This window comes from Nocardia sp. NPDC004168, assembly GCF_040610355.1.
Classification (GTDB): domain Bacteria; phylum Actinomycetota; class Actinomycetes; order Mycobacteriales; family Mycobacteriaceae; genus Nocardia; species Nocardia sichangensis.
Map to the genome: position 1 here is coordinate 1 of NZ_JBEXME010000005.1, position 56,591 is coordinate 56,591.

57 protein-coding genes and 2 pseudogenes (1 of these 59 running past the window's edge) are annotated in these 56,591 nt (G+C 65.9%); 21 read left to right on the plus strand and 38 right to left on the minus strand.

Features of this window, described 5'->3' with window-relative positions:
* Positions 1–104: 104 nt before the first annotated feature.
* Genes ABZW96_RS11760 through ABZW96_RS11770 form a run of 3 tightly spaced genes read right to left on the minus strand, consistent with a single transcriptional unit; the run spans position 105 to position 2,549 of the window.
* Positions 105–959, minus strand: coding sequence for an alpha/beta hydrolase (locus ABZW96_RS11760; protein ID WP_355073779.1), 855 nt, complete (start codon positions 957–959; stop codon positions 105–107).
* Between the two features lie 3 nt (positions 960–962).
* Positions 963–1,871, minus strand: a complete 909-nt coding sequence (locus tag ABZW96_RS11765) for a VOC family protein (protein WP_355073781.1) — start codon at positions 1,869–1,871, stop codon at positions 963–965.
* Between the two features lie 39 nt (positions 1,872–1,910).
* On the minus strand, positions 1,911–2,549 hold the full coding sequence (locus ABZW96_RS11770; protein WP_355073783.1) for a VOC family protein: 639 nt from the start codon (positions 2,547–2,549) through the stop codon (positions 1,911–1,913).
* 98 nt (positions 2,550–2,647) lie between these two features.
* Between ABZW96_RS11770 and ABZW96_RS11775 the strand changes: the two genes are divergently transcribed.
* A complete protein-coding gene (locus ABZW96_RS11775; RefSeq protein WP_355073785.1) occupies positions 2,648–3,043 on the plus strand; it encodes a YciI family protein in 396 nt (131 codons plus the stop codon).
* A 340-nt stretch (positions 3,044–3,383) separates the two neighbouring features.
* Entirely contained in the window at positions 3,384–3,929 is a 546-nt protein-coding gene (locus tag ABZW96_RS11780) for a hypothetical protein (protein WP_355073787.1), read from the plus strand.
* A 31-nt stretch (positions 3,930–3,960) separates the two neighbouring features.
* Here the strand turns inward: ABZW96_RS11780 and ABZW96_RS11785 are convergent, their stop codons facing one another.
* Positions 3,961–4,722: a dienelactone hydrolase family protein gene (locus ABZW96_RS11785; RefSeq protein WP_355073789.1), complete on the minus strand. Its 762-nt coding sequence runs from the start codon at positions 4,720–4,722 to the stop codon at positions 3,961–3,963.
* A 17-nt stretch (positions 4,723–4,739) separates the two neighbouring features.
* Here ABZW96_RS11785 and ABZW96_RS11790 point away from each other — a divergent pair, with 17 nt between their 5' ends.
* Positions 4,740–5,120 (plus strand): hypothetical protein, encoded by a 381-nt coding sequence (locus tag ABZW96_RS11790; RefSeq protein ID WP_355073791.1) that lies wholly within the window; start codon positions 4,740–4,742, stop codon positions 5,118–5,120.
* Between the two features lie 516 nt (positions 5,121–5,636).
* Positions 5,637–5,930: a hypothetical protein gene (locus ABZW96_RS11795; protein WP_355073792.1), complete on the plus strand. Its 294-nt coding sequence runs from the start codon at positions 5,637–5,639 to the stop codon at positions 5,928–5,930.
* A 292-nt stretch (positions 5,931–6,222) separates the two neighbouring features.
* Here ABZW96_RS11795 and ABZW96_RS11800 read toward each other — a convergent pair whose 3' ends face one another.
* From ABZW96_RS11800 to ABZW96_RS11850, 11 genes are all read right to left on the minus strand, one after another.
* Positions 6,223–6,861 (minus strand): hypothetical protein, encoded by a 639-nt coding sequence (locus ABZW96_RS11800; protein WP_355073793.1) that lies wholly within the window; start codon positions 6,859–6,861, stop codon positions 6,223–6,225.
* Positions 6,862–7,059: 198 nt separating this feature from the next.
* Entirely contained in the window at positions 7,060–8,202 is a 1,143-nt protein-coding gene (locus ABZW96_RS11805) for an acyl-CoA desaturase (protein ID WP_355073795.1), read from the minus strand.
* 307 nt (positions 8,203–8,509) lie between these two features.
* Positions 8,510–10,000 carry a glyceraldehyde-3-phosphate dehydrogenase gene (locus tag ABZW96_RS11810; protein ID WP_355073797.1) on the minus strand — a complete coding sequence of 497 codons (1,491 nt, stop codon included), beginning with the start codon at positions 9,998–10,000 and terminating at the stop codon, positions 8,510–8,512.
* Between the two features lie 138 nt (positions 10,001–10,138).
* Complete coding sequence (locus ABZW96_RS11815; RefSeq protein WP_355073799.1) at positions 10,139–11,377, minus strand: VWA-like domain-containing protein; 1,239 nt, start codon at positions 11,375–11,377, stop codon at positions 10,139–10,141.
* On the minus strand, positions 11,374–12,615 hold the full coding sequence (locus ABZW96_RS11820; RefSeq protein ID WP_355073800.1) for a MoxR family ATPase: 1,242 nt from the start codon (positions 12,613–12,615) through the stop codon (positions 11,374–11,376). Before ABZW96_RS11820 ends, ABZW96_RS11815 begins: the two co-directional genes overlap by 4 nt.
* A gap of 56 nt (positions 12,616–12,671) precedes the next feature.
* On the minus strand, positions 12,672–14,072 hold the full coding sequence (locus ABZW96_RS11825; RefSeq protein ID WP_355073802.1) for a hypothetical protein: 1,401 nt from the start codon (positions 14,070–14,072) through the stop codon (positions 12,672–12,674).
* Positions 14,073–14,592: 520 nt separating this feature from the next.
* Entirely contained in the window at positions 14,593–14,757 is a 165-nt protein-coding gene (locus tag ABZW96_RS11830; RefSeq protein ID WP_355073804.1) for a hypothetical protein, read from the minus strand.
* A gap of 72 nt (positions 14,758–14,829) precedes the next feature.
* Entirely contained in the window at positions 14,830–15,312 is a 483-nt protein-coding gene (locus ABZW96_RS11835) for a nucleoside deaminase (RefSeq protein WP_355073805.1), read from the minus strand.
* A 76-nt stretch (positions 15,313–15,388) separates the two neighbouring features.
* Entirely contained in the window at positions 15,389–15,694 is a 306-nt protein-coding gene (locus tag ABZW96_RS11840; protein ID WP_355073807.1) for a hypothetical protein, read from the minus strand.
* A gap of 340 nt (positions 15,695–16,034) precedes the next feature.
* Positions 16,035–17,066, minus strand: a complete 1,032-nt coding sequence (locus ABZW96_RS11845) for a medium chain dehydrogenase/reductase family protein (protein WP_355073809.1) — start codon at positions 17,064–17,066, stop codon at positions 16,035–16,037.
* 73 nt (positions 17,067–17,139) lie between these two features.
* Entirely contained in the window at positions 17,140–17,706 is a 567-nt protein-coding gene (locus ABZW96_RS11850; RefSeq protein WP_355073810.1) for a TetR/AcrR family transcriptional regulator, read from the minus strand.
* A gap of 146 nt (positions 17,707–17,852) precedes the next feature.
* On the opposite strand from ABZW96_RS11850, the gene ABZW96_RS11855 reads away from it, so the two are divergent.
* The 5 genes from ABZW96_RS11855 to ABZW96_RS11875 all read left to right on the plus strand — a co-directional run bounded on the left by ABZW96_RS11855 (position 17,853) and on the right by ABZW96_RS11875 (position 23,660).
* On the plus strand, positions 17,853–18,299 hold the full coding sequence (locus tag ABZW96_RS11855) for a CBS domain-containing protein (RefSeq protein ID WP_355073812.1): 447 nt from the start codon (positions 17,853–17,855) through the stop codon (positions 18,297–18,299).
* 171 nt (positions 18,300–18,470) lie between these two features.
* A complete protein-coding gene (locus ABZW96_RS11860; protein ID WP_355073813.1) occupies positions 18,471–20,753 on the plus strand; it encodes a protein kinase in 2,283 nt (760 codons plus the stop codon).
* Entirely contained in the window at positions 20,734–21,294 is a 561-nt protein-coding gene (locus ABZW96_RS11865) for a hypothetical protein (protein ID WP_355073815.1), read from the plus strand. Before ABZW96_RS11860 ends, ABZW96_RS11865 begins: the two co-directional genes overlap by 20 nt.
* An 18-nt stretch (positions 21,295–21,312) precedes the next feature.
* Entirely contained in the window at positions 21,313–22,647 is a 1,335-nt protein-coding gene (locus tag ABZW96_RS11870) for a peroxidase (protein ID WP_355073817.1), read from the plus strand.
* On the plus strand, positions 22,644–23,660 hold the full coding sequence (locus ABZW96_RS11875; protein WP_355073819.1) for a hypothetical protein: 1,017 nt from the start codon (positions 22,644–22,646) through the stop codon (positions 23,658–23,660). Before ABZW96_RS11870 ends, ABZW96_RS11875 begins: the two co-directional genes overlap by 4 nt.
* Before the next feature lie 107 nt (positions 23,661–23,767).
* Here ABZW96_RS11875 and ABZW96_RS11880 read toward each other — a convergent pair whose 3' ends face one another.
* The gene (locus ABZW96_RS11880) at positions 23,768–25,000 is read right to left on the minus strand and encodes a lipase family protein (protein WP_355073821.1); all 1,233 of its coding nucleotides are present in this window, start codon (positions 24,998–25,000) and stop codon (positions 23,768–23,770) included.
* Positions 25,001–25,133: 133 nt separating this feature from the next.
* Positions 25,134–25,988, minus strand: coding sequence for an NAD(P)H-binding protein (locus tag ABZW96_RS11885; protein WP_355073823.1), 855 nt, complete (start codon positions 25,986–25,988; stop codon positions 25,134–25,136).
* Between the two features lie 136 nt (positions 25,989–26,124).
* On the opposite strand from ABZW96_RS11885, the gene ABZW96_RS11890 reads away from it, so the two are divergent.
* Positions 26,125–27,147 (plus strand): AsnC family transcriptional regulator, encoded by a 1,023-nt coding sequence (locus tag ABZW96_RS11890; protein WP_355073825.1) that lies wholly within the window; start codon positions 26,125–26,127, stop codon positions 27,145–27,147.
* A gap of 265 nt (positions 27,148–27,412) precedes the next feature.
* Here ABZW96_RS11890 and ABZW96_RS11895 read toward each other — a convergent pair whose 3' ends face one another.
* From ABZW96_RS11895 to ABZW96_RS11910, 4 genes are all read right to left on the minus strand, one after another.
* Positions 27,413–27,850, minus strand: coding sequence for a MerR family transcriptional regulator (locus tag ABZW96_RS11895; RefSeq protein WP_355073826.1), 438 nt, complete (start codon positions 27,848–27,850; stop codon positions 27,413–27,415).
* Positions 27,847–28,194: a hypothetical protein gene (locus tag ABZW96_RS11900; protein ID WP_355073828.1), complete on the minus strand. Its 348-nt coding sequence runs from the start codon at positions 28,192–28,194 to the stop codon at positions 27,847–27,849. Before ABZW96_RS11900 ends, ABZW96_RS11895 begins: the two co-directional genes overlap by 4 nt.
* A 133-nt stretch (positions 28,195–28,327) precedes the next feature.
* Positions 28,328–28,504, minus strand: a complete 177-nt coding sequence (locus ABZW96_RS11905) for a hypothetical protein (RefSeq protein WP_355073830.1) — start codon at positions 28,502–28,504, stop codon at positions 28,328–28,330.
* 38 nt (positions 28,505–28,542) lie between these two features.
* The gene (locus tag ABZW96_RS11910) at positions 28,543–29,637 is read right to left on the minus strand and encodes a Vms1/Ankzf1 family peptidyl-tRNA hydrolase (RefSeq protein WP_355073832.1); all 1,095 of its coding nucleotides are present in this window, start codon (positions 29,635–29,637) and stop codon (positions 28,543–28,545) included.
* Positions 29,638–29,776: 139 nt separating this feature from the next.
* Here ABZW96_RS11910 and ABZW96_RS11915 point away from each other — a divergent pair, with 139 nt between their 5' ends.
* The 3 genes from ABZW96_RS11915 (at position 29,777) to ABZW96_RS11925 (ending at position 31,908) form a co-directional block, all read left to right on the plus strand.
* Positions 29,777–30,118: a DUF3140 domain-containing protein gene (locus ABZW96_RS11915; protein WP_355073834.1), complete on the plus strand. Its 342-nt coding sequence runs from the start codon at positions 29,777–29,779 to the stop codon at positions 30,116–30,118.
* A gap of 66 nt (positions 30,119–30,184) precedes the next feature.
* Positions 30,185–31,393: an alcohol dehydrogenase catalytic domain-containing protein gene (locus ABZW96_RS11920; protein WP_355073835.1), complete on the plus strand. Its 1,209-nt coding sequence runs from the start codon at positions 30,185–30,187 to the stop codon at positions 31,391–31,393.
* 11 nt (positions 31,394–31,404) lie between these two features.
* Complete coding sequence (locus tag ABZW96_RS11925; protein ID WP_355073837.1) at positions 31,405–31,908, plus strand: hypothetical protein; 504 nt, start codon at positions 31,405–31,407, stop codon at positions 31,906–31,908.
* 72 nt (positions 31,909–31,980) lie between these two features.
* On the opposite strand, the gene ABZW96_RS11930 is transcribed toward ABZW96_RS11925, so the two are convergent.
* The 3 genes and pseudogenes from ABZW96_RS11930 to ABZW96_RS11940 all read right to left on the minus strand — a co-directional run bounded on the left by ABZW96_RS11930 (position 31,981) and on the right by ABZW96_RS11940 (position 37,042).
* Positions 31,981–33,657 carry a long-chain fatty acid--CoA ligase gene (locus tag ABZW96_RS11930; protein WP_355074421.1) on the minus strand — a complete coding sequence of 559 codons (1,677 nt, stop codon included), beginning with the start codon at positions 33,655–33,657 and terminating at the stop codon, positions 31,981–31,983.
* 120 nt (positions 33,658–33,777) lie between these two features.
* Positions 33,778–35,477, minus strand: a pseudogene (locus tag ABZW96_RS11935) (aldehyde dehydrogenase family protein).
* Positions 35,474–37,042, minus strand: coding sequence for a GMC family oxidoreductase N-terminal domain-containing protein (locus ABZW96_RS11940; RefSeq protein ID WP_355073838.1), 1,569 nt, complete (start codon positions 37,040–37,042; stop codon positions 35,474–35,476). Before ABZW96_RS11940 ends, ABZW96_RS11935 begins: the two are co-directional and overlap by 4 nt.
* Positions 37,043–37,217: 175 nt before the next feature.
* On the opposite strand from ABZW96_RS11940, the gene ABZW96_RS11945 reads away from it, so the two are divergent.
* The gene (locus ABZW96_RS11945) at positions 37,218–38,462 is read left to right on the plus strand and encodes a helix-turn-helix domain-containing protein (RefSeq protein ID WP_355073839.1); all 1,245 of its coding nucleotides are present in this window, start codon (positions 37,218–37,220) and stop codon (positions 38,460–38,462) included.
* Between the two features lie 56 nt (positions 38,463–38,518).
* On the opposite strand, the gene ABZW96_RS11950 is transcribed toward ABZW96_RS11945, so the two are convergent.
* The 8 genes and pseudogenes from ABZW96_RS11950 to ABZW96_RS11985 all read right to left on the minus strand — a co-directional run bounded on the left by ABZW96_RS11950 (position 38,519) and on the right by ABZW96_RS11985 (position 45,216).
* Positions 38,519–39,592 carry an LLM class flavin-dependent oxidoreductase gene (locus ABZW96_RS11950; protein WP_355073840.1) on the minus strand — a complete coding sequence of 358 codons (1,074 nt, stop codon included), beginning with the start codon at positions 39,590–39,592 and terminating at the stop codon, positions 38,519–38,521.
* Positions 39,592–40,104: an SRPBCC family protein gene (locus ABZW96_RS11955; protein ID WP_355073841.1), complete on the minus strand. Its 513-nt coding sequence runs from the start codon at positions 40,102–40,104 to the stop codon at positions 39,592–39,594. Before ABZW96_RS11955 ends, ABZW96_RS11950 begins: the two co-directional genes overlap by 1 nt.
* Positions 40,105–40,421: 317 nt before the next feature.
* Complete coding sequence (locus ABZW96_RS11960) at positions 40,422–41,009, minus strand: TetR/AcrR family transcriptional regulator (protein WP_355073842.1); 588 nt, start codon at positions 41,007–41,009, stop codon at positions 40,422–40,424.
* Positions 41,010–41,145: 136 nt separating this feature from the next.
* The gene (locus ABZW96_RS11965; protein WP_355073844.1) at positions 41,146–42,147 is read right to left on the minus strand and encodes an NADP-dependent oxidoreductase; all 1,002 of its coding nucleotides are present in this window, start codon (positions 42,145–42,147) and stop codon (positions 41,146–41,148) included.
* 127 nt (positions 42,148–42,274) lie between these two features.
* Positions 42,275–42,409: pseudogene (locus ABZW96_RS11970) on the minus strand (SDR family oxidoreductase); the annotation flags it as partial.
* A gap of 74 nt (positions 42,410–42,483) precedes the next feature.
* The gene (locus tag ABZW96_RS11975) at positions 42,484–43,701 is read right to left on the minus strand and encodes an acetyl-CoA C-acetyltransferase (protein ID WP_355073846.1); all 1,218 of its coding nucleotides are present in this window, start codon (positions 43,699–43,701) and stop codon (positions 42,484–42,486) included.
* 301 nt (positions 43,702–44,002) lie between these two features.
* A complete protein-coding gene (locus ABZW96_RS11980) occupies positions 44,003–44,512 on the minus strand; it encodes a helix-turn-helix domain-containing protein (protein WP_355073848.1) in 510 nt (169 codons plus the stop codon).
* 140 nt (positions 44,513–44,652) lie between these two features.
* Positions 44,653–45,216: a PadR family transcriptional regulator gene (locus tag ABZW96_RS11985; protein ID WP_355073850.1), complete on the minus strand. Its 564-nt coding sequence runs from the start codon at positions 45,214–45,216 to the stop codon at positions 44,653–44,655.
* A 262-nt stretch (positions 45,217–45,478) separates the two neighbouring features.
* On the opposite strand from ABZW96_RS11985, the gene ABZW96_RS11990 reads away from it, so the two are divergent.
* Positions 45,479–46,477: a nitronate monooxygenase family protein gene (locus ABZW96_RS11990; RefSeq protein WP_355073851.1), complete on the plus strand. Its 999-nt coding sequence runs from the start codon at positions 45,479–45,481 to the stop codon at positions 46,475–46,477.
* Between the two features lie 152 nt (positions 46,478–46,629).
* Here ABZW96_RS11990 and ABZW96_RS11995 read toward each other — a convergent pair whose 3' ends face one another.
* Positions 46,630–46,935: an antibiotic biosynthesis monooxygenase family protein gene (locus ABZW96_RS11995; RefSeq protein ID WP_355073852.1), complete on the minus strand. Its 306-nt coding sequence runs from the start codon at positions 46,933–46,935 to the stop codon at positions 46,630–46,632.
* Between the two features lie 474 nt (positions 46,936–47,409).
* On the opposite strand from ABZW96_RS11995, the gene ABZW96_RS12000 reads away from it, so the two are divergent.
* Genes ABZW96_RS12000 through ABZW96_RS12010 form a run of 3 tightly spaced genes read left to right on the plus strand, consistent with a single transcriptional unit; the run spans position 47,410 to position 49,628 of the window.
* A complete protein-coding gene (locus ABZW96_RS12000; RefSeq protein WP_355073853.1) occupies positions 47,410–48,501 on the plus strand; it encodes a hydroxyneurosporene dehydrogenase in 1,092 nt (363 codons plus the stop codon).
* Between the two features lie 4 nt (positions 48,502–48,505).
* Positions 48,506–49,141 carry an alcohol dehydrogenase catalytic domain-containing protein gene (locus tag ABZW96_RS12005; protein ID WP_355073854.1) on the plus strand — a complete coding sequence of 212 codons (636 nt, stop codon included), beginning with the start codon at positions 48,506–48,508 and terminating at the stop codon, positions 49,139–49,141.
* A gap of 34 nt (positions 49,142–49,175) precedes the next feature.
* Positions 49,176–49,628, plus strand: coding sequence for a PaaI family thioesterase (locus ABZW96_RS12010; RefSeq protein ID WP_355073856.1), 453 nt, complete (start codon positions 49,176–49,178; stop codon positions 49,626–49,628).
* Between the two features lie 196 nt (positions 49,629–49,824).
* On the opposite strand, the gene ABZW96_RS12015 is transcribed toward ABZW96_RS12010, so the two are convergent.
* Positions 49,825–50,622 carry a crotonase/enoyl-CoA hydratase family protein gene (locus ABZW96_RS12015; RefSeq protein ID WP_355073858.1) on the minus strand — a complete coding sequence of 266 codons (798 nt, stop codon included), beginning with the start codon at positions 50,620–50,622 and terminating at the stop codon, positions 49,825–49,827.
* 41 nt (positions 50,623–50,663) lie between these two features.
* Between ABZW96_RS12015 and ABZW96_RS12020 the strand changes: the two genes are divergently transcribed.
* Entirely contained in the window at positions 50,664–51,923 is a 1,260-nt protein-coding gene (locus ABZW96_RS12020) for a helix-turn-helix domain-containing protein (protein WP_355073859.1), read from the plus strand.
* Positions 51,924–51,951: 28 nt separating this feature from the next.
* Here the strand turns inward: ABZW96_RS12020 and ABZW96_RS12025 are convergent, their stop codons facing one another.
* On the minus strand, positions 51,952–52,410 hold the full coding sequence (locus tag ABZW96_RS12025; protein ID WP_355073861.1) for a MarR family transcriptional regulator: 459 nt from the start codon (positions 52,408–52,410) through the stop codon (positions 51,952–51,954).
* Positions 52,411–52,472: 62 nt separating this feature from the next.
* On the opposite strand from ABZW96_RS12025, the gene ABZW96_RS12030 reads away from it, so the two are divergent.
* Complete coding sequence (locus ABZW96_RS12030) at positions 52,473–52,841, plus strand: VOC family protein (protein ID WP_355073863.1); 369 nt, start codon at positions 52,473–52,475, stop codon at positions 52,839–52,841.
* A 170-nt stretch (positions 52,842–53,011) separates the two neighbouring features.
* Here the strand turns inward: ABZW96_RS12030 and ABZW96_RS12035 are convergent, their stop codons facing one another.
* From ABZW96_RS12035 to ABZW96_RS12045, 3 genes are all read right to left on the minus strand, one after another.
* The gene (locus tag ABZW96_RS12035; RefSeq protein WP_355073865.1) at positions 53,012–53,899 is read right to left on the minus strand and encodes a haloalkane dehalogenase; all 888 of its coding nucleotides are present in this window, start codon (positions 53,897–53,899) and stop codon (positions 53,012–53,014) included.
* A gap of 68 nt (positions 53,900–53,967) precedes the next feature.
* On the minus strand, positions 53,968–54,624 hold the full coding sequence (locus tag ABZW96_RS12040; RefSeq protein ID WP_355073867.1) for a TetR/AcrR family transcriptional regulator: 657 nt from the start codon (positions 54,622–54,624) through the stop codon (positions 53,968–53,970).
* Positions 54,625–54,708: 84 nt separating this feature from the next.
* Complete coding sequence (locus ABZW96_RS12045; protein WP_355073869.1) at positions 54,709–56,316, minus strand: amidohydrolase family protein; 1,608 nt, start codon at positions 56,314–56,316, stop codon at positions 54,709–54,711.
* 274 nt (positions 56,317–56,590) lie between these two features.
* On the opposite strand from ABZW96_RS12045, the gene ABZW96_RS12050 reads away from it, so the two are divergent.
* Position 56,591: a 1-nt sliver of a helix-turn-helix domain-containing protein gene (locus ABZW96_RS12050; protein ID WP_355073870.1), read on the plus strand. 953 nt of this gene lie beyond the right edge of the window; a 1-nt sliver of its 954-nt coding sequence is all that appears in the window; the start codon is cut by the window's right edge — 1 of its three bases falls inside, at position 56,591; its stop codon lies off the right edge, out of view.

A 56,591-nucleotide genomic window follows, 5' to 3' on the forward strand; every position in this document is an offset into this window, starting at 1 on the left:
CGCAGCAACGTCGCCAACGACAACGGCTCGTCCTGCATAGTGCTCAACATCGGAACTCCTTCTTCCATCGATGACTTCCCCACAGAAAGCCACATTGAGCGAGGTCAGGCATCGGACAGGAACGGTTCCACGACGCCGAGGAACTCGGCGGTCTTCTCGATCATGGTCCAGTGGCCGCAGTTGCCGAGCACGTGCAGCCGGACGTCAGGAAGAAGTTCCAGCAACGCCCCCGAGGATTCCTTCCACGGCACCACCCGGTCGTCTCGCCCGTGAATCATGAGGGTCGGCTGTGCCACCCGGGTCAACTCGGCACCGGACAGGGCCAGGTCGTCGACCCAGCGTTGGCGCGGTTCGGGAAACATCGCTTCCCACGATTTCGCGACGGCGGGCTCGACACTTGCCCCGTATCGCATCTCGACCAGCTGATCGGTGATCAGCCCCCGGTCGTAGGCGAACAGCCCGATGATCTCGCGCATGTTCTCGATTCCTGGCCGGTAGTTCCAGACGGTGTCGAGCCCTTGCGGTAGCGCCATCGCGACACCCATCGAGCCCATGAGGACGAGTCGACTAACGGCCTGCGGACGCTCAGCCGCGAGTGATAAGGCGATTGCCCCGCCCATCGAGTTGCCGATGATGTCGTAGGTCTCGATGCCGAGTTCGTCCATGAGCGCGAGTGCGTGCCGGGTCCACGCCTGTCGGCCCCACGTGCGCGCCGCACCGGTGGCTGTGCCACCGAAGCCCAACTGATCGGGGGCGATGACGCGCCGGCTCTGCGACAGGGACGGCAGCACGGGTCGCCAGTTGGCCGCGGCGCTCACACCGGGACCGGATCCGTGCAGGAGCAGCAGCGGCGGCTGCGCGCTCTCGCCTGCGGGCTCCCCGGTGTCGATGACAGCGGTGCGCACCCCATCGACTTCGCGTATCGATGCGGTCGGATGATCGCTGGTGATGACGGCCACTTGCTAACTCCTCGTCGGGGCGGGTCGGGTTCCGGCCATCGAGGCCGCGTGCTGCGTGGAGACCCGCTTGACCGGACCCAGCCACATGTCGATCGAGCCGGGTTCATCCGGATCGAACATGCGCGGTCGCCAAGCCGCGTCGTCCTCGATGCGACGCACCCCGAACGAGTATTCGTAGGTGAAGCCTTCGGGACCGAGAAAGTAGAGGAACACCGCTGTCGACTGCGGGTGGCGACCAGGGCCCATTTCGATCTGGACTTCGCGTTCCCGCAGGAAGTGCCAGGAACGGAAGACGTCGTCGATGGACTCCACCTGAAAGTTCATGTGGCACAGACCAGCGCTCTCGCCCTGGAATACGGCGAGCTTGTGGTGGACGGGATCGATCCGCATCAGGCACGCGGCGTCGCCGATCCAATCCGACACGCGGGCGTTGAAGTGCCCGTTCCAGAACCGGTAGGCCTCGTGCACATCCGGTGCGTCGAGGCAGAGGTGCCCGAACTCCGTGATGCCTGCCGGCCGAGCGAAAGCGACGGGGCGGGTGATCGTCTCCTGTTGGCTGACCAGCTCGATGCGATTGCCGAAGGGATCGTCGAAGCCGATGAACTCGGCCACGCGTCGCGAGCGAGCCTCTTGCCTCGACCCGCGCCGCACAGCGAAACCGGCGTGCTCGAGTTCGTTCTCGGCAGCCTCCAGCGCATCCATGTCGGCGACGGTGAACCCGGAGGCCAGAACCCCCGACACCCCCTCGACCAAAGCCAGACAGTGGTGGCGGGAGTCGGCGCGAAGGTGTGCGACCCCTGGTTCGGTCTCACCGGCGAGTTCGAGACCGACGATGCGGGTCGCGAAGTCGACGGCGGTCCTGAGATCGGCGACTCCTGACCGCACATAGGCGATGTCGGTCAGCGTGATCATGGGTGTTCTCTCCTGTGGAAACTTGCCGAACGCACGGTGTCAGGAGTCGATCGCGTCCGGGATGAGGTTCTTCACCAGCCCCGGCTGCAGATAGCCGGTCTCCCCGTACCGAGCTACCAGCGCCGCGTTGTCGGCCAGCAGTTTCTCGATCGGTTCGGTGAGGTCGATCGCTGCCAGGAATGGCTGGCGGGCGGGCAGTCCGGTCTGCCAGTACACCTCGCAACGGTTGCCCTCGGGATCGAAGAAATAGATGCCGAACGCGTTGCCGTGCGTCACGATCATGTCGAAGTCGACATCGTGCTCGATGAATCTGCGGTGGAACTCGATCAACTCGGTCAGATGATTGACCCGGAACGAGACCTGCTGAATCAGTTTGGTGTTCTCGTCGGCGCGCGCCACGGTCCGGCCTTCGACGAGCTGGAACTCGTGGTGTTCGAAGTTCGGCCGGGCACTGAAGAACCGCATGCCCAGATTCAGGTCCTCGTCGGTGACCGTCAGTCCGAGGACGTCGCGGTAGAACGCTGTACTGGCTTCCAGGTCATCGCAGAAAACTCCGAAATGACCGAGTTCAGCGATCGGCATGGTGAATCTTCCTTCCCGTGGTGGCGGCCGGGTCATGTGCTGGTCGATCGAGTGCTCCTGGAACGGCCCGGCCGAGGAGTCCGCAGGTGGCGTCACTCCTGTTCGCTACGCGTCCGACCGTAATGTGTATGCACTTTTACTGTCAAGGCTCTTCCGGATGTTGCTGTCGCGCGGAAATTGCATACAGTTATGCGATGAGTTTGTTGCCTCCCGCCACCGATCGCGACGCCCCCGACCCCTCACTGCTCCTGGGCCGGGACTACTGGATGGTGACCTCCACCCCTTCGGCCGGGACGACCTCCGAGGACATCGCCGCCCTCGCCCCCGCGCACATAGCCTGGCTGCTGGACCTCGAGGAACGCGGCGTCGTCTTCCTGTCGGGCCCCCTCGTCAGCGGCCCCGGCGCCGGTCCGGGATCGGGCGTCACGGTCTTGCGCGCCTCCGACGAAGCCGACGCAACCGCCATCGCGTCAGCGGATCCGTTCGTCACGGCGGGTCTGCGCAGCTTCGTCGTTCATCGGTGGCGCCTCAACGAGGGCAGCGTTTCGATGCGCCTGTCACTCGGCCGCGGCACCTACGAATGGCATTGAGCGGGGACCCCTTCGAGCTCGCATCTCGTCGCACTCCCACCGCCTTCAGGCATAGAACCGTTGACGAGCGCATTTCCTGATGTCATAGTGTATACACTCTGCGGACAATGGTCGATCAGGTATCAAGGTGTGGCAGATCTCCACCGTCCGCACTGGTCATCGGCGACGACCGCCATCGACAGCAACGGCAAAACCCGGTTGAAGGAACTCCAGTGGGACGCTTGGACGAACGCGTCGAATTCACCTCCGGCGCAGCTCATGGTCAGAGACTCCGCCACGCGGTTCACCTTGCCGAAGAAACCGCACCGACCTCCATCGCGCCTCGGTATGAGGTGCGACGATGACCGCCACGGTCTTCTGCTCCCGAGCCGAACCACTCCGGCCGCGCGACGACGGCGATCCGGAGGAAGAAAAAGCACCGTTGCTCGGGCCCGATCAGTTATTGGCGGCGATCGCTGGTCACCTTACGCAAGGATCATCGCTGATCGAGTGGGCTAGGGAGTTGGGCGATCTGCACGCGGCACTGATCCCAGTGCGCCTGAATCGAACGCGTCTTCCCGCCGAATTCGATGAAGCCCGCGTCCACATCGACATTGCCGAGATCGTCAGCGAGATCGATTCGTGGGCGTTCGTCCATGTTCCGAGAGCCCCCGGAGCGCGCAGGCACACCCATTCCCTGGGAGAGGTGATCAGCCATATCGCAAAGATCTATGCCAACGCGTGGTGGACGGTGCTACACGTCGATGACAACGACGTGCGGCACGAGGCATGGTTTCATCTCGGTGAAGTCTGCGAAGGCTACGCGCAGCTGATTCACGACGTCCAGGCCTCCGGGGTCCGATTCCCGCTAGGGTGGCGGGGCATCCGACACGCGCCGCCGACCTGACAGCTGCTTCCGCGAGGTCGGCCGAGCCCGGCTACTGGCGCAAATTGCGGTCGAACAGGGCCAGCAGTTCGCGGTAGTGCCGTTCATCGGCCTCGGGGTCGTGTGCGGAGGTATCGGCCTGGGTGTAGCCGTGGTGGGCACCCTCGTAGACCTCGGTGCGGTGGCGGACACCGGCGGCATCCAGCGCCTTGTCGAACAGGGCGATATGTTCCGGAGTCATGTGGTGATCCTCGCCCGCGTGGGCGAAATACAGTTCCGCCGTGACGTTTCCGAGGGTGAGATGCGGACTGTCCGGGGTGTCGGTCACCAGCGGTCCGCCGTGGAATCCTGCCACCGCCGCAACCCGATCGGGGAACATGGCGGCGGTCAGCACCGCCAGCCGCGCACCCATGCAGTAACCCGTGACGCCGACCTTTCCCGCTATGACCTGCGGCGACGCTGCCAGCCACTCGAGATATGCGCCGACATCCGAACGCAGGAGCTCCGGGGTCAGCTCGCGGATCATCGGGAAGACCTGTTGGAAGATCTCCGGCCGCTCCCCCGGGTCGATGAAGTCCGGCAGCTCGATCACAGGCGCACGCCCGTGCCGGTAATAGGCGTTCGGCAACAGAACGGTGTAGCCATGGGCGGCAATCCGATCGGCCAGTGATCGCAGGCTGGGCCGCAGTCCGAAACCGTCCTGAATCACGAGCACTCCCGGATGGGCGGCGCCATCGTCGGGGTAGGCGACATACGAGTCAGCGACACCGTCGGATGTCCGGACGTCGACCGACATACCGTTCACTGCGGTCACCCTCGAATCCTCCTGCCATGCCAGCCTTTCGAACATACCCCATTCAAGATCAGCCGATTCGACTCGACTACCGGTCGTCGGAGCATCGAGCCGAGACAGGGGCGGGAGCGGTCGAGCCCGACGCGAACCCGATCATCGACGACTGGGTCAACCTTCTCGTCGACCGCACCGCACACGACCGGGACAACCGGCCGATCATGCTGTGCGGCCTCAGCGCAGGCGGCATGCTCGTCTATCACGTCGACACCAAGCCCCAGGGCGGTCTCAGCGGCACCAGCCAGCACATCCGGCAGGTCCGTAACGGGATGCAGTCGCCGACTTCATCTTCAACAACAGTCCGTCCAGGCTCATGCATTGTCTGCATATTTGCAGAAGACGTGTTTATTTCTGCGCCATAAAGCGATCACGACGCCGAGGATCCGCAGATTTGCGCAATAGTCGACCGAAACCGGAGAGCATGCTTCCACTTGGATGGATCGACCTGAGGGGCGTTCGGTAGTCGAATGCATCGGTTGGGCCCGGGAGAGCCGCCGCAGGACGTGCATCGGATGCGAAATTGTACCGACATACCACAGTGCGACCCGTCCCCTAGCAGGTCAAACCGGACGACACAGGTGAGTGGCGCCGAGTGTGCCGTCGGCTCGACTCACGCCGAACAGAATGGAAGCGCACCGCGAGATCGACTCCGCCGCACGTTGATACGCGGGGTGTCGAGAAATCGATTCGATTTGATCATCGACTTCACCGGGGGATGAAGATCAATTTGTGTTACCTCGGCAAAATATTCAGTTAGCCAACTATTAACGGTGATGATTACCACAGCAATAGAAGTGGATTTGTAGATTTCTTTTTCTTAACGTTGCCGGTGCGCCCGTGATGGCGTCGTTATCCCACTGTGAAAGGAAGCTCCGTAGATGTTCTCTCGTAAGGCCCTTCTCGCCGCCAGCACCGTCTCCGCCGCTGCCCTGTTCTTCGGCCCGGTCGCGGTGGCCTCCGCCGCCCACTCCGCCGCCGGCACCGGTTCCGCGGGCCTGGCCTCGGGTTCGGCCGACGGTGGCTCGTCCACTGGTTCGGCCGGCTCGTCCTCCGGTTCCGCCATGCTGGACTCCGGCAGCTCGGCCCTCGACGGGGGCACCTCCGCCGTCGTCAACGTCATCGATGCGATCACCGGCATCCGGGACCTGACCCAGCCCAAGCCCGCCTCCTGATCCGGTCTCGGTAGATCACCGCATCGTCCGTCTGCCCCTTCGGGGCCGGACTTCCCTGCGCCGCTCCGCTCCACCCCGCGGCCCGCACTACAGCGGTGAATTCGCTACAGCTGAACTAGTCGATTCGCCGCATGGAAGCAGATGCGGCGGGTGGACCCCAAGATTCCGTTTGCCCGCTAGGGAGACAGCTCCCAGTGCTGCGAGCGCTGAGCTTCCTTGAACACAGGTTCGTGCCGTCCGGCGAAGTCGCCGGACGGCACGAACTTTTTTCGGGCCACCCACCGAATGAAGTTCAGCAGGCTACGTCTCCCTGGGCGGCCTTGTCGAACGACACATGCACATGGTCGTAGTGATTGGCGGTCGGGCTCCCGCGGTCTTCCAGATAGGACCAACCGCTGCCATCGTTGTACCGCTGCCGCCAGATCACGTAGGTCACACCGAAACGCTGCTGATTGGCCAGCACGTATTCGGCGATCGCGTCGCCCCGCGCGGAATCGGGTGTCATGAGATCGAGTGCCAAGCCTGCGCCGTGGTCGCCGTCGCTACGGCCGATGGCGCCGCCGATGTCGGCGACGGCGAACGTCTTCTTGAGTAGGTTGCCCACCTGCGCCACGTGCGGCCGCGTGCCTGCGAGTTCGGTCGAGCACGGTACAGGGGGAGGCGGTGGTGGCAGGTGCTGCACAGCCTCCCTGGCCGACGGTGGTGGTTGCTCGGCCGCGGACGCCGCCGCTGTCGGCCGAGTGATCGACGGCACGCTGGTCGGCGGCGCGACGGCGGCCGACGGCGGCGAATCGGCCGCTGCGGCATGCCGAGCCTCCAGGCCCGGTCGCGATACCGCCCACAACACGACGGCGAGGGCTGCGGCGATGCCGCATACGGCCAGGGCACTGAGCTTCCGGGCTGCGGTCCGTTTACGGTGTTGACCAGGCATGATGTCGGCTACCGATTACAGTCGAGAATAGGTCACCGATACATTACGAAATGGTCGCGGAAATGTCACGCCGAGCGGGCGAAAGGTGCTCGGGTCCGCTGACAGGATCGAGTCCGAGTGTCCTGCTGTGCAGCGGAACGAGCTGACCAGGCCAGAAGCCGGTAGATAGCGCTGTAATGGTTCAGCTGAGGTGAGAAGTCAGTCGGGTCGACTGTCGGCTACCGCAGAAGATTGCGGGCCGGCGAGTCGGCCGACGGCGTGGAGGTGGCTCAGCGCTTGGCGGTAGGAGTCCAGGACGCTGGTCTCGCAGTAGGGCACCTCGAGTTCGACGCAGAACTGTTCGACCATCGGCTTGGCCCGGCGCAGGTTGGGCCGCGGCATGGACGGGAACAGGTGGTGCTCGATCTGGTAATTCAGTCCGCCGAAGGCGGCGTCGACGACTCGGCCGCCGCGGACATTGCGGGACGTGAGCACCTGCCGACGCAGAAAGTCTGCCGACTCGCCTTCGGCCAGTACCTCCATCCCCTTGTGGTTGGGCGCGAAAGTGCAGCCCATATAGAACCCGAACAGGCCCTGGTGCACAGCGATGAAGACGACCGCTTTACCCGGCGACAAGACCAGGAAGACCGCGGCGAGATACCCGGCGGCATGCGCGGCCAGCAGCGCGGCCTCCCAGACGCGGTTGGGTATCGCCCAGCGCAGCACCGCCCGGACACTCGCATAGTGCAGACTGCCGGCCTCGAGCAACAACATCGGAAAGAACAGCCAGGCTTGATAGCGGAAAATCAACCGCCGGATGCCTTTGCCGGTCCGTGCTCGATCGCCGGAATGGGCCAGCACCCCCATCACGTCCGGATCCGAACCCTCGGTGTTGGGGTGAGCGTGGTGGCGGTTGTGATTACTGACCCACCAGCCGATGCTCACCCCGATGCCGAGATTGCCCGCGATCACACCGAACAAGTAGTTGGCCTGCCGACCGGCGAAGATCTGTCGGTGCCCGGCATCATGACCGAGGAACGCGAACTGCGCGAATACCACTGCCAAGAACGCGGCAACCACCAGCTGCCGCCACGAGTCGCCGACCATGACGAACGCCGCCCACCCGGCAGCGAACGCCACCGCGGTGACCGCACTCTTCCAGACGTAATACCGCAACCGCCGATCCAGTAGCCCGGCTTGGCGCACTCGACGCAGCAACACCGCATACTCGCTGCCACGCGCCGGTCGGTTTTCCTTGGTCTCGGCGGTCAGCGACGAAGCAACCGGCGCTGCTTGCTGTCCGTCCGGATCGATCGGGTCATAGTCCGCGAGCGCGGTTGTCGTGACGGAGGATGTCGGCATCGTCCGACCGGTAGAACCTTCGAGAACCACGGATTGCCTGCACATCCTGTTGTCACTGTTGGTTTCCGGGCTCGGACCGTTGTCCTTCCATACCCGGCGTCGACGACAGCAGGCTATCGGAAGTCAGCGCGGAAGACTCGCCTGGCTCGGGAACAGAGTCGCGCGAGGAGACCACCGCGAGGTGAACGGATGTGCCGATCGACGACACATCCGCGTGACGATCGGGTTGCACAGACATCGGCGAGCGCGAGACATATGTCCGTCGCGCTGCTCGGCCGGTTGCCGACCAATATCTCGGCTGTGCGAGTTACCGAGCGTCGGTCGCAGTCAGCACGCGGGCGTCGGCGGTGCCATCCAGCCGCGCGCCGGCCTGAGGATAGGTCGGGTACTCGATGCCCGAGATGTACTGCACCGTCCGCACCACCTGGCACGAGTAGCCGAATTCGTTGTCGTACCAGACATAGAGAATCGCGGTGTCACCCTCGACAATCGTGGCATTGGCATCGATGATCGACGCTGCGCGCGATCCGATGAAATCGCTGGAAACCACGTCCGTGGCGGCGGTGTAATCGAGGTTTCGGCTCAACGGCCCGGCGAGCGAAACCCCGCGCAAGTAAGCGAGCACATCGCTCTTCGTCGTCTCCCGCTGAAGCTGCAGGTTCAGAATCGCGACCGAAACGTCGGGGGTGGGAACACGAATCGAGTTGCCGGTGATCTTGGCCTTGAAATCCGGCATAGCCTTCGCGACCGCGGACGCGGCACCCGTTTCGGTGAGCACGAGATTGAACGGCGCGGAACGACCGCGCCGGTCCGCCTTGTGATAGTTGTCCAGCAAGTTCTGGTCGTTGGTGAACGAATGAACCGTCTCCACGTGCCCGCGGATGATGCCGTACTCGTCGTCCATGGCCTTGAGCGGCGGAACGATCGCGTTGGTCGTGCACGAGGCGCACGAGAAGATTTGCTGCGACAGGTCCAGGCCGCGATGGTTCACGCCGTGCACGATATTCGGGATATCGCCCTTACCGGGCGCGGTGAGAACGACTTTCGCGATGCCGGGGCGCAGATGCTGCGACAGCCCGTCCCGATCACGCCACCTGCCCGTGTTGTCGATCAGGATCGCGTTCGTTATCCTGTACTCGGTGTAGTCGATCGTCGTCGGATCATCGCTGTAGATGAACTTGATCGTGTTCCCGTTCGCGGTGATCGTGTCGTTGCCGGTATCGACCTTGATCGTGCCGTTGAATGCGCCGTGCACCGAATCCCTGCGAAGCAGCGACGCTCGCTTGCTCAGATCGTCGTCGCCTCCCTTGCGCACCACCACGGCACGCAGGTTCAGCCCGTTGCCGGATCCGGCCTTCTCGATGAGCAGGCGAGCGACCAGGCGACCGATGCGGCCGAAGCCATAGAGGACGACATCCCTCGGGCCCGGGGACAGAGCCTTGTTGCCGTTGGTCACCTCGGCCAGCACCGCCGCGGTGAACTCGCGGATCGACAGTCCGCGATCGTCGGCGCGATAGGTCATGACCAACTGACCGAGATCGATCTTGCAGGGCCCGAGATCCAGTTCACTGAGCACTCGCAGGAAGGGAAGAGTCTCGTCCACCGACAACTCCTCGCCTTCGATCTGCCGCGCAAAGCGGTGCGTCCGCAGGATGCTGATCACCGACTTGTTCACCAGCGACCGGCTGTGCAGCAGGATCGTCACGCCCTTGCCCCGATACAACGTGCCGATGATGGGAATCATTGCCTCGGCGGCGGCTTCCTGGGCGTTCCAGCGGTCGAGTTGTTCGGTAGTCAACGTAGGTCCTCGGATCTCCTCGATTTACACGCGTATCGATGCTAATCAGGGCCCCGATTTCACCGAGGCCGGATCCCCCCTCGTGAGATCGCCAGGTGGCGACCCCGAGCGAGCACCATCGTCCGAGCGGCGGGCGGCCTATCCGATATCGACTACTCGGGCCCATGCGGGAGGCGCGTCCGGAACGTAATCGGGGTCGTTTTCGCGCCACGAAGCGGCGTGCTGCCGACGGAACAGCCCTACCACCGTCCGGCACGGCGGCCGTGTGGTCGGCCAGGGTGTCTGGCCGTCGGTCAGCACCACGAGGACATCCGGGCGGGGGTGGGCTCGTATCGCCTTGGCGATGCCCGTGCGCAGGTCAGTGCCGCCGCCGCCCACCAGTGGTATCCGCTCGGCACGGCACAAGGGATGCACGATCCTCGCCGCCGCGTCGCACGGCAGCACGGTGACCAGGTCGCGGCGGCCGCCCACGGCACGGGCGATGGCGGCCACCTCGAGCAGCGCGCTGCCCAGTTCCGTATCACTGACCGACCCCGAGGTGTCGATGAGCACCGAGACCCGAGGCGGCGTTCGCCGCAGACTCGGCAGCACTACGCCGGGCACCCCCGCCGAGCGCCGTGCCGGCCGGCCATAGGTGTAGTCCGCACCCGCACCGGCGACGCAGACCGCGGAGCGGAGAGCCGCTCCCAGCAGATCCCGCCATGGTTGCGGCGGATGGAACGCCTCTTCCGCCCAGCGCCGCCACCCTTTCGAGGCGTTCCCCGGACGGCCGATGATGCCCTGCGCCACCCGGAATCGGACGGCGTCTCGTTCGTGTTCGCTGAGTCCGTCCGCACCGTCGGGCCCGAGTTCCCATTCGCGTTCCAATCCGTCTGCGCCGCTGCCGCAGTCGAGCCACGCTATGCCCTGCGTAGTGGGTCCGAGCCGGAACTTGCGCAGGTAGTCCTCCATGAGCTCCCCCTCGGGCAACCCCAACGACTCGGGCGTGACAGCGTCATCGGGGCGGGTCAGCCCGTCGCCGAATGCGTCGTCGTTGATTTCGCAGTCCGCGGCGATGTTCATCCGCAGTCGTTCCGCCGGGCCGGTCAAGTCGTGTTGCCGGGCGAAGCGGTCACTGCGACCGTGATGGTCGCGCAGCAGATGCGACACCTCGTGCACCCACACCCCGGCCAGATCCGCTACCGAAGTCCGGTCCACGAACGCAGGCGACACGTAGCAGCGCCAGTGCCGGTCGACACCCATCGTCGGTACTCGGCGCGATTCGACGACGCACAGCGCGAACAGAGCGGTCGCCAGGTAGGGCCGGACCCTGGCGGCGTGCAATCGGGCGGCGAAGAGTTTGTCGCGGTTCAGCGTCCGCAGCGCGGTCGCGGTCATCGGCCTGCCTTCGCCGCGCCACGGCCCGCTGCCCGATCCGCTTCCGTGGACACCGATACCACTCCGGCGAGTTCCTCGATGGCCGCGGGCACGTCCCAGTCGTCCTGGCGCAGCGTGGCGAGAGTGGTTGCGGGAACGACGATCAGATCCGGCGCCCCGGTTTCCGAAGCCTTGACCAGAAGCGCCCATGCCGCATCCCAGCGGGATTTCTCCGGCCGTTTGCGGACCGCAGCCACAACGCCGTCGAGCACAGCCTGCCGCAGATCCCCCCGCTCGGGCAGGACGGCTCCCGCCGGGTCGGCGAGCAGTACTTCCGGGTCCGGGAGGTCCATCCGGTCCAAGCTCGCCAGCAGCTCGAAGCCCGGCCCGTCGCCAACAGTGCCTCGGACCAGCTGGGAAAGCACATCCCGGGATGAACCGGCCGCGGTGGCGAAGGCGATCAGCCGCAATGTCATCTCCCAGCTTCGAGGCGACGGCCAGGGACCGCCTCGGCGGGTTTCGGTGCTGGGGAGTTGATGCACGAGAGCGGGACGAGCCGCCAGGAGCGCACACACCGCTCGGCGCGCGAAAGCCACAGCCTCGCCCAATTTTTCGGAGGCCAGCCGCGGTAGTGTCGCGTGGGGCCAGGTCCCGCCGAGGCCGCGAACGACCACATCGTTATCGTGGGTCCATTGCAGATGCACGAACCGGTTGGCCAGCGGCGGGCTGAGTTCCCAGCCATCGGCCGCCGAGGATCGCGGATTGGCCGCGGCGACGATCCGAACACCGGGCGGCAGTTGCACGGTGCCGATCCGCCGCTCCAGGACCAGACGGAGCAGGGCGGCTTGCACGGCAGGCGGGGCGGTGGACAGTTCGTCCAGAAACAGCAGTCCGCGCCCGGTCCGGACGAGCCGTACGGCCCAATCCGCCGGAGCCATCGGGACTCCGTGTTCCGCGGGATCGTCCCCGATGATGGGCAGGCCCGAAAAGTCCGACGGCTCATGGACACTCGCGATCACCGTGGTCAGCGGAAGGTCCAGGTCGGCGGCGAGCTGGGTCAGGGCCGCGGTCTTCCCGATCCCTGGTTCACCCCATAGGAGAACCGGCAGGTCGGCGGCCACGGCCAGCGCCAAGGCCTCCAGTTGGTTATCGGGGCGCGGTTCGGTGGTTACCTCGCGGAGCAGACTCAGCAACTCGTCGGCCACATCGAGTTGGGCGGGGCGGGCCGGATCGGCGGCCGTACGGACAGCAGTAAGCATGTGTGATCACCTGAAGGGGTTGCGTTGTCGAGTGGATGTGCGGCGAGGTCGCCGGGTCAGCGCGAGGTCGCGTTGCGGGGGTGCGCGCGGCGGTCGCGTGGACGGCGCATCGGAGGAACGCGCCCGATCCCTGGCTCGGACAGGCCCGCCTTGAACAGTCCATAGGTAATTCGTTGTCGCGCGAAGGTTTCCAGTTCGTCGCGCAGAGCACCGTCGCGCAGTACCGCGTCGGGACCGAGCAGTCCCGCTACGATGGCCAGCGCGCCGGCGGTGTCGCCATGGTCCAAACGCTCGCGGACGCCGACCAGACAGTCCGGATGGCGGTGCGTCTCATCGATGGCCTGCAGGCAAGGCAGCGGAGTGCCGTTCAGGGCGACCAGCAGTTCCTCCCGCCGGATCTCGACCTGGTCGTGGTCCAGCGCGGCCAGGACCCCGTCGACCAGCCCGATCCTGTGCTGTTCTCCCCTGCACTGCACCAGGCGCGGTTGACCTGCGCGGTCCGGGACGCGGGGCACATCGTTCGGTGAGTAGTCGGGTACCAGTGCCGATGCGACCAGCGGGTGCAGCCGATCGGCCGCTATCGCGCCGGCACGAAGCAGTTCCAGATCGGGCAGCACCCAGGTCGCCGCGTCGGGCAGGACGGGCAGCGCGGAGACGCCGCCAACCGGGTATCTCGACGCGATCCGCACCATGGGCGGCCCAGAACCGTTGCCGTCCAAGTCCAGAACCAACCGTTGCCTGGCCCCGAGCCGCACCACGAAAGTACCGCTACGCCGTCCCTCGGCGTGGCGCAGCATCTCCGCCTCGGCCGCCCAGCGGTCAACGGCGCAGCGGCGGACCTGCGGCACCGCGGCGAGCAGTTCGGCGGCCGGCATCGCGCAAGTATCCGCGTGCCGCTCGGCCCCGGACCGTGTGCGCAGCTCGCCCACTCTGCGCGCGTCCCACAAATGGCGATGGAGATCCAGGCGAAAACGCCGATGTGGGCGAGGAGGCGGATGGAGCCTGGCGCCGGTTCCGGCGGCGGATCCGTCCCACAGCGCGAGACTGATCCGCTGACCGGCGTCCGCCCAAGCCGGCGCGGTCCGAACGACAAGGTGCATGGGGCGTGCGCCGCCGCGCTGGTCCGGTGCCGTGTCGTACCGCGCCAAGGCGATGGTCAGACCCGGCCGCAACAACCCGTCCGGAGCGACTCTCGGCAGATGCCAGCGCAACAGGTCAGGAGCCAGATGGCGGAGATCGGCCCGGATTCGAGCCGCGAGTTCGTGCCCGTGGCTACGCGCCACCGACCGCACAGTGAAATCGACATCGAAGCCTGCCGCGGCACACGCGCCCGCCCAGTCCCCCACGCGACGGCGGGCGGTAGCAGTCTCGATCATGGAGGGCGGCACGGCGAATTCACGCACACGCAGCCAGAAGGAAAGGCGGGAGTCGTCCTCGTTCGCGATGTGAGTGAGCATCAGCACTCACCTTGTGCGAACGGAACCCCCAATCTTTGAACAGATGGAGTCATCATCGCGTTGATCATAACCTCCCGAACCGCCACCGGCCAGCCGAAGGGGCTCGGCGGCAGCTTCGCCGAACCGCTTCCACCCCCACAAGCACCCGCCAGACCGGTTGGTGCAGTTGATGATCAGCTATTTTCCGGTGATACATCGACGCCACATCCCCCTGCGGCATCGCCCGGGGACGACTGCACCAGCAGATCCAGTCGCCCCGGATGCGCCACTCGAGCCGTACGGCAACCGCCTACCGAATGAATCGGCGAATGTGATTCGGGAACGGGAGGTTTCGAGTGCGGCCACCACCTCATCGACGAGGAGCCGGCGAACCTCTCCTGAATCCGCGCGAGAGCTATGCCGCTCGGAACGACCGTCGCCTTCGTGCTCCGACAACTCAGCGACCGGGCACCGAGGTCACGTCCGGTCGTCGGCAACGACCGTGCCCGCCCGTCCGGTGTGATGGTGGGGAAGATCGGATTCACGCCGGTGCCGATATACGCTGTTCGACCACCGACAGGGGGCCGTCGGTGTGAATGCCGAAGCGCACCAACTGTCTAGGCAACAAGGTGGTCGCGTACAGACTGCGCTCGTCCGGGGAGACCTTGGCGGTGGACACGCCGTCGTCCGAACCGTCGAACGGCACAGCAGGACCATTCTGGACCGGAGTCCCGTCACCGCCGAGAACTGAACACCATTGCGGCTGAGTGGCGCCGCTTCAGCTGCGGAAAGCGTGCGCACGGTGGAGTGCCTCGATCGCGTCGGTGAGTTCGGCGACCGGTCCGTCGACCATGGCGTCCGGCACGACCTCGGTGATCGGCAGCGCCGCGACCGGGGCACGCGGGACACCCCATTCCGCCAGCCAGGACACCAATTGACCGGACGACACGGCGTACACGATCCGGCCGAGGCCGACCCATCCGTGGCTCGCCGCGCACATCGGGCAGTGCTCGCCGGAGGTATAGACGGTGGCCGCGGCGCGCTCGTCAGGCGACAGATGCGCCGCGGACCAGCGAGAGATCTCGAATTCGGGATGACGTGTCGCGTCACCCGCCTTGATCCGGTTCCGATCCTCGAAGAGCACTTCCCCGTCGGCCGAGACCAGGAGCGAGCCGAACGGCTCGTCCCCGTCGTCGAGCGCCTCCCGGGCGAGTTCGACGCAGCGGCGCAGGTGCGAAAGGTCCTCGGCAGTGATGGTCATCGCACCATCCTGGTAGCAGAAAGCGGGTGGGCCTTGCCGGAATCGACAAGGTCCACCCGCCGACGCGGTCGATCAGCTATCGCATCGGCGCCGGTCCGCATTCCTTGCCCATCAAGTCGGGGAGGTGCGCCCATCCGGACGAGCAGTTCATGACCTCGCCGCCGTTCACCTGGAACGGCTGCGTGATCTCTCCACTCGCGGGCGCACCGTTGGACGGCGTGCAGTCCATAGCGGTCACCCTGCCTTCCCACACCGGCGAATGGGACGAACAGGTGTAGTTCCACATCTCCTGCGCCGTGGCGGTCGGCGGACAATACAAAAGCGCCGCCGCGGCGGCGAAGAACGGGGGAAGACCCAAACGAACGAGGCGTGTGGCTTTCATGACGATCTCCTTGTCCTGGTTCCGTGCGGTCTGAATCGGTAACCGTCCCGGACGAACAGTCCGAGTGGTAGCGAGCAGAAACTGCTTGGTGCTCAGGAGAGAACGTGCACACTGCGACAAGGACGCTACCCCCGGGATATCCGGCCTGATGCGGAATGCCGATCGCTGTGACCATTCGGATATGGTGGCGACCATCTCGGCTGCCGAGCCAGGCGCAAGCCGAGCAGCTCAGTGGGCATGCTTGCCGGGCGCGGCGCTGCCGCGGTACTCCCCGAGATCGGAGACGAGCTCCATGATTTCGGGCATGCCGTGCGACCATCGAGAGTCCGGGAGCCGTGGTTCACGGTTCCAGCACAACCTTGCCGACCACCGTGCCCGACTCCGCGAGCCGCACCGCCTCGGCGACCTCGGTGAGCGGCAACCGTGCGGCGACCTGTCCCCGCAATGACCCGGCCACCGCAAGATCGAACACCTGCCCGAGGTCCTCGGCGATCCGGGCGCGGAAGGCCGCGGCGTCGCGCTTGCCCGCCCACAGATTGAAGAAGTGCGCTCTGCGCTTGTTCGGCACCGCGTTCCACAGTTGCAGCCGGGCGAGCAGTTTCAGCACGGGAAGCCGGGAATCGCCTTCGACGTCGCGGGTAGCCGCGGTGCCGTAGGACACCAGGGTGCCACCGGGCGCGAGCAGCCGGAAGGAGTCCACGATGCCGGGGCCGCCGACGTGGTCGAACACCGCGTCAACACCGTTCGGCGCCAGCGCCCGGACCTGGGCGGTCACGTCGCCGCGGTAGTCCACCCACTGCGCGCCGAGCGCCCGGACCGCGTCCGCGTTGCGGGCCGACGCGGTGCCGATCACCGCGATACCGGCCACGCGGGCCAGCTGCACCAGCGTGGAGCCGACGCCGCCGTTCGCGCCGTGCACCAGAATCGTCGCACCGCGCCGGGTTCCGGCGACCCGGTGCAGCATCTGCCACGCGGTGATCCCGTTGACGACCAGCGTCTCCGCTTCTGCCGGGTCGAGCCCGTCCGGCACCGGCACCAAGTCGGCGGCGTCCAGCAGCACGTGGCTGCGCCAGCCGCCGGTCTTGGTGAGCGCGGCGACCCTGCGGCCCCGCAGCGCCGCGTCCACTCCCGAACCCACGGCGACGACCTCGCCGACCAAGTCGTAGCCGGGCACAAACGGGAACGGCGGCTGGTCGTAGTACTTGCCACGCCGCATCTGCTGCTCGGCGAAGGAGACTCCAGTGGCCTCTACCCGCACCAGCGCCTGCCCCCGACCGGGTGGCGGCAGTTCGCGCTGCCGCACCCGCAGTCCGCTCGGTTCGACTCTGCCGGGCAACACGATCTCGGTAACTGTCACGTTCGGTGTGCTCATCTCGGAACCTCCTAGTGTGTGATTGATCAATCACTCTGTGGGTAAACGGCGATTTCGCCGCTCAGGACGTCGATTACATGCGGTTCGGGTGCCGGATCCCCTTGGTGAGCATTGCCGCCCACTCTCCTGCGCTCGCGTCGATGTCGAGCGTGGTGATCAGATGACAGAGCTGGCCGTAGGCGATGAAGCGCTGGACCTGCTCGGCGCTGCCGCCGGACCGCTCCGCGGCGAACGCGGTGACCCGTTCGAGCCCGTTGCGCATAGCGGCGGCGATTTCCGGGATGTCGGCCGCGGATTGGGCGTGCACCTGCACCATGAGCAGTCTGTTGTCCGCGATGAGTTCGGCGTAGGCGCCACCCATTCGATACAGGATCGCATCCGGGTCGGTCTCGCCCGGCCGGGACGCACCGGCCGACAGCGCTTCCTCGATCAGTTCGAAGGCGCGATCGAGCGCGGCGACGAACAGCGATACCTTGCCGGGGAACAACTTGAAGACGTACGCGGGCGAGATCGATGCGCGTGCCGCGACGCTCGTGATCGGCGTGCCGTGATAGCCGGTGCGGGCGAACTCGTCGATCGCGGCGTCGACGACGGCCTCGCGCCGGAGTTCCGCGGTGGAAAGAGTGGCACGTCTGCTCATGTGAGTGACTGTACACTCACTGCTCGAGTTCGCGCAACGGCGCCCGAGGCGGTCGCCAGATGACCTTCTGCCCTGTCGATACCTTCGCCGCCGTCGAATGATGATCGGAGTAGCGAACACGCCACCGCAATAGAAGGAGATGCATCATGACGACCGCGCGGACCATCATGCGGCCCGACGTACAGCACATCAGTGTTCGAGAAACCATGGAGGCAGCCGCCCAGCGGATGCGGCAGCTCGACATCGGCGCACTGCCCATCTGCGACGGCGAATGCCGTCCCGTCGGCATAATCACCGACCGGGATATCGTCGTGAAGGTGGTCGGTGTCGGCGCGAATCCGAAGACCACCACCGCCGGTGAATTGGCGCAGGGCGCCGACCGACTGCACACCGTCGATATCGACACCGACGTGCGCGAGGTGCTGGTCCTCATGGAGCAGCAGCGGATCCGTCGGCTCCCGGTCACCGACAACGGCATGCTGGTCGGCATCATCACCGAGGCCGATCTGGCCCGCAATCTGGCCGATAGCACCGTCGGCGAATTCGTCGAGGCGGTCTGCGCCGCCCACCTGCCCGCCACCGAGAAAGTGTGAGGATCCGACACGTCGGCCAGCCGGTCGAAGACTGTCTCGGATAGGTGCAACGCGGGCAGCAGCGCGAGAATGATGCAGTAGGAATGCCGAGGTCGATATCATGGATACGCGACCTTTTCACGATGCTGATCCTCCATAGCGAACGCGATTCATCCGTGCGGGAGGTGGTCGGTGAACGGCATAGCGTTCGGTCGCTACCGGTTGCACGAGTTGATCGGCGAAGGCGGCATGGGCCAGGTATGGCGGGCCTACGACACCGCTACCGACCGCATTGTGGCGATCAAATTGCTGCCCGAGCGCTGCGCGATTGATCCCAGCTTCCGGGAGCGGTTCCGACGCGAGGCCCACGACACCGCTCAACTGCGCGAACCACATGTGGTCCCGATCCACGGCTACGGCGAGATCGAAGGCCACCTCTATCTCGATATGCGCTTGATCGATGGCGACGACGCGAGAACCCTGCTCAACCGCGATGGTGCGATGGAGCCGGCGACAGCGGTTGGGGTGATCTCCCAAGTCGCGGCGGCACTGGATGCGGCGCACGCCCAAAGTTTGGTACACCGCGACGTCAAACCATCCAACCTGTTGGTCACCGATACCGGCTTCGTCTATCTGATCGACTTCGGTATCGCGCGCTCGGCCAGCAATACCCCGCTGACCAGCACCAGCACGATGATCGGAACCTTGGCCTACATGGCTCCGGAGCGATTCACCAGCGGGGTCGCCGACGCTCGGTCCGACGTATATGCCCTTACCTGTGTGTTGTGCGAATTCCTGACCGGAATACCGCCCTACCCGAGCACCAGCACGGAACAACAGGTCGCGGCGCACCTGACCGCAGCTCCCCCGGCGCCGAGCATGCGGCGGCTCGACCTACCGGTCGGGTTCGACGATGTCATCGCCCGGGGCATGGCGAAAGACCCGGACGACCGCTACCAGACCGCAGGAGAGCTGGCAGCCGCCGCCGAACACGCTCTCACCACTGCCCCTGCGGTTGCCGCCGGAAGCACCCCCCGAGCCGGCCCCACTTCGGTGCCCCCCGGCTTCGGAGGTCTCCGCGATCGGCCCGGGACGCCGCCGCCGGTACCCTCCACAGAGCCGTACGCGGAGCAAAAGTCCACGATCAACGCTGGACCTCCCGTAGATCTGCCCGGTCTTCAGCCCATCCGATCCGAATCGGGCGGGATCCCACGCGACGGCACCGCACCGCCTCGACGTAAACGGCCTGTCGTGGGGGTAGTGGTGACCGTGGTCGCCGCGTTCATCGCAGCGGCACTAGGGGCGGGTATTTGGTGGCTGACCCGGCCATCGAAGCCCGAAGTCGCTTTCGACGGCAAATACGAAGTCACCTACACGCCCAAAACTCTCAATGGGAAGCCGGACAACAGTCCCCCACAAGATAGGATATGGTCAGTCCGATCCGACTGCCCGTCGCACGGCGAACGCTGCGTGGCCTCGATAACCAGCCAGAGCACGTCCGAGCGGGAGACAGCCCCGGCCAAGTTCAGCGCGGACTATCGCGACGGCACGTGGACGATCACAAGAGACATACGGGCCCGCCCCGACCCCGATTGCGAAAGTCCGATCACCAAGGTGCCGCAGAACGTCCCGGCATGGCAGCGACTCGAATTCCGACCCGGCATCCCGGCGTGGACCGGAAACTCCCTCAGTTTCGTCGGCGGCCCTTGCGCATACACCCAACAACAAGAGATGAAGCTTTCCCGCGCCGGCGAGATCGATCCGAAGGTCGACGTCGTCCCTCCCGAAACCATCCCCGACCGCGGTCCCAGCCCGACCATCGCGCCGATCAGCGGCGCCTACGACGTAACCATCACATATACCGCGACACCAGGCGTTCCCAATCCCCCACCGCCGAACAAGTTCCGGCAGCAATACAACACCCTGTGCATGCGTGAGGGCGACCGCTGCGCCGCAACGACGGACACAAATTCCGGCACAGATCCGCGCAAAGATCCTCGCGCCGTCTTCGCTCCGATGTTGAGGCTCGAAGGCGGGGTCTGGCGGACCGATTACAGCATCCCCTTTCCCTGCTTCGCGGAATCGAACGAGCCGCACACCATCGCGACATTTCATTGGGAATTGTTCCCGTCCGACGTGGGTCCCGAACCCACCGCATTCTTGACCGGAACATGGACCCGCGAGAAATCGGATCCTTGTCCCGAGACCAGCCGTGCCACGGTCGAAATGCGGCGGGTCGGCTCGACCGGCGCGCGGCCCGCTGTCGCAGGCAGCAATGCGGACCAGCAGCAGCCCCACCCATCCCCGGCTCCAGCGATCGTCGCAATCCGCTTACCCAAGGGAAGCGATGAATTTCGAGACCCATCGGACAAACGATCAGATAACAACGACGAGAGCGGTTCGGCCAAGAAATTTCAGCTCGCTCCGCGCCGCACCGCTCGAGATGGAGGCGGACATGACCACAGGCGATGCTGATTGGTCCAGGCCGGCGGCGATGGCCCTGCCGAAGGAGGGGTTCTTCGAGCTCGAGCAAGGCCGGTACGGGCCGATCTTTCCCCGCACACCCGCCAATTACGGCTTCTCGATCATCGCGCGGGTCAAACCCGGCCGCGAGGAGGCGATCCGGGAGTACGGCAAGCAAATCGAGGCCGCGGTCGCCGAAGATCCCACTGTGCTGGCGCCGCTCCGGCTGCATTACTTGCGGTGGGTACTGTTCGACATCGGCGACGGGTTGTGTTTCCAATATCAGGGGATCTTCGATACCGACTTCGACAAGTACGTCGAGGATGCTATCGCCTTGTTCCTGTCGACCGGCATCACAACCGTATTCGTGAACCTCGAAGGGTTCCCCGAAGACTGGAAGACCAATACCGATGCGGTGGTCGAGTTCTTTCGTGAGCATCAATTCCCGAGCTTCCTGGAGTACGGTGAATACCCCTATGTGACCGCGGACGAGGTCAAGAAGGCGCTGCGCGTGAAGGCGGCATTTTCCGACATGCTCGACCAGATGCAGTAGCGACCGAGAGGTTTGCTGATGCTCGAACTCGACGACATCCAGCACATTCTGCTGACCCGCGTCCCCGCGCTGACCGGACGCTACGAGTTCCTGTCGTTCGCCGGTGCCGCCGGTGGGCGGGCGTGGCTGTCGGCCATGGTCGACCGCGTGGCCTCGGCTGCCGACGCACAACGCTCCGTGACCACCGACCGCCGATGGGTGACACTCGCGTTCACCTGGACCGGCCTACGCGCACTCGGCGTGCCCGAACAGTCACTGGCAACGTTCCCCGAGGAGTTCCGCCAGGGCATGGCAGCGCGGGCCGCCATCCTGGGCGACACCGGGACCGCTCACCCCGACCATTGGGTCGGTGGATTGGCGGGCGACGATCTACACGCGATCGCGATCCTGTTCGCCCACGACGACGCCGAACGCGCTCGCTGGGTGCACGAGCACCAGCAGCTGCTCGGCCGCTGCACCGGAGTGACGGTGCTGTCGTCGCTGGACCTCGCGGCCGTTCCGCCGTTGGAGTACCCGCACGACCATTTCGGCTACCGCGACCGGTTGTCGCAGCCGGTGATCGAAGGCTCCGGTGAGCAGCCCACACCGGGCACGGGTGCCCCGATCAAGGCCGGCGAGTTCATCCTGGGATATCCCGACGAGGACGGTCCTCCGGTGGGATTGCCGCAACCGGAGGTGTTGTCGCGCAACGGCAGCTACATGGCCTACCGGCGCTTACAAGAACACGTCGGGCGATTCCGCGAGTTCCTGGCCGAGCACACCGACACCCCGGAGGAACAGGAGTTGCTGGCCGCGAAACTCATGGGCCGCTGGCGCAGCGGCGCTCCTCTGGTGCTCGCCCCCGAGCGGGACGATCCCGAACTCGGCGCAGATATGCGGCGAAACAACGATTTCAACTACAAACAGATGGACCCCTACGGGTACGCCGTGCCTTTGGGCTCGCACATCCGCAGGCTGAATCCCCGCGACACCGCGGTGAACATGCAGCGGCGGCGCATGATCCGCCGCGGCGCCACCTACGGACCGCACCTCCCCGAAGGCGTTTCCGAGGACGGCGCCGAGCGCGGAATCGCGGCCTTCGTGCTGTGTGCCAGCCTGGTGCGTCAATTCGAATTCGCCCAGAACGTGTGGATCAACGACAAGACGTTCCACGAACTCGGCAACGAGCGGGATCCGATCATCGGCAACCAAGACGGCACCCTGGAATACAAGATCCCCAAACGTCCGATCCGCAAGACCATCAGAGGATTACCGGCGTTCACAACTCTCAGGGGTGGCGCGTACTTCTTCATGCCCGGTGTTCGCGCACTGCGCTACCTCTGCACCCCTACCGACAACGAGGTGGCACCATGAGCACCGTCACCCAGGCACGCACCTACAACCAATCTCAGCTGCCACGCACCTACACTCCCAGCAGACGCCGGTTGAGCATCTACTGGACTTGGAGTTATCCCTGGGAGGCACAGCGCGATCCCGCCGCGCTCGACAACCGCTTCTCCACCATGACCGAGGTGCGCCAAGCGGCTTGGCCTGCCTACGAGACGCCCGAGTACGACGCCGCGCACTTTCTGCAAGGGATCGCCGGAACGCTGGAATTGTTCCACCGCTCCACCCTTACCTTCCAGCAGATCGCCGGAGAGGCCACCGGTCACCCCGTCGCGGTCTTCCAGCGCATCGATCAAGCCGGGTTCGAACTGCCCCTCGACGAACGCATTCTGGCCGACACCGATACTCTCATGATCTTCGGCCTCGACCACGTTCTCGGTCAGGCAGAAGCCGCGCCCGACGAGATCGCGGCCCTCGACGAATGGCTGCGACGCGAAGGCACCTGTCTGCTTTTGGCGCCTCATCACGACGTGGGTTGCACCGATGACCTCCAGCAACGCCAAGTCGAATTTCAGCACCACGGCGACCCGCTGGTGCCGCGCCAACAACGCTTCAGCGCCTACACCCGCTCACTGATGAAAGCCCTCGACGTTCCGGTGCACAACATGTACGGACTCCGACCCGCCGTCGCCGAAGGCACGAAATCCATTGCGCCCCTGTCCACATTTCCTGACCTCGACGACTTGCACCTGCTCGACAACGTCACCACATTCAACTTCCACCCCCACCTCCCGCACTATCACCTCACCGCACCCGCAAGCGCATCCGTGCGCCTGCTCGCCCGGCAACCCATCGACCTCGACCGACCCCACCCCTTCACCGCCGAAGGCAACACCGAATTCAACACCCTGATCTGGCTGCCGCCCACCGACCGACGCGCAGGCGACATCGTCATGATCGACTCCACCAACTTCACCACCTTGTTCGGAGGAACCGAAAGCCTCATCAACCTCTGGCGCAATTTCGCCCTCATGAAGTGACCGCGCACCACACCGACGCGGTCTACCTCCTGCCGGCCAGGGGCCATCCGCCCACGGCGTTCGGCGGCCATCTGCCGCAGTTCCGCTTCGCTACGTGGGCGTCGATGTCAGCAATTGGTAGGGGCGAGCTCTCCGCGGGCCCGGCCTTCGAGCCACAGCAGCACCGCAGGCGCACCTAATACCGCAGGGGCCAAATGTTCCAGCGCGGAAGGCAGTTCAACCGACGGCACCAGCACCGTCTGCACTCGCACCCCGGCCGCGCACCAGCGGCGGACGGTATTCTCGATCGCACCGAGCGGAATTTGCTGGTCCTTCGGCGAATGCCATTCGAGGATCGGGTTTTCCGGCATACCGGGATAGAGTTCCAGGCTGTTCTCCTCCACCACCGAGCGGGCTTCGCGGCTGTCGACGATCGAGGTGTTGTCGAGGTACTCCCGAGCGCTGCCGTCGACGCCCGCGGTGAGGATGTCGTTGCTGCAACTGTTGGCCATGTCCTGAGCGACCGCGAGGCCGCGCGGGTTGAGATACGAGCTGGTCGGCAGTCGGTCCGGGTACTCCCGCTCCAGACCGATCGCCGCCGCCATGGCCAACCCGAACGAGGGGTGCCGGTCCAGGCCCAGTGTCTCGGCCATCGTCATCAGATTCATCGGGGCACCACCGATGGCCGCACCCGCGAGTTTCAGCTCCGGTGCGTATGCCGGCTGCAACGCGGCCGCCCATGCGGTGGCCAGGCCACCGCCGGAATAACCGGCCATGACCGCGGGGCTGTGCTCCACGGCGAGTGCGGGTAGCCGCTTCACCGCACGGATGCCGTCCAATACGACATGGCCACCCAAACGCGCCGCCCCGAGAGCGAACTGCGGTCCGAGGTGATCCGGCAGCGCCACAGTCCAGCCCTGGGCCAGCGCCACGTTCAAGATCGGCGTGGTCGCCACCAGGTTCAGATCGTCGCTGTACAGCTTGTGCGATATCGCGCAGCCGGTGCCGAGCGCGTTGATGAAGTGCTGATACGACAACAGCGGCCCGCCGGGCTGTCGGGCGAAGGGAGTCAGAACCGTCGTAGTCGCCGCGATCGGCGCTCCATGCGAGTCGGTGGACCGGAACTTGACCAGCGTGACAGTGGCTGCGGGGAAGATCGCCAGCGCGGGCAGCGCCCGCACACCCAGCACATCCCCTGCTTCGTGTGCCGCCAGATCCGCCGGGGCGGCATAGAACGGGTCCGGATCGGGCAGTGGATACAGCGGTTGCGCGGTTGCCGTCGTCGCCAAGAGCAGCCCGAGTGCCACACCGCCGATCGCACCGCTGCGCCTGCTGCCGGGCAAAAGAAACCGCCGGATCACGATCTTCTACCTCCAGTAGTTCGCGCATTTGTCGACCGGCCAGCCTGCATTCAAATCCGACGCTGCGGGCTGACCTTCAGCGACACGCCGCACGAAAATCTGAAACGGTAGGAATCGAGATGTGCACGCGCTGTCACACACGCGCGAAGTCGGCAAGGTGTCGGGTGGCCCATTCGCGGAACGAGGTCGGCCGCACGCCGGTGACTTCCTGCACCGTCGGATGCACGACGGAGGTGAACGACTCCAGTGCGGTGGCGCGCAGTGCCATGATGGCGTCGGCCATGATCTCGGAAAGTCCGTGGTCCAAGATCGCCTGACGGGCGGCGGCGGGCTCGACTTCCAGGAACCGTAGCGGCCTGCCCAGCACGTCGGCGAGTACGGCGGTCATCTCGGCGGGGGTCAAAGCCTCCGGTCCGCTGAGCCGGTAGGTTCGCCCGTCATGACCGTCGGTGGTGAGCACGGTGGCGGCGACGGAGGCGATGTCGTGTTCGTCGACGACCGCGATGCGGCCGTGACCATAGGCGGCGAACACGCTGTCGCGGTTCCGGATCGAGTCGGCCCAGTGCAATGCGTTGGCCATGAACCCGAGCGGGCCGAGGATCGTCCACGGAATGCCGCTGTCGCGCAGTGCCTGTTCACCGCGGCGATGCCAGCTCGGGATGGGGTCGGTCGCGGTGTCGTCGCCGGTACGCCCGGAGGACAGCTTGACGACGTGCGCGACATCGGCGCGTGTGGCTTCGCGAATCAGGTTCGCGTCGTGGGTTGGGATGTCGGGGCCGGTGGAAAGCAGGAACACGCGGTCCACCCCGCGCAGCGCCGCGGCGATGCTGCCGCGATCACCCAAGTCGCCCGCGACGACGTCGACGGCAGCGGGAAGACCGGCGGCGGCGGGCCGACGGGTCATCGCGCGCACGGGCACCTTCGCGGCGACGAGTCGGTCGACGAGCGAGCGGCCGACAGTGCCGGTGGCGCCGGTAACCAGAATCATGAGAGTCCCTTCCGTGGATCGTTGTCGTCGCGTCCTGTCCGACGACGGGACCCAGCATCGGCCCGGAGCCCCGCCAGCTCCATCCACAGGGAGATATCGGTGGAAATTTTCCATTGAAGACGGAATGCTGAAAGAAATGACCGTGATAGACGAGCTGGACCGGGGCATCGTCCATGCGCTGCACATCGATGGCCGCGCAACGTTCAGCCGTATCGGCACGGTGCTCGGTGTGTCGACGCAGACGGTGGCCCGGCGCTACCGGCGACTGCGCGCCGAGGCCGGGTTGCGGGTGGTCGGGCTGAGCCGTCTCGACCGCGACGACCACACCCGCTGGCTGGTCCGCCTCGGCGCCACCACGACGGCAGCCCGGACACTCGCTCATTCCCTCGCCCGACGACCCGACACCTCATGGATCAAACTCCTGTCGGGTGGCACGGAAATCCTTCTCATCCTTCGCATGCCGCACCAGGCGGACGCGGCACATCCGCTGCTGCTGCAGGAGATCCCCCGCACCGCCGGTATCACGACCGTGTCGGCTCACTATGTGCTCCACACCTATTTGGGCGGTCCGACGCCGTGGCACGGACAAGTCGCAACGCTCACCGAGCACCAGCAGCGACAACTCACACCACCCCATCACGACGCGCTGTCCGCACGCCGGCTCTCCAGCGCCGACGATGCCCTGTTGTCCGCGCTGCAAGCCGATGGACGGGCCGGGCTGGCCGAGCTGGCGGCAGCCACCGGATGGTCCCCGGCGACGGTCGCGCGCCGCCTGGCCGATCTACGGGCGCAGGGCGAGATCTTCTTCGATGTCCAGGCCGACGACACCCGGTTCGGCGCCACCACCCAGGCACTGCTGTGGATGTCGGTCGCTCCCGCGCGGCTCGACCAGGTCGGCCTCGAGTTGGCGCGGCATCCCGAACTCGCCTTCGTGCTCGCCACCACCGGTCCGAGTAACCTTGTGGCCCAAGCGATGTGCCCGAATCCCAGCGCCTTGCACCATTACCTGACCCGCCGCCTCGGCAGCGACGACGCCATTCGAACACTGGAAGTGACACCCGTACTCGCCACGGTCAAAGCCGCGGGTCACGTCATCACCGAAGGCACCAGGCACGGCACAGCCAGCCGTCGTTCGAAAAGCGCGGCGAATTCGAAGTGAGGCGCCCGTGCCGCAGCCGCATCCCGCATCCGCGCAATGCCCCGAGGTGGTCGTGCATCCGGCGCGCCGGGCGCGGGTCCACAACAGACCGATCGCACCGGCGACAATAAGGGCGATGCCCAGCGACTCCAGCCACGAAAGGCTCACCAACGCCACCCCGCCGCCGAAGATTCCGGCGGCGACCAGGACTGGAAGCGCGCAGCATCCGACACACAGAAGCGCGCCCAGCCCGATCGGTACCCACCAGCGTCGCGTCCGCGTGCGCTCAGCACCCACACTCGCCTCCTTCACCGGCGGAGTCGGTGGTGAACGGTACTGGGCAGCAAGGGCTTTCGCTGCAGGCGAGCAAGTCGTCACAACCTGCCTCCAATGCGGCATGCAGGGTGTCGCGCACCGCGGTCAGCTCGGTGAGTTTCGCGTCGATCTCGGCCAATTTGGCCGCCGCGCGCGCTTGTAGCCCGACAGCAGTACGGCGACCCGATGGGGTGGCGGACAAAAGCTCGGCGACCTCGTCGAGGGTGAACCCCAGCCGCTGGGCCGCCTTGATCACACGCAACACCGTGACGTACCGCTCCGGATACAGTCGATGCCCGCCGAGAGACCGCTGCGGTTCGGCGAGCAGACCACGCCGCTCGTAGTACCGCAACGTCTGCGTGTTCACCCCGGTGGCCGCGGCCAGCTCGCCGGTGCGCAACCCGGTCAACGCCGATCGCCGCCGATCCAGGCGTCCGCCCGCGCGGCCAGCGCGTCGAGTACCGCGGCCTGATTGTCGGGAACGGCGATACGCATCACCGGACCGTCCTCGGTGGCGTCGAAGCCGAAGGTGAAGAACGAGCAGCAACCGGACTCGCGCGCGGCGAGGTCACGGCCCTCCTCCTCCGCGCCGGCGGCCAGTAGGAGATCCAGTCGCGTGCGCGCGGGCCGATCCGTGCGCCGCACCGATTCGGCGAAGAACCGGTCGAACTCAGCGACTCGTACCGACTGTTCAACGGTGGGCAGCGTGCACGAGTCCGGTACCCAATCCCCGGCGGGAGGCGTGATCATCATGCCCTCACGGTAAGCCCGTACCCAGGTACAAGATGCAACCTCGAACCGCGGAAACATGCGTGCGGCCACCATTCCGCACTGCTGGATTCCAGCGTTCGCGGGTCCGACGAATTCGATGATTCAGTTCGAGGTGTTACGGATGTTCGGTCCGTTGCACCTGTTCGTTGATGAGGGTGTCGTCGTCGGCCGGCGGCTCGGGATCATGCCACTCTTCTGCTCGGCTGGAACGATTGCCTCGTATCGTGCCTTCCAACTCGTGGGCCAACTCGTCGTCGTGTACGGGACCGTGCTTGGTATTTCCTCGTTCCATGGGATCTTCTCCTGTTGCGGTTGCTGGACACCGGCGCGCTAGCGGTGGCGCAAAAGGGTGGCGACCCCTTCCCGGGGTACGACAGCACCTTCGACGGGCACGATCGAGCCACCCTGCAGCAATGTGACCACCGGCAACGCTTCGTCCGCGCGGTAGGCGCGAGACGATGTCGCATCATCGATCCACTGCGCCGCGGTGATGCCGCGAAGCAATTCCGGATCGAGTTCGACGGATCGGTCCCCCACGGTGTCCGGATCGATCAGCAAAGTATCGGCGTTCGCCGCCAGCAGCGCCGAGACCGTCTCGGGCAGCCCCTCGACGGCCAGGCCGTCGGCCCTGCCCCGCGCGGTATTCAGTTGCTCGACGACCTGTCCCTGGTGCTGCCGTGCCTGCGTCCGCACCGCTTGCGGCACCTGCGCTTCCAGCGCGGCGGAGTCAGCACCCGCGGCCCGGGCACCGGCCTCGACCTCGACGATCCGAGCGGTAGGCGAATCGAGTGCCTTTGCCAGCGCTGCGCGGGCGCCGACCTCACCGACCAGCACGATGACCTGCGCTCCGACGCGATCCGCGAGATCGCGGACCGCCGTGGCGGCCTCCCCGACGTTCCGGCGGACCACTTCCTCTACCCGGCGCTGCATCGAAAGGTGTGCCCACCCTCCGCCGTGATGGATCTTGTGCACCGGATGCGCGGTGCCTTCGGCGGTCATCTCGATCAGGTTCTCGTCCTCGTCGACGCCGTACAGATCGCAGCCGACACGGTCGACGACCGCGATCACATGCGGCACCTCACGGGACTGCTGCTCGATGAGAGGCAACAGATACGGAAGCGCCGACACCCGCACTGTCTCGCGTGCGGGCGGCTCGGCGAGCATGTGATCGACGAGGACGCTGTCCGAATCGGCGATCAGCAGGCGGCCTGCACGCCCTTTCTCCGCCTTGACTTTGCTGATCGCGTCGTCGAGTAGCGTCAGCGTCTTCTCGGGAACGTGCTGGGCGGCCAATCGCTCGCGGATCGAGCGCCACCGTAACGCTTTTTGCTGCTCGGCGTCTTCGGTGTTGTGCGAGGCGTCGACGCAGAGCGAGACGAACGGGCCCCGCCGTTGCGCTATTTCTCTGAGATTCGTGCCATACACATCCGGCGCGTACCCGGTTCGGCGTGCACGAATCCGAATCCGCGAGTGCGTTCGGAATACGCTCCGAACGGTGGTTTGGCCGACCCAGGCCCGGGTAGTCGCCACGCGTCCGCCGGGACAACCGACTGGAGGTGAAGCCATGGCCGAAACCGTCATCGACGACGAGCTGTGGGAGGAATTCCACCGCCTGGTCAATATGTCGTCCCGGCAGTTGCGCGACTGGCTGCGCACCGAAGGCGCCGGTACCGGCACCGAAACGGAACCCGATCGCGCGGGGCCGGAGATCGGCCGGCGCATCCTTGCGGTTCTCGGCAAACGTCGTACGGACCTCGATGCCGACGACATCGCGGTGATGCGCCGGGCCGTGGACGAAATCACCGCGGTGCGCGGTGCGGAAGCAGAGCGCGAGCCGCGCGCGGGCAGAGACGACTGGCGCAGGCATCTGATGTCACTCGGACACGATCCACTCCAGCCGTCGTGATCTCCGCATCGCGAGTCGAGCGGATGGGTGTGCGCTCTGCAAGTTGACGGCGAGGAGGGTGCTTCGATGAAGGCAGTGGTGTGGCACGACGTGGGAGATATCCGGCTCGACGAAGTCGATGATCCCAAAATAGTGGAACCGACCGATGCGCTTGTGCGGATCACGACCTCGGCTATCTGCGGTACCGATCTCCATCTCGTGCGCGGCACGATGCCGGGCATGCAGCCGGGAACAGTGCTCGGGCACGAGGCTGTCGGAGTGGTGGAGGAGACCGGGGCGGCGGTGCGCGGGTTCAGCCAGGGCGATCGGGTCGTAGTGTGCTCGACCATCGCATGCGGGACCTGCTCCTACTGTCGTGCGGGCTACTTCGCCCAGTGCGATACCGCGAACCCGAACGGACCGCAGGCGGGAACCAGCTTCTTCGGCGGACCGGAGAGCACAGGCCCCGTCGCGGGGCTGCAGGCCGCTTACGCGCGCATCCCCTTCGCCGCCGCGACGCTGGTGAAAGTCCCGGATTCGGTGTCCGACGAACAGGCGATCATGGTCTCCGATGTGCTGCCGACCGGCTGGTTCGGCGCCCGATTGGCGCAAGTCGGGCAGGGCGACACGGTACTGGTGCTCGGTGCTGGCGTGGTCGGGCAATGCGCGATCGCCGCAGCGAAGCGTCGAGGCGCGGCACGGGTGCTGGTCGTCGACGGTATCGCCGATCGTCTGGCGACCGCTCGCGCGCAGAACGCCGAGCCGATCGATTTCAATGCCGAGGATCCGGTGGCAACGGTGCGCGAGCTGACCGGCGGTATCGGAGTGGACAGGGTGATCGACGCGGTCGGTGTGGATGCCCAACGCCCGAAGTCCGGACCGGCCGCACAGAATCTTCCGGTTTCGGATTCGACGCTGGAAGCCGAGCGCGAGAAGGCGGCCCCGCAGGGCAGGACCGAGGGCGCGCAGTGGTTGGCTGGCGACGCGCCCAGCTTGGCGGCGCGGTGGGCACTCGAGGCAGTCGCCAAAGCCGGTAGCGTCGGCGTCATCGGAGTCTATCCGCCGAATTTCGACGCTTTCCCGATCGGCGCCGTGGTCAACCGCAATCTCACCGTTCAGGGCGGCAACTGCAACCACCGCCGCTACGTCCCCGGCCTGCTGGGCAGGGTGGCCCGGGGCGACATCGATCCGACCGCCTTCATCACCCAGCGCGCCGACCCGGTCTCGATCATCGAGGCCTACGAGACGTTCGACCGGCGCGAGGACGGCTGGCTGAAGACGATCGTGCCGATGTGAGGTGTGTAGCGATGCTGAAGTCGATCCTCCGCGGCGCCGCGGCGGGAGCCGCGGGCACGACCGCGTTGAACGCCGTCACCTTCCTCGACATGATCGCGCGCGGCCGACCACCGAGTCGCACGCCCGAACAGAGCGTCGAGCGCATGACCGACAGGTTGGGCGTGCAGGTGCCCGGTGACGAGGAACAACGGCGCAGCCGGATTTCCGGCGCGGGTGCGCTGCTGGGCACGGGGACCGGCGTTTCGGTCGGCTGTGCCTACGGTTTCGCCCGTTCCATGAAGTGGCAGCCGTCGATTCTCGCCGCCAGCACGGTCAATACCGCCACGGCCATGTCCGTCACGGCGCTGTCGCTTCTCAACTTGGGGGTTTCCGATCCGCGCCGATGGACACGTTCCGACTGGCTCGGTGATCTCGTGCCACATCTTGCGTACGGGCTGGTCACTTCCCTCACCTACGCCGCCATGGCCGACGGTCGTTCGACCCCGCGGCGGCGTCGGCAGTGGCCGTGGGCATGAGCCCAGCGGTACCGGCCATCTCGGTGATGGGTTCGCGACTGCGCGGAGCCGGGTCGGCGAGCCTGTGCCGAATCAACGTGCCCTGCTGTCCGAGTTCGTCTGCGCGCTGGTCGAATCGATGACGACGATATCCAGTTCGCCTGACGAGTACCGTGCGCGCAAGGCTTTCTTGTCGAATTTGCCGACACTGGTCTTGGGCACTTCGGGCATGAAGGTCCAGCGCTCGGGCAATTGCCATTTCGCTGTCTTACCGGCCAAGAACGCACGCAGCACGCCCGCGTCCGCCTCCGCTCCGGCCCGCAACGCGGCGGCGACGACCGGTCGCTCGTCCCATCTCTCGTCGGGTACGCCGAACACGGCGGCCTCGACGACGTCCGGGTGCGCCATGATCGCGTTCTCGAGCGTGACCGACGAGATCCATTCGCCGCCGGACTTGATGATGTCCTTGGCTCGATCGACCAGGGTGAGGTAGCCGTCTGCGGTGATGGTCCCGACGTCACCGGTGCGCAGCCAGCCGTCACGGAACGCGTCGGAGCCGACCGTGCCCGCATCCGGCGAGTAATAGGACGCGGTGATCCAGGGCCCCCGAACCTCCAGCTCCCCCACGGCTTTTCCGTCGCGGGGCAGCTCCGCGCCGTCATCGCCGACGAGGCGCGCTTGCACCGGAGCGGGGAAGCGTCCCTGGGTGACCCGGTAGGCGTAGGCGTCTTCGCCCTCGGTTCCGGGTGGCGGCCACGCGACGCAGCCCAGCGGCGAGGTCTCGGTCATCCCCCATGCCTGGATGATGCGCACTCCGTGGCGGTCCTCGAAAGCGCGCATCAGTTGCGGCGGCACGGCCGAGCCTCCGACCACGACCGCTCGCAGATGGCCGAGGTCCTGCGGTTCGGCGTCGGCCGCGGCGAGCACACCGTTCCACACCGTCGGTACGGCGGCGGCGAAACTCGGGCGTTCGGCTGCCATGAGTTCCAGCAGCGGCAACGGCTGCAGGAAGCGGTCCGGCATCATCAGCGAGGCGCCCACCATGAGCGCGGCGTAGGGCAGGCCCCACGCGTTGGCGTGGAACAAGGGGACGATGGCCAGCACCCGATCCCCCGTCCTGATGCCCATGCCGTCGGTGGTACAGGCGTGCATGGAGTGCAGCCAGTTCGAACGGTGCGAATAGACAACGCCTTTCGGGTCACCGGTGGTGCCGGAGGTGTAGCACATCGCGGCGGCGGATCGTTCGTCGAGCACGGGGAAGTCGAACCTGGACGATTGCCTGGCCAGCAGCGTGTCGAGTTCGTGTACCGCCACCCCCTCGGGTGCGCGCAGCGCCGCCGCGTCACCGTTGGCGACGATGACGTGGCGGACCGTACGCAGCTGCGGCAGCACCTGCGCGAAGGCGGGCACCAGCGAACCGTCGACGATCACCGCCTTGTCCCCCGCGTGATTCGCGACGAAGGCGATCTGTTCCGGGAAGAGACGGATATTCAGAGTGTGCAGCACCGCGCCCATGGCGGGTACGGCACAGTAGGCGAGGAGGTGTTCGTTGTTGTTCCACATGAAAGTGCCCACTCGGTCGCCGCGGCCGATTCCCAGCGCGGTGAGGGCGTGCGCGAGTTGGGCGGCCCGATCACCGAGTTCGCGGTAGGTCAGTACCCGCGACCCGCTGCCCGTCCAGGTACCGACCGTGGCATCGGCGTGCACGGTGGTGGCGTAGCGCAGCAGCGTCGCCAAGGAAAGGGGTTCATCCTGCATGGTGCTCGGCATCGGCAGGTCGTGCTCATGGTAAGTCATTTCGTGCTCGTCTTTCTCGAAGAATGCCCGGCCGACGGGAACGTGGTGAGCCCGGGCCGACGTTGCCGCCGGCCCGGGCTGGTCTCATGGGTTTCAGCCGCGCAGCGCGGAGGCGAAAATCGGCGCGAGCGGGGCGACGCCGGGCTTCTTCGCGAAGTTGGTCAAACGCCGCAAGGTGGTGGCGCCCGTGCGGTTGGTCACGAACCACGGCGGCTTCGGCGACAGGCTGAATTCGCCGTGCAGCAGCGACCGAGGCGAGGGGCGGAACGGCCCGCGCAGGACGGTTCGTTCCGGTTCGGCGATCAGCAAGGCGTTGTGCACCACACCGATGCCGCTCTGGATATCGGTCAGAGAGTGCCCAGGGAAGGCGCCCCATGACGCGCGGGCGGTGAGGTAGCCCAGGCCGGTCCAGGCGTTGACAGCGATCGTGCCGTAGCGCAGTTCCGTGACGGCCGTGTCGAATCGGTCGCCCAACTGTTTGATGGTGGCCGGGTGGGCGATGATGTTGACGCCGAGCGTGCCCTCGAACTCGTCGTTGCATACCTGTACCGCCCGCGCCAGGAACTCGGCCGGGTCAATGCCGGGCAATTCGATCACGCCGAGCACCGGGGCGAAGTATTCGGTGTGCAGAGCGGGTTCGCGCCGATTCGGTGTCAGGCCCTCGATGAGGGTGCGTGCGCCGATCACTTGCGCCTGCGGGTAGCTCTGTCGGGCGGCCTCGACACGGTCCGAGGATCCGGGATAGTAGTCCGGCCGCTGCGGCGCGCGGCCGATAGCCGCACGGAGTTCGGCGAGGAACCGCTCCTTTTGCGGCCAATCCGCGGAGATCACCGCCACCTGTGCGGCGATGCAGTTGTACCCGTTGTTGTGCAGGCGCTGCGTCGCCAGGTGCTCGGCTTGGAAGCGCAGGTCCGCGTTGGACCATCGGCCCGGCACCACGATGGTGGGCGAAACACCGCCGAGTTCGCTGGTGATCGGCTTCATAGCCTGGGCGTGCCTGCCGCCTTGTTTCGTTCGGCCTCCGCTCCGGTGCCGAACACGATGGCGTCGTGGGTCGCCGCGCTGCCGGTCATGTGGACGGCGTCCACATCCGGGTGGTGCACCAAGGCCGCGCCGACTTCAGGGCCGCCGGTGATCAGGCGCACGAATCCGCGCTCTATCGCCGGAGCGAAGATCTTCTCCAGCACCGGCAGCAGCGGATCGGTGATCGGGTTGAGCTTCAGCGCCACCACCCTGTTGTCCGCGTAGAGCTGGTACAACACGTCCAGAGGGGCGATCGAGAAGATGTTGCCCGCCCCCAGGACGACGCCGATGCCGCCGGTGCTGGTCGGCGTGCGCTGCCCCAAGCCCGCACGGGCGCGAACGGTTTCGGCGTCGACGCCGGGCCGCGACCAGACTTCGGCGCGGAATCCGTTGAGCAGCAGGGCGTCGAACACTCCGTGCGGAAACACTTCGACGGCCGTCCGGCCACCGGGGGCCGGACGCATCGGGTATCCGTCGACCGGGCTGCGCCCCTCCTCCAATGCCAGCAGGGATTCCGCGAGCGCGGCAGCCCCGGTCAGCAGGGAATACGGTCCGCTCACCCACTCCTCACCGAGCAAGGGCGAATCCGAGGTCAGTTTCTTGATCCGGGCCGCGGTCTCGACCCACTCCTGCGCATGCCGCGCCGTGTTGACATGAATCTGATCCAGCAGTCGGCGTCGTGCGGGCAGCGCGGTGCGCGCCCATTCGACTTCACCACGCCTTAGTGCGGAGACCGCGGCGCCGACGGTTGCCGTCACGGTCGAGGTCATGCTTCGGTTCCTTCCGATTCGGCGTCCTCGAGGACCATGTCGGAAGCCTTCTCGCCGATCATGATCGTGGGAGCGTTGGTGTTTCCGCGCACTACCGACGGCATGACCGACGCGTCGGCCACGCGCAGACCGCGCAATCCCAGCACGCGCAATCGCGGGTCCACGACGGCGCCGAGCGCGCAGGTCGACGTCGGGTGGTACAGGGTCTGTGCCGTCCGAGCCGCGAAATCGAGCAGCTCGGCATCGGAATCGCCAGTGGGGGTCGAGAATTCACCGGTGGTGAGCTCCCGCAGCGCGGGTTGATCGGCGATCCCGAGGGCGCTGCGCAGCCCGGCGATCACGCTCTGGCGGTCCTCTTCGGTCTGGAGATAGTTGTGGTGGATACGTGGCGCCGTGCCGGGGGACGCGGAACGCAAGGTGACTTCGCCGCGGCTCGTCGGGTTGATCAGGCACGGGCCGAAGGCGTATCCGTGCTCCGTCGCGGCCCCCATGCCTTCACCGTGGAAGAGCACCGGCGCCATGTGGAACTGGATGTCGGGCCCGGCGAGACCGCCGCGGGTCTCGATGAAGCCCCCTGCCTCGCCGATATTGGAGGTCAGCGGGCCGCGCCCTTGTTCCTGCAGCAGAGCGAGGTTTTCCGGGGTGAGTGCGGTCATCAGCGACTCGCGATCGGTGCGGTAGTTGAGGAACACCGACAGATGGTCTTGCAGATTCCGCCCGACCGGCAGGTCACGGACCACCTCGATCCCGAACGCCGACAGCTGTTCGGCCGGGCCGACACCCGACAACAGCAGCAGATGCGCCGATCCGTATGCGCCCGCGGCGAGCACAACCTCGCGCCGGGCCTGGATCACTTCCGTGCTCCCGTCCCGGCCGATGACCACACCGGTCGCGCGGCCGTTCTCGATGACGACTCGATGGGCGAGCGCGCCGGTGATCACCGTCAGATTCGGGCGCGACGCGGCCGGGTGCAGATAACCGACGGCGGCGCTGCACCGCATGCCATTGCGCTGTGTCACCTGATAGCGACCGACGCCCAGCTGCGTGGACCCGTTGAAGTCCTCGTTGCGGAGGTGGCCCGCTTGCTCGGCGGCGCGCAGGAACGCGTCGCCCAGCGGATGCCGCGATCGGCTTTCGCTCACCGCCAGCGGCCCGCCGACGCCGTGGTAGGCGTCCTTTCCGCGTTCGTTGTCCTCGGCCTTCATGAAATAGGGAAGGACCTCGTCGTAGCTCCATCCGTCGGCGCCGCCCGCGGCCCACCCGTCGTAGTCGGCACGTGCTCCGCGAATGTAGATCATCGCGTTCATGGAGCTGCTTCCGCCGACCACACGCCCACGCGGCAGATAGGCGCGGCGGAATTGCAGCCCGGCTTCGGGCTCGGTGTCGTAATCCCAATCGAGCGGACTTTTGAACAGAGAGGGAAATGCGACCGGCAGATGGATTTCGTCCGCCGTATCCTGCGGCCCCGCCTCGATCACGGCCACCTGGACCCGCTGGTCCTCGGACAATCGACTCGCCAGCACGGATCCGGCGGATCCGGCGCCTACGACGACATAGTCGTACACGGTCGGCACCTCTCTCGAAACAATTCCCGAAACGGGGCGCTATGACCCCGGTCACTGTCGCAGTCGATACTGCTGGCGGGATGCTCGAGCCACCATGTGCACGGGCCTACCGATCCACGGCGGATATGTGTGCCAGAGCACAATCGCATTCCCGGCGAATGCCTACCATCTATCCATGACCACGCTGACGGAGCCGCCCGTGAATGATTCCGCCGCGGTGGCGCGCACGCTGCTCGCGGAGGTCGACGACCTCACCGCCGAACTCGTCGGCCGGATCCGGACCGGGGACCACGCCTACGCGGAATCGACCGCGCTCACCGACGCTGAGCTGGGCTTCGTCGTCCGCGACAACCTCGTCTCGCTGCTGGGCCAGCTCTCCGGCGGTGTCGGGCGTCGGCTGCAGCCCGCTACCGTGGTGGGCCGGGTCAAAGCCGAGCTCGGCGTGCCCCTCCCCGCGGTGCTGCACGCGTACCGGCTGGCCGGACGACTGCTGTGGGAACGCGCGCTCGCAGTGGCCACCGGCACGAGACTCGACGTGTTGCCGCAGCTCGGGTCGGAGATGTGGCGGATCATCGACGATTATTCGGGAGCAGCGGCCGAGGCGTACGGCGACTATCTGACCGAACGAGTCCGCTACGACGATTCCGAACGCCGCGCTCTGTTGCGCCGTCTACTGAACGGCGATTCCCACGATCCGACACAACGCGACATCGCCCGCGCCCTCCACCTGCCCCCGCTGGGCAGCTTCGTCGTCGTGCATGCCGAAGCCGATCCCGAAGCACTGGCGCCACTGATGGGCATCGAGTCCCGGCTCCGCGCCGAATACGTCGAATCGATCTGGATCACCGAAGCCGGCGCTCGCATCGGGCTGCTCAGCCCGGCCACCGAACGCGCGCACCAGCAGGTACTGACCCAACTGCGGCAACACGCCACAGGCCGGATCGGCGTGAGCCGCTCGTTCTCGACCGCGGGGGATGCAGGCGCCGCACTGCGGGAGGCCGAACTAGCCGGGCGTTGCGCACCGGCAGGCACCGCCACGGTCACCGTCTACGGCGACACACCCATCCCGCTCGTCCTCGCGCATGCTCCGTCCGCTGCGCACGAAATGGCGCACGAAATCCTCGGACCCGTACTCGACCTGCCACCAGAGGAGTGCGATCCCCTTCTCGACACGCTCGCCATGTGGTTCGAATGCGGAGGCTCCAATACCGAAGTCGCGCAACGTCTGCACTACCACCGCAACACCATCCACTACCGGCTGCGCCGCATCGAAACCCTGACCGACCGCCGCTGCTCCGATCCCAAAGCGGCCGCCGAACTCTACGTCGCCCTGACCGCCGTGCGGCTCATCGGACTGGACCGGTCCGGGATTCCCGCCGATCCCCCGTCGCGTGGCCAGGCACAACGCCTCGGCTTCTGATCACAACAGTCTTTCACCGGCTGGTCAGAGCACGCCACTCGCGCCGGAGCATGCGTCTAACCACCCTGGGAGTGACAGATCGTCGAACGACCATCCAGCCCGTGCACAAGATCGATGCCGCGGCCGAGATTGTCCAGTCGCGCGTGCAGGGTGTCGCCCGCGGGATAGAGACGTACCGTGTCCACGCCGGTGTCGCGCCAGGTTCGCAACCGCTCGCGGACCATGTCCTCGGTGCCGATCAGCGTGGTGGCCAGCACCATTTCGTCGGTGACCAGCGCGGCGGCGCCATCGCGATCACCGCTCTGCCACCGTTCACGCACTCGAGCGGCGACATCGGCCCAGCCTTGGCGGCTGTAGGCGTTGTTGTAGAAGTTGGTCGAGCCCGATCCCATTCCGCCCAGCGAGAAGGCGAGTTCCTTCTTGCGGCTGCCGAGGACCTCGTCGAGTTGGGCCTCGTCGGCGACGATATTGATCTCGGCGCCCTGGCAGATGTCCAGATCCGTGCGGTCCCGGCCGGCACGGGCCAGCCCGGCGTCGAGATGCTCGAAATAGGCGTCCGCTCCCTCGGGGACGAAGCTGGTGCCCAGCCAGCCGTCGGCGATCTCGCCGGTCAACTCCAGCATCTTCGGTGACAGGGTGGCCAGGTAGATGGGAACCGTGACCGTGGGCACGCTCAGCCGCATCGGTTTGCCCTCGCCACCGGGCAGCGGGATTGTGAAGTGCCGGCCCTCGAAGACGACCTTCTCACCGGTGCAGGCCGCCCGGATTATCTGCACGGTCTCGCGCATGCGGGCCAGTGGACGGGCGAACGGCACGCCGTGCAGACCCTCGATGACCTGCGGGCCGGAAGCGCCGAGACCGAGCAGGAATCGGCCTTCGGACAGTCGTGCCAGGGTCATGGCAGTCTGGGCGATCAGGACCGGCGACCGGGTGCCGAGTTGAATGATGCCGGTACCCAACCGCATTCGCTCGGTGCGCGCGGCGAGGAAACCCAAAGGTGTCACCGCATCACTCCCCCACGCCTCCGCCATCCAGCAGATGTCCAGGCCGAGTTTCTCGGCTTCGACTACGAATTCGACGAGGTCGGGCCAGTTCGCCCCCGAGGCCTCGATGGTGGTGGCCGTGCGCATCACGCGTCCTTCTCCACTAGGTCCTTGATGGCGGACAGATTGGCGGCCATGCCGAACTCGAACTCGCGCAGGCGCACGAAAACGATTTTCTGCTCCTTCTCGGGCATGGCATCGATCGCGAAGTTGAGTCCCGAACGCGCGGGACCCATCTGGGTCCACTGCTCCAGGACGGTGCCCGCGCCCTCGGGTTGGAGGGTGAAACGCCATATGCTGGATGGGTATCCGGGATCGCCGACAGCCCAGGCGAAGCGCCGCTCCGGCTCGAATTCCACGACCGTGCTGGTCGTTTCCCAGTTCCCCAAGGCCTCGTGGGCGTTGCGGCCGATGAACCGCGCGCCGACCGCGGGTCCGGTGGCGCCGTCGAGCCATTCCACGCTCTGTAGTTCTTCACTCAACCGCGGCATGAGGTGGATATCGCTGACGAATGCCCACACCCGTCGCGGTGGCGCGTCGATGAAGGTCTGAACTGCCACGGTCGGGGTGTCGGCATACACCTGCCCGGTCCACTCCACGATCAGCTCCTTCCGGCTGTTTCGCCCATAGTTGCATAGATAGACTAAGCACTACAACGGTCTCTTCAGACCACTCAACAGCTGAGCTTCACATTTGGACTCACGGGGATGGGGCTATGCCGCGCACATCGTCGGCGAACTGTGATCGTCCCGGCACCCCGCACGATTGATCCACTGGGGACGACTCTCGGACGCCCCTAGATGGGGCGTCGCTTCATCAATCGCCGACATGACGGGCTGGAGTAATCCATGGCTCTCCGACGAGGGAATCGGCAAAATCCGGCGATCCGTAGCCGGTCATTCACCGGGAGACCGGTCTACTTGGACGCACCCACGATGCGCAGCGCGAGGTCCACGTAATAGTCGCCGATCTCCTCCGGCGAGAGTGAGCCGTCCTCCCGGTACCAGCGAGCGAGGTCGATGCCGAGCGACAGCAGAGCGACCGCCGCCATATGCGGATTCGGGTTGTCGAACACACCCGCCGCCACACCTCGCTCGATCAGCTGCCGTATCTCCGCGTCGATGAGGTGACGGATCGCCTTGATCTCGTCTTGATGCTCCGGACTGAGTGCGGCGAGTTCGTAGTTGATGACCCGGGCCACGGTGTGCGCCCGAGCATGGAAAACAGTGAAGGCCCTGACCGCCGCGATCAACTGATCGACCGGATCGTCAGCGGAAGCGACAGCGCTCTTTAAGCGCTCCAGGGTGTTGTGGTGACCGGTCCGGGAGACCTCGTAGAGAAGTTCCTCTTTCGAGCGGTGATGCACATAGATGGCTGCCGTGCTCAGCCCCGCGATCGAGGTGATGTCGCGAGTGGTCGAGCCGTGGAAGCCCCGCTCGGCGAAGGCGACGACCGCGGCATCCAGCAGCCGAGCTCGTGTGTCGTCCGCACGTGATTCGGTCACTTGAACAGTCTCGCATCCTGCCATCGAACACTTCCGGACGGTATCGGTCCGGCCCTCGCGCGACCGGCGTCGATGCTGTCGTGACCTTCGGCGCGTCGCACGGCTGTGATCCCGGATACGCTGCGGTGGTCGCCGCTCAGAGCGCGAGCACGAGTTTTCCGTTGTTGGCACCGCTGAACAGCATGTTCAGCGTCTCGCCGAAACGCGCGACGCCTCCCTCGACGACGTGCTCGCGGCTCTCGAGCTTGCCCTCGGCCAGCCATTGCGCGATCTGCGCGACGGCTTCGCCGTAGCGATCGGCGTAGTCGAAGACTACGAATCCCGTCATCGAGGCGCGGAAGACCAGCAGTGACATGTAGCGCGACGGGCCGGGAGGCAGCTGCTCGGCGTTGTAGGCCGAGATCGCGCCGCACAGCACCACGCGGGCCCCACGGCGCAAGTTCATCAGCGCGGCATCGAGGATGTCACCGCCCACGTTGTCGAAGAAGACGTCGATGCCCTGCGGGGCGAGCTCGCGCAACCGCTTCGCGACGTTGTCGTTGCGGTAGTCGACAGCCGCGTCGAAGCCGAGTTCCTCGGTGAGCAACCGGGTCTTCTCCGGGCCACCCGCGATCCCGATGACCTCCGCGCCCTTGGCTTTGGCGATCTGACCGACCACGCTTCCGACGGCGCCTGCCGCCGCCGAGACCACCACGGTGTCGCCTGCCTGCAGCTTCCCGACCTCGAGCAGGCCGAAATACGCTGTCATGCCGGGCATTCCGAGGGTGCCGAGCCAGGTGGGGCCGGGGGCGATGGTCAGATCGACCTTCGAGACGTCACTGCCGTCACTGATCGCGTATTCGGTCACCCCGAAAGTGCCGCTGACCGTGTCACCGACGGCGAAGTCGGGGTGCGCCGATTCCACGACCGTGCCGATATCCAACGACCGCATCACCTCGCCGATCCCGACCGGCGGCACATAGGAACGCTGATCTCTCAGCCATCCACGCATGGCGGGATCGATGGAGATGAAGTCGATCTTCACCAGCAGCTGGCCTTCGGCGGGTCCGGGCAGTTCCTCGGTCGTCAGGCTCCAGGTGTCGTCGCCGGGCAGCCCCGACGGACGCCGCGCGAGACGGATCTGCTGAGTCTTCGTCATGACATTTCTCTTCTCATCGATTCGGCCATATGTCCGGGATGGCGTCCGTTGCCGTCGGGAAACTCTGCCCCACAGCGAATCTGGTCAGCTGCAGGTCCCGCTCGCAGACGGTCGCGAACCGTGTCGGTCAGTTCTTCGGTCCTCCGGCGACGTGCACGACCTGCCCCGACACAAATCCCGCACCCTCGCTCGCCAGGAATGAGGCGGTGTGTGCGACATCCTCGGGCGACCCCGCTCGCGCGACGGGAATCTGCGCGATCGCTCATGGTGCTCTCCTCCGGGATGGACAGATGCTCGACGGTCCACGCGCAAGCGGTGGACGACAGCGGTGCGCGCTCAGGACAGCCGCTCGAGCACCATGGCCATGCCCTGGCCCCCGCCGACGCACATGGTCTCCAGGCCGAACTGTTTGTCATGGAACTGCAGCGAATTGACGAGGGTGCTGGTGATCCGCGCACCGGTCATCCCGAAGGGATGGCCGACGGCGATCGCGCCGCCGTTGACGTTGAGCTTGTCGAGGTCGATGTCCAGTTCGCGCATGGACGCGATGACCTGCGCCGCGAAGGCTTCGTTGATCTCGACCAGGTCGATGTCGCCGATCGTCATGCCCGCGTTGGCCAGCGCCCGCCGCGACGCCTCGACCGGGCCCAAGCCCATGATCTCCGGCGACAGGCCGCTGACCCCGGTGGAGACGATGCGCGCGAGTGGCGTCAATCCGAGTTCCGCCGCCTTGGTATCCGACATTACGACCACCGCGGCGGCACCGTCGTTGAGCGGGCAGCAATTGCCCGCGGTGACCGTGCCGTCCGGCCGGAACACCGGCTTCAACGCCGCGACCGCGTCCAGCGTCACACCCGCGCGCGGACCGTCATCGCCCGACACCACCGTGCCGTCGGGCAGAGTCACCGGGGTGATGTCGCGTTGCCAGAATCCATTCGACAGTGCGATTTCGGCGAGGTTCTGGCTACGCACGCCGAAGGCGTCCTGCTCCGCGCGGCTGACACCCGCGAACTGCGCGACGTTTTCGGCGGTCTGCCCCATCGCGATATAGATGTCGGGCAGTGCTCCGTCTTCACGGGGGTCCGACCAAACCTGCCCTCCCGCAGCGAATTTCGACGTCCGCGCGACCGCGTCCTCGAACAGGGGGTTCTGGGTGCCCGGCAGGCCATCGGCATTGCCGCTGTTGTAGCGGCTGACGGTCTCGACGCCCGCCGAGACGAACACATCACCTTCACCGGCTCGAATCGCGTGCAGCGCCATCCGGGTCGTCTGCAGGCTCGACGAACAATAGCGATTGACCGTGACGCCGGGCACCCGATCGAGCCCGGCCAGTACCGCCACCACCCGTCCGAGGTTGAAACCCGATTCGCCCGCGGGCTGGCCGCAGCCGAGCATCAGGTCGTCGATCGTGGCCGGATCGAGCGAGGGCACCCTTTGCAGCGCGGCCTTGACGACCTGCGCCGCCAAGTCGTCGGGGCGCATGTCCTTCAGCGAGCCCTTGACGGCGCGTCCGATCGGCGACCGGGCGACGGAGACGATGACGGCTTCGGGCATGTGCCCACCTCCCAGCTACTTACTAAGCGCTTATTCAGCGCATACGATGCTGGATCGGACAGGCCGCGGTCAATACCGACGGCCCGCATTTATCGATGTGATCTACCACACAACATGTACATAAGTGCAGGTGAGGCAGGTGAATTCGGCTCGCGAAGAACGCGGCCACTGTGCGCGTACCGCCTCGTTCGGAGTGTCCTTCGGCAGAGCAGAGCACCGAAGCGACGATGGCGGTGGACTAGCAACTCGGTGTGCCGCTACACCTCGGGACCTGAAACCGGCCCCGGTGAACTTTCGTCAGTTACTTCGACTCTTGCCGCGCGAAGCGCTCCACGACGTCGGGACGTTCGCGCAGATGTTCGGGGTAGCCCGGACCCATGCGCAGGCGGGATTCCTCGATCGGGACAGGCTGTTCACAGTGCTCGCAGACCACCTTGACCTGCGTGTCATGACCGCACGCGGTGTGCCGCACGAGCACCGGCGGACCCGATTCGTCGGCGAGCCAGCGATCACCCCAGCTCGAAATCGCCAGCAACACGCTCCAGAAGTCGGCGCCCTTCTCGGTCAGCACATACTCGTACCAGGTCGGCTCGACCTGATACGGCCGTTTCTCGAGCAAGCCTTCGTCCACCAGACGACGCAATCGGTTGCTGAGGGTATTGCGCGCGATGCCCAACTGCTGCTGGAAGTCCTCGAAACGGCGTACTCCATAGAAGGCCTCACGCATCACCAGCGGGGTCCACCAATCACCGAGCAGATCCATCGTGCGCGCGACGGAGCATGGCCACCGTGCGAAGGATGTACGCCTCATTCAGCGAGGATATCGGTTTCATAGATAGACCATGCACTTGATGACGCCACGCGGCCGCCCGCGCTCTGTGCAGGCCATCCATCGGACCCCGCCTCGACCCCGAACTTCGCCGACAGGCTGCGGCCGCGACGAGCCTAGGCTCAGGTCGAGCGCGATTCGCTCGGCGTCTGCATGGCATCGAGGGCTTCGATGACTTCCCGACACCAGTCGATCCAGGCACGTTCGGTCCCGAGACCGGCCTTCAGGATCAGATGCCTCATCGCGCCCGCATCGTCGCCGACAGCCGGAAAATCACGTGCCTCGATCTCCCGATAGGTCGCGAACGTCTTCTCGTGCACCGCGAGATGGTGTGCGACGACCTCGCGGACACCTTCGAAGTCCCCGGTGGCGGCCGCTGCCCGCAACCTGATCAGCAGCGTTTCTCGCTGCTGCGGCGGCTCGTCGACCTCGCACACCCAACGGCGAAGCGCAGCCGTGCCCGCCGGTGTGATGGAGAAACGCTTCGGCTGACCACGCCCCGGGGCCTGTGGCTGCGAAACCTCGGCGACCAAACCGCCACCGCTGAGCCGATCCAATTCGCGATAGATCTGCTGATGGGTGGCCGACCAGAAGTATCCGAACGCGCGGTCGAAGCGCCGAGCGAGTTCGATGCCGGTCGAGGCCCGTTCGGTCAACGCGGTGAGGATCGCGAACTGCAGTGCCACGGCCCCATGTTAGAGAGCGTCGAGCGCGTTGGTCCCGCGACCTGAATCCGGAGTATCCGCGGCGAAGGCTGTGCGCGGGACCTTGCGCGGCCCGGGATCCGGCAACTTATGAAGCCGTGACCACCGGGCGTGTGATCGGCCACACATGTTTTTGCAACTTATTGCATGAATGCGGGGTCGTAGATAACTTCGTCGTAACGCAGCGCTGTGCGGCCGGAATCGCCGCGAGTCAACGCTTCAGAACTCCTCGAAGGACGTCATCATGGCCTTACCCGCCGCTCTGTCCGGTCGCCTCACCCTGCCCATCGTGGGCTCGCCGATGTTCATCTCCTCCGGACCCGAACTCGTGATCGCGCAGTGCCAGGCCGGGGTGATCGGATCCTTTCCCGCGCTGAACGCACGTCCGGCGTCACTGCTGGCGGACTGGCTGGACCGCATCACCGAGGAAAACGCGTCGTTCGCGGCGGCGAACCCGGACGCCACCGTCGCGCCGTTCGCCGTCAATCAGATCGTCCACCGGACCAACGACCGCCTCGAACACGACATGGACGTGATCGTGCGGCACCGCGTGCCTATCGTGATCACCTCTCTGGGCGCACGCCCGGAGATCAACGACGCCGTGCACTCCTACGGCGGAATCGTCCTGCACGACGTGATCAGCGACGAGTTCGCTCGGAAGGCAATCGAAAAGGGCGCGGACGGCATCATCGCCGTCGCTGCAGGTGCAGGCGGCCACGCCGGAACGCAGTCGCCGTTCGCGCTTGTCCAGGAGATCCGGGAGTGGTTCGACGGGCCGGTGCTGTTGTCCGGCGCGATCGCCCACGGCCGTTCCATCCTCGCCGCGCAGGCCGCGGGCGCTGATCTCGCCTATATCGGTTCGGCATTCCTTTCGACCGTCGAGGCGATAGCGGCTGCGGAATACAAGCAGATGATCGTCGACTCCCGAGCCAAGGACATCGTGTACAGCAACTTGTTCACCGGTGTCCATGGCAACTATCTGCGCGGCAGCATCGTCGCCGCAGGCCTGGACCCGGACAACCTCCCCCATTCCGACCCTTCCATCATGAATTTCGGCTCCGGCGGCAATGCGAGCGCCAAGGTATGGCGGGACATCTGGGGCGCCGGGCAAGGCATCGGCGCGATCAAGGAAAACCTCACTGTCGGGGACTTGGTGGCTCGCTTCAAGGCCCAGTACGACGAGGCGCTCCAGGCTCTCGCCCGCAAGACACCGAGGCCCGACACCGTCGAGCAGCCGGCCTGACCCACACATGGCCGTCGAGGCCTTCCTCGCCAAAGACGAGGAGTTCATCGGCCGCTGACGCGGAATACCCGCCTACCCGGTAACGCGATCATTGCCAGGTAGGCGGGTATTTCGCGTTTCGGCGCGCCGATGACCGGCCCGCGGCAGCAGTCTCAGCCGGCCGCGACGACCGGGTAGGTGTCGACCTGCCTGCGATCCAGTCGCGGAATGATTCCGTCGATTCCCAAAGTCCGGAAGTGCTCGTATTCGCGGTGGGCGGCGAAGCCCTCGGCATCGGTGTAACGCTCGAGGATCACCAGGTGCGTTGGGTCGTCGGTATTTTGGAAATAGTCGTAAGACAGGTTGGCCGGTTCTTCACGGCTGGCGGCGCGCAACCGGGCGAGCAGTTCGAGGACGGCCGTCAGCTGCTCCGGCTGCACGTGGTAGTGGGCGATCACCTGAAAGTAAGTCTGACTCATCTGGTTGCTTCTCCATATCGCGGCCGATGCTCTCGGGCGCGGCGAATTCAGCGGCGTAGCGTGCCGCACTGCCATGGCGGCCTGTTCCAGGCGTCTACGCGACGCGCGCCATAGTCAACATTCTTACTACATGCTTCCCTGGCCATGGCGTCGAGGCCAACGTTTCGCGCGCTGGCGCAAATCGGGCCAAGGCAGGCTCAGCAGTCGTGCAGCGGCACTGATTCCACAGCGCAAAGGCGCATGATGTCGCAAAGGTTAGTTCTATTGTCGCAATCTTGACCAGGTCGAGGGCTAGCGTCGCGAACGTGGCAACGGGAACACAAATACTCAACTCCTTAACCATCGGTCGTGGTGTGCGCTCAAGGGCTCGCACGGTCCCATGCCGCTGGTCGAGTCCGAAGCGAGAACTCCGGACAGCAGTGTCACCGCCACGCCAAACCGAGTCGTTCGAGTCATCAAAGGTGAGGAACACCGATGAAAGCTGTCATTGGCAACAGCCCCAGCCACTACCAGCGGTTGGGTCTCACGCCCGGCGTGATCGAGCCCTGGGAGGACGGCCTCCGCACCGGCGCTGCCGACGGGACCTTCGAATGGTGGTACTGCGACGCACATTTGGAGGATGGTTCGACACTCACGGTCGAGTTCCACACCAAGCCGCCGTATGCCTCCCCCAAGGCGCCGCTGACCCCGTTCGTGTTGCTGACGTTGACGCGCCCGGACGGAACACGAATTCAGAAGACCTGCATCGAGTCACCGGACGCCTTCCGAGCCGCCACCGACGGCTGCGACGTGCGGATCGGCGCCAACGTCTTCCGCGGTGGCCCCGAGGGCTACACCATTCATGTCGAGATCGATGAAGTGATCGTCGACCTCACGCTGACCCCGCAGGTGCCACCATGGCGGCCCGAATCGGGGCTGCTCTTCTTCGGCGAGAACGAAGAGCACTACATCGCCTGGTTGCCGGTGGTGGCGAGGGGTGCCGTCGACGCCGTTCTGACCGTGGACGGCGAGGTCGTGCGATCGATGGGACTGGGCTACCACGACCACAACTGGGGCAACATCGCACCACGAAAGATCCTCGACCACTGGTATTGGGGTCGAGCATTGCTCGGCGACTACACGATCGTGACGCTGACGTTCGTCGCTGATGATCAGTACGGCGGCGTGACGGTCCCCGTACTGCTGATCGTCGAGGCGGGCGAGATCGTGGCCGCCAGAGTGGGCGCGGAAGGCATCGAGGTCGCCGCGGACGACACCGCCGTACATCCCGACAGCGGCGTGCCGTTCGACAAGCGGCTGCGGTACACGATCGAGGAAGCGGGCACGACCTACACCGTCACCTTCACCTACCTCGACGACATCTTCCGGCTGGACTTCGGCGAGCACGGCGCCTACCACCGCTTCCTCGGCGACGTGACGTTGACGCACACCAGCGACGGTCACACCGACAGTCTCGACGGCCGAACCGTCTGGGAACTGCTGTATTTCGGCGAGCGCACACACGACGCCACGGCGACGGTACCCGTCGACGCCGAGCATCCGCCGATCATCACCCATCAAGCATGACCGAATGACACACCCCAACCAGTCCGGCGCCGTCGCCGGACCGAGACGAAAGCTGCGACGCATGCGAGTGCTCTACTACAACGGAGCCGGGGGCTTGGAATGGCGCGACGAACCCGAGCCGGTGATCCGAAGCCGGACCGACGCGCTGGTCCGGCCCATCGCGGTCTCGACCTGCGATCTGGATCAGCGAGTGATCCGCGGCGCGGTGCCCCTCCCTGGTGTCGACGCCCCGTTCGCCATCGGCCATGAAGGCGTCGGCGAGGTCGTCGAGGTCGGGGACGCGGTGACCGGTATCGCCCCCGGTGACCTGGTCGCGATCCCCTACCACGTGTCCTGCGGGATCTGCGACCGGTGCGGCGCGGACCTGCCGCTCTACTGCCGAGCCACCGCCGCCCACGGTGTGGCGGCATACGGAATCCCGTTCGGCGGCGGATACGGCGGACTGTTCTCCGACCTCGTGCGGGCCCCGTTCGCGAGCTATGCACTGCTCCCGCTGCCACCGAATGTCACTGCCATCCAAGCTGTTTCGGTCGGCGACAACCTCGCGGACGCCTGGCGCTCGGTGGTTCCGCATCTGCGCCGCGATCCCGGCGCCGATGTCCTGGTGATGAGCGGGGGCACGATCGGTGAGCGCGGTTGACGAACGCCCCGACGAGACCGACAGGAAGACAACCATGACCGCAGTCGACTTCACCAGCATGAGTGGACTCGAACTGATGCGCTGGGCCCAACGGGATCGGCCTGCCGACACACCGTCCATCGGCCGCTTGATCGGTATCACCATGGATGAGGTCGAGAAGGGGTATGCGGCGATGTCGATACGTACGCAGCCGGACTTCTCGAACCCGCTCGGCCAGGTCCACGGCGGCATCGCGGCCACGTTGCTCGACTCGGTCATGGCATGTGCGGTGCACACCACCCTTCCGGCCGGAGCTCGCTACACCACTCTGGAGCTGAAGGTGAACTACATCCGCTCCGTCGCGCTCGATGCCGGGCGAATCACCGCTGAGGGCAGAGTGATCCATGTCGGGCGAACGGTGGCCACCGCAGAAGGCAAGGCCTTCGACGAGAGCGGCAAGCTCGTCGCGCACGCCACCACCACCTGCATGATCTTCCTCCCCAGGTAGGCAGCAGCACGGGCGTGCGGCTCGATCATCGAGTGTCACGGTCCGGGCCCATCTCTTCGCAGTCGACTCACGTGCGAATATCACCGCCGCTTCCAGGGAAGGGATGAAGTGCAGTGGCGAGCCGAGGCCGAAATCAACTGTCAGATGGCATAACGTTGCGTTTCCTGACTGCGAACTCGGCCCCGGCATCCGCTTGTTATCGCCCGGTGAATCGTGCCGGTCGCCGCTCCAGGAACGACAGCATGCCTTCCCTGGCATCCTCACTGGTGACCAGACGCCGCAAGTCCGCACGGATGGCTTCGCCCGCGACGACCTCGCCGTCGTTTATCGCGCGCCGGGCCGAAGCCATGGTCGCCTCGATACCGAGCGGCGCTTGCTCGCTGATCCGTTCCGCCAGCTCGAGCGCACGCTCGAGTTGACGGCCGGGCTCGACCACCTCTTGGACGAGCCCGAGGCGCAGTGCTTCGTTCGCGTCGAACGGATCTCCGGTGAGCAGCCAGCGCATCGCGTTGCCCCATCCCGCCTCGCGCGGAAGCCGGTAGGTCGCGCCACCGAGGGGAAAGATACCGCGCTGCACTTCCATCTGCGCGAACTGAGCGTCGGCGGCGGCGATGCGCACGTCCGCGGCGAGCAGCAGTTCGATACCGATGGTCATGGACCATCCGTGCACGGCCGCCACGACCGGAGTCGTGCGCGCCGGTCCGGTGGTGGACACCGGATTCAACTCGTCCTCGGCCCAATCGACGCTGCTGTCGGTGATCTGCGGCAGCACATCGGCCAGATCGAGCCCGCCGGTGAAATTCGCGCCGTGGCCGTACAGGACACCGCACCGCAGGTCGTCGTCCGTTTCCAGGACGTAGTAGGCATTTCCGAGCGCACGCAGCAACTCCATGTCGAACGCATTGCGTTTGGCAGGGCGATTCAGGCCCATCAACAAGACATGCCCGCGCCGCTCGACGGTGAGGACCGCACTTGGCCGCAGATTCTCGGTCATGCCGAGACCACCCTCGACACGGCCTGTTTCACCATCGACTCGTGTGTTCGGAAATGCGAGCAGTCCGTGCGCGAGCCGTCCTTCGCGGACTGTCCGGCGGCGCGGAAAGTTCCGAGCCGCCGGAAACAATATGGCCGAGAATCGACCTGTGCCTTCAGCAGCCACACCGTCGTCCCGGCTTCGGCTTCGATCAAGGGACGGGCGCGTTCGAGGAGTTCGGCGAAGGCGTCCGCTTTGCCCTCGGCGGTGGTGAAGGTGACCATCAATGCGGTATTCGTTGTCATGGCCGCGACACTATTGACGACAAAACTAATGATTGCGACAAAACGGCTACACTTTGCGACATGAAGATCGGGGTTGCCGCGATCGCCGGCGGCTGGGACTCCGGCCTGACCACCGTCTTGGACGTCCTACGTACCGCCGAAGCCGCACGAGAACGAGTCGACCGGAACATTCCGGCGATTTCCGTCCGCACAATCGCGGCGACCCCGGCACCGATCCCGACGCAGGGCGGCCTGCTGGTCCCGATCGACTTCACCTTCGATGATGCCCGCATGGGCGATCTCGACATCCTCGTCATTCCCGCCATCGGCGCCAACAGCCCACCCGGCGTGATCGACGCCCTCCTGCGCCCCGACATACATCGGCTGCGCACGCAGCTACGCGACTGGGCAGACGAAGGCCGTCAACTAGCCGCCGCCTGCACCGGCACACTGCTGCTGGCGGAGGCGGGCATCCTCAACGGACGCCGCGCCACCACCAGCTGGTGGCTCACCACCGAATTCCAGCGCCGCTACCCGCGCGTCGATCTCGACATGACCCGCATGGTCGTCCAAGACGGGCACATCACCACAGCGGGCGCCGCGTTCGCCCACATCGATCTCGCGATCAACCTCGTGGCTCGGGCGAGTTCACAACTCGCCGACTTCACGGCTGCGACTCTGCTCATCGATGAACGTCCCTCCCGCAGTATCGAATCCGCCCTCGGCTATCTCTCCAGCACCGACCGGCTCATCACCGACTTCGAAAACTGGATCCGCGCACATCTCACCGAACCCATCTCGATTGCCGACGCCGCCACCGCGATCGGGACCACCCGTCGCACTCTGGAGCGTCACGTCCGGCAACAACTGGGCACCAGCCCCAATACCCTCGTGCAACACATTCGCGCCGAACGCGCCCGCCACCTCCAGCGCACCACCGACCTTCCCCTCACCAAGATCGCGCCGATGGTCGGCTACCAAAGCAGCGCCGCACTACGCAACGCACTGGCCGCCAGCGAATGCCGCGAGCACAATTAGCGCGACGAGACGTGCGCCGGGGAACGAGCTATGCACCGTCGTTGCCATCGCGCAGGGAATGGATCATGCTCCGCAGGATCCGCAACGCGCTGGACCGCTCGGTCTCGGTCAGGCCGGCGAGCATTCTGACCTCGACGGACCGGACCGCCACGGTCGCCTTCTCGAGGCTCCGTCGTCCGCGGGGCGTGAGCCGTGTGGGAAGAACCTTCCCGACGGGCGCCTCCGCGGGCCTGGTCACGTAGCCGTCTCGTTCCAGAGCCTGGAGTAGCACGTTCATCGTCTGCCGTGTCACGAACGCGCCCCGCGCGAGCTCGGAGTTCGACAGGCCCGGTCGTTGCGCCAGCAGCTCGAGGCAAGAGTAGTGCGTCACGCTCATCCCGAGTGGCCGCAGCACCTCCTCCATGGCTACGCGCAGGACGCTCGACGCCTCTTTCAGCAGGTAGCCCAGTGACGTTTCCAAGTCGACGCCCGCACGGTCTTGACTCATGTCAGTATTCTGACATAGTTTGGCCCCATGTCAGAAAACTGACACAGAATGAGGAGATCATCATGCCCGTTACCGGCCCCGACTTCATCTCGCTGCAAGCGCGCGACCTGGTTGCTTCGCAGGCGTTCTACGAGCAGTACCTCGGCCTCGTCCGCTCGCAGGCCGGACCTCCACACGCCGTCGTCTTCGAGACGAAGCCGATCGCGTTCGCACTCCGCGACGTCGTTCCCGGCACCGATCTCGCATCCGTCGCTCAGCCCGGCATCGGCGCCGCGATCTGGCTCCACGCCACCGACGTCCAGGCCATTCACGATGCTCTCGTCGCCGACGGTCACACCATCGTCTCCGCACCGATCGACGGCCCCTTCGGTCGGACATTCACCTTCGCCGACCCCGACGGCTACCAGGTCACTCTCCACGACCGCGTCTGACAGGACCAGCGCCACCGGACGATCACCGCCCCCGAAGACCGCGCGGCGACAAGTACGTCGCCGTGATCATCGACCTCACCGGGATCCGTGACTCCACCGGACCAGCGCGGCTGCTGGACATACGCTCGCCGACCGGCCCAGTCGCTGTCGCCTCGGCGACTCACACACCGTCAGTAGCGTACTTCCTTGACGAATTCCGCTATGGCGGTGCCGATTTCATCAGGGCTGTCTTCCTGAATGAAATGTGATCCCGCGACGGTCGTTTCGCGCTGATTGGGCCAGGTGCGGCAGAATTCGCGTTGCGGTCCGGTGAGAATGGAGCCCGGTTCCGCGTTGACGAACAACTTCGGGACATCGCTGGTGCTCAACCATCGTCCGTAGTCCTCGACCACCTCGACGACATCCTTCGGCTCCCCTTCGATCGGGATCTGGCGAGGCCAGCTCAAAGTGGGCCGGCGATCCTCGCCCGGCGACGCGAACGGCCGCCGATATTCCGCCATCTCCGCGTCGCTCAGCGCCCGGAGTACCGAACCAGGGAGAACCCGCTCGACGAAGATGTTCTTCTCGAGCACCATGCCCTCACCGGCAGGCGACCGGAAACCCTGGAACACGCCCCGTGCGCCTTCGGGCCACTGTTCCCACGTCACCGGCATGACAATGCTTTCCATGTAGACGATTGCCCGGACGCGGTCGCGGTGCTGGTTGGCCCAATCGAATCCCAAAGCCGAACCCCAGTCGTGGAGGACCAGCACGATATTGTCGCCGAGATCGAGCGCATCCCACAGATCGAAGAGATACGAGCGGTGCTCGGCATAGGTGTATCGGTCGGGACCGGAATCGGGGAGCTTGCTGGAATCACCCATGCCGATGAGGTCGCAGGCGATCAACCGTCCCAGCCCCGCACAGTGCGGCATGACGTTGCGCCACAGATACGACGATGTGGGGTTGCCGTGTTGAAAGACAATGGCGTCGCCCTGCCCCTCGTCGATGTAGGCCATGCGCTGTCCGCGAACATCCGAGAATTTCTTCGCCGCGAAAGGCGCTGTACTGTATGGCATTACAGAGTCTCCTTATGTGTAGGTGTCCCGTTGAAGGCAGGTCTATGCCGCTGCGGCAGTCCGATCACTCACACCTCTGCCCCAGGCCCGCGCTCGGCGCGCTCGTCGACCGCGGCGCCCATCCGCGCCGCCGCGTTCCGGCACACGCGAAGAATCCGCGACGAGAAGGACTCGGATTCCACAGCCCGTGACAGCACGAGTCCGCCGATACACAAGGCCAGGGTCGCGATGGCTTCGTCATAGAGTTCGTGCTCCTGCGGATCGTCCACCGGACGGCCACCCATCGCGTTGAGAGTCTTGCGCAGTTCCTCCTCGTAGGCTGACCTGAACTCGGCGGGCATGCGCGCGGCGTCGGATCCGATCGCCGAGAACGCGCACGAATCCGCCCGCTCGTCGCGGTGGGTGCGGTTGAGATAGCCGCGCGCGAGGCGGGCCGCGCGGGCGCCCCAGGACGCGTCGCGCGTCTTGCCGATCCAACGCGGCCGGCTTTCGGCAAGCCCGTGCCGGAAGGCCGCGATGGCCAGATCGTCCTTACTCGCGAAGTGTGAGTAGAAGGCTCCGTGCGTCAGGCCCGCGTCCCGCATGACCTTCCCGATAGCGCCGCCATCGGGACCATCCACCCGCAGCCGAGCGGCGCTCGCGTTGAGGATGCGCGTCAACGACTCTCGTTTCTGTCGCGCGCGCTGCCCCTCCCCGGAGGGGGAATTTCGCATGTCGACCATCATGTGAACTACGCTCTCGCATGATGTCCGTCATGTCAATGCGCCCAACCGGCCGAGCGGTCGGGGCGCGCACGGGATATCGCAGGGTCAACTGACGAAGTTCCTGGCGAGCCGCCGCATGGTCAGGCGCGCGAGCAATCGCGTGGTGAACTCGCCGAAGGCACCCTCGAAGCGGGCGAGCTCTTTACCGATGGCCACGTCGAGATCCGCTGCGGTGATCAACGTTCCCTTGGCCACCGTCGCCGTCAGGTCCTGGCTCACCGACCAGCTCGAATGGCGTGGATCCGATCGAGTGACGACGAGTTCGGCGCGCGCACCACGATCCACGGTGCCGATATCGGTGAGTCCGAGCGCGCTCGCCGCGGTGGCGGTGGCCAGCCGCCACGAGTCCCGGCGTGGGATACCGGCTTGCTCGAAGGCCTCGAGTTCGCGATGCAGGGCGATCCCCGGCGCGACGAACGGTTGTTGGGTGTCGGTACCCAACCGCAGCGGCACACCGTCACCGAAGAGACGGTTGACGAGCAGATGTTTGCGCTCCACGGCGCGCCTGCACCGATCGAAGTCCTCGCGTCGGATGTCGCGATAGGCAGGGATGCCGTGTCGAGGGTGCCACACGATGGCCGAGTAGAACGACGGCAGCGCTCGCGCTGTGGGCTCGTCGCGCGCTTGGTGATGCCGCTCGAGATCGAGGACACCGGTGGAGGTGTTCAGCGTCGGCGTGACCGCGAGCCCGCGGTCGGCGCTCACCTGCCGGATGAGATCGATGCGGCGGTCGTCGACAGCGTCCCAGTCGATCATGCGATTGAAGACGTGGTCCCGCCGAATACTGGCCGGCGGCGCCATGCCGAACAGGTGCTGCCCATCCGGCAGTTGCGCATCCTCGTGCCCGAGCCCGTACGGGACGTGTCCGAGAACTCCCATGCCGGCCGCACGTGCCGCTGCTTTGAGCGCGACGATGCGCGGAACATCGAGATTCTCATAGGATTTGACCCACGTGGCCCCCAGGTACCGCAGCCGATCGATGATGCCCGGCGCCTGCTCCGGATCGGCGTAGCCGAACGAGTTGGACCACCGTGCCGGTGGGGAGTTCACGAACCCGTAGGCGTAGTGGATCTCCGGTCCGGGCAGGGCGCCGGCGACCACCGATGCCAGCGCCGCCGGTGTCGCCGTCCCGTCGGTGTCGCCCGCGTCGCGAACGACCGTGATCCCGTGCCGCAGGGTTTGCAGTAGGAACAGATCGGTCAGCCGAAGCACGCTGTCAGGGGGCATGTGCACATGCATGTCGATCAGCGCGCTCGCGACGAAGCCGCCGCGAGCTTCCTCGAACACCGTCGCCTGTGGCGGAGGTTGCATCGCACCGGCCGGGGTGATGCTGTCGATCCGGCCGTCGACCACATAGACGTCGACATGCACCGCATCCGGCCTGTCCATGTGGGCGATGGTCACATCCGGCAGGACGAAGGCGCCACGGATCGTGGGCAGGATCGAGTCCCGTGTGGACACCGTCTCGGTCCAGGCGTCTCGGCCGAGCCGCTTGAACAGGCTGTTCTGCCGCATCGGCTGTGCCGGACGCGATCGCACCACGGATAGACTCGGTGCCGCGCAACAGCTCTCGTGTACCAGGCCCATGACGGCGCGGCAGAACTGGTCGAATGCGATGTTCGACGTCGTGGCGAGCGACAGGGCGGAAGTCACAGTCTGTCCTCCTTCGGGAATCGACGAACTCGACCCTATGAGTATTCGAATATCGAGGACCAGGGCCGAGTTGGACAAAATAGAGACCACTCGTGACAGATGATCGGTCGAGCGCGTGTGGCAATCGGCGGGCACTGTTACCGTCCGGGGTCATGAGTACCATCGGCCTGCGGGAATAATTGGGACTCGGTGAACGAGAATTGACCGAGGCGACAATCACCTGCCACGATCGTCCACGAATTCTGCGCGGACACGAACCGGATATGATCGAGACG

Bases quoted from the DNA above. Each gene is read 5' to 3' on its own strand.
- ABZW96_RS11905 (WP_355073830.1), bottom strand. From the start codon at position 28,504: ATGGAACGAGGAAATACCAAGCACGGTCCCGTACACGACGACGAGTTG.
- ABZW96_RS11805 (WP_355073795.1), bottom strand. From the start codon at position 8,202: ATGCCGACATCCTCCGTCACGACAACCGCGCTCGCGGACTATGACCCG.
- ABZW96_RS11885 (WP_355073823.1), bottom strand. From the start codon at position 25,988: ATGATTCTGGTTACCGGCGCCACCGGCACTGTCGGCCGCTCGCTCGTC.
- ABZW96_RS11930 (WP_355074421.1), bottom strand. From the start codon at position 33,657: ATGCCGAGCACCATGCAGGATGAACCCCTTTCCTTGGCGACGCTGCTG.
- ABZW96_RS11790 (WP_355073791.1), top strand. From the start codon at position 4,740: ATGCCAGCCTTTCGAACATACCCCATTCAAGATCAGCCGATTCGACTC.
- ABZW96_RS11925 (WP_355073837.1), top strand. From the start codon at position 31,405: ATGCTGAAGTCGATCCTCCGCGGCGCCGCGGCGGGAGCCGCGGGCACG.
- ABZW96_RS11765 (WP_355073781.1), bottom strand. From the start codon at position 1,871: ATGATCACGCTGACCGACATCGCCTATGTGCGGTCAGGAGTCGCCGAT.
- ABZW96_RS11835 (WP_355073805.1), bottom strand. From the start codon at position 15,312: ATGACCATCACTGCCGAGGACCTTTCGCACCTGCGCCGCTGCGTCGAA.
- ABZW96_RS12005 (WP_355073854.1), top strand. From the start codon at position 48,506: ATGACACACCCCAACCAGTCCGGCGCCGTCGCCGGACCGAGACGAAAG.
- ABZW96_RS11775 (WP_355073785.1), top strand. From the start codon at position 2,648: ATGAGTTTGTTGCCTCCCGCCACCGATCGCGACGCCCCCGACCCCTCA.
- ABZW96_RS11875 (WP_355073819.1), top strand. From the start codon at position 22,644: ATGAGCACCGTCACCCAGGCACGCACCTACAACCAATCTCAGCTGCCA.
- ABZW96_RS11840 (WP_355073807.1), bottom strand. From the start codon at position 15,694: ATGAAAGCCACACGCCTCGTTCGTTTGGGTCTTCCCCCGTTCTTCGCC.
- ABZW96_RS11820 (WP_355073800.1), bottom strand. From the start codon at position 12,615: ATGCTTACTGCTGTCCGTACGGCCGCCGATCCGGCCCGCCCCGCCCAA.
- ABZW96_RS11890 (WP_355073825.1), top strand. From the start codon at position 26,125: ATGACCGTGATAGACGAGCTGGACCGGGGCATCGTCCATGCGCTGCAC.
- ABZW96_RS11900 (WP_355073828.1), bottom strand. From the start codon at position 28,194: ATGATGATCACGCCTCCCGCCGGGGATTGGGTACCGGACTCGTGCACG.
- ABZW96_RS11945 (WP_355073839.1), top strand. From the start codon at position 37,218: ATGACCACGCTGACGGAGCCGCCCGTGAATGATTCCGCCGCGGTGGCG.
- ABZW96_RS11950 (WP_355073840.1), bottom strand. From the start codon at position 39,592: ATGCGCACGGCCACCACCATCGAGGCCTCGGGGGCGAACTGGCCCGAC.
- ABZW96_RS11965 (WP_355073844.1), bottom strand. From the start codon at position 42,147: ATGACGAAGACTCAGCAGATCCGTCTCGCGCGGCGTCCGTCGGGGCTG.
- ABZW96_RS12025 (WP_355073861.1), bottom strand. From the start codon at position 52,410: ATGAGTCAAGACCGTGCGGGCGTCGACTTGGAAACGTCACTGGGCTAC.
- ABZW96_RS12040 (WP_355073867.1), bottom strand. From the start codon at position 54,624: ATGATGGTCGACATGCGAAATTCCCCCTCCGGGGAGGGGCAGCGCGCG.
- ABZW96_RS11815 (WP_355073799.1), bottom strand. From the start codon at position 11,377: ATGACCGCGACCGCGCTGCGGACGCTGAACCGCGACAAACTCTTCGCC.
- ABZW96_RS12010 (WP_355073856.1), top strand. From the start codon at position 49,176: ATGACCGCAGTCGACTTCACCAGCATGAGTGGACTCGAACTGATGCGC.
- ABZW96_RS11870 (WP_355073817.1), top strand. From the start codon at position 21,313: ATGCTCGAACTCGACGACATCCAGCACATTCTGCTGACCCGCGTCCCC.
- ABZW96_RS12035 (WP_355073865.1), bottom strand. From the start codon at position 53,899: ATGCCATACAGTACAGCGCCTTTCGCGGCGAAGAAATTCTCGGATGTT.
- ABZW96_RS12000 (WP_355073853.1), top strand. From the start codon at position 47,410: ATGAAAGCTGTCATTGGCAACAGCCCCAGCCACTACCAGCGGTTGGGT.
- ABZW96_RS11825 (WP_355073802.1), bottom strand. From the start codon at position 14,072: ATGCTCACTCACATCGCGAACGAGGACGACTCCCGCCTTTCCTTCTGG.
- ABZW96_RS11850 (WP_355073810.1), bottom strand. From the start codon at position 17,706: ATGAGCAGACGTGCCACTCTTTCCACCGCGGAACTCCGGCGCGAGGCC.
- ABZW96_RS12015 (WP_355073858.1), bottom strand. From the start codon at position 50,622: ATGACCGAGAATCTGCGGCCAAGTGCGGTCCTCACCGTCGAGCGGCGC.
- ABZW96_RS11800 (WP_355073793.1), bottom strand. From the start codon at position 6,861: ATGCCTGGTCAACACCGTAAACGGACCGCAGCCCGGAAGCTCAGTGCC.
- ABZW96_RS11780 (WP_355073787.1), top strand. From the start codon at position 3,384: ATGACCGCCACGGTCTTCTGCTCCCGAGCCGAACCACTCCGGCCGCGC.
- ABZW96_RS11865 (WP_355073815.1), top strand. From the start codon at position 20,734: ATGACCACAGGCGATGCTGATTGGTCCAGGCCGGCGGCGATGGCCCTG.
- ABZW96_RS11795 (WP_355073792.1), top strand. From the start codon at position 5,637: ATGTTCTCTCGTAAGGCCCTTCTCGCCGCCAGCACCGTCTCCGCCGCT.
- ABZW96_RS11975 (WP_355073846.1), bottom strand. From the start codon at position 43,701: ATGCCCGAAGCCGTCATCGTCTCCGTCGCCCGGTCGCCGATCGGACGC.
- ABZW96_RS11920 (WP_355073835.1), top strand. From the start codon at position 30,185: ATGAAGGCAGTGGTGTGGCACGACGTGGGAGATATCCGGCTCGACGAA.
- ABZW96_RS11990 (WP_355073851.1), top strand. From the start codon at position 45,479: ATGGCCTTACCCGCCGCTCTGTCCGGTCGCCTCACCCTGCCCATCGTG.
- ABZW96_RS12030 (WP_355073863.1), top strand. From the start codon at position 52,473: ATGCCCGTTACCGGCCCCGACTTCATCTCGCTGCAAGCGCGCGACCTG.
- ABZW96_RS11995 (WP_355073852.1), bottom strand. From the start codon at position 46,935: ATGAGTCAGACTTACTTTCAGGTGATCGCCCACTACCACGTGCAGCCG.
- ABZW96_RS11845 (WP_355073809.1), bottom strand. From the start codon at position 17,066: ATGAGCACACCGAACGTGACAGTTACCGAGATCGTGTTGCCCGGCAGA.
- ABZW96_RS11980 (WP_355073848.1), bottom strand. From the start codon at position 44,512: ATGAGGCGTACATCCTTCGCACGGTGGCCATGCTCCGTCGCGCGCACG.
- ABZW96_RS11855 (WP_355073812.1), top strand. From the start codon at position 17,853: ATGACGACCGCGCGGACCATCATGCGGCCCGACGTACAGCACATCAGT.
- ABZW96_RS11915 (WP_355073834.1), top strand. From the start codon at position 29,777: ATGGCCGAAACCGTCATCGACGACGAGCTGTGGGAGGAATTCCACCGC.